At 68.4% G+C, this 57,671-nt stretch carries 48 protein-coding genes and 2 tRNA genes (1 of these 50 running past the window's edge); 34 read left to right on the top strand and 16 right to left on the bottom strand.

The features are described 5' to 3' along the window. The 3 genes in view from Aph01nite_RS27085 to Aph01nite_RS27075 are tightly spaced (each overlapping or abutting the next) and all read left to right on the top strand, a layout consistent with a single transcriptional unit that may run on beyond the window. A protein-coding gene (locus tag Aph01nite_RS27085) for a carbohydrate ABC transporter permease (RefSeq protein ID WP_204043821.1) crosses the window boundary here: on the top strand, positions 1 to 43 show its end. The gene continues 899 nt to the left of window position 1, outside the view; 43 of the gene's 942 nt are visible here — the last part of the coding sequence; the start codon falls outside the window, past its left edge; the stop codon is at positions 41 to 43. Next, a complete protein-coding gene (locus tag Aph01nite_RS27080) occupies positions 40 to 828 on the top strand; it encodes a carbohydrate ABC transporter permease (RefSeq protein WP_204043820.1) in 789 nt (262 codons plus the stop codon). The genes Aph01nite_RS27085 and Aph01nite_RS27080 overlap by 4 nt, the downstream gene beginning before the upstream one ends. Continuing rightward, positions 821 to 2,515, top strand: a complete 1,695-nt coding sequence (locus Aph01nite_RS27075) for a glycoside hydrolase family 127 protein (protein WP_204043819.1) — start codon at positions 821 to 823, stop codon at positions 2,513 to 2,515. The genes Aph01nite_RS27080 and Aph01nite_RS27075 overlap by 8 nt, the downstream gene beginning before the upstream one ends. Before the next feature lie 4 nt (positions 2,516 to 2,519). On the opposite strand, the gene Aph01nite_RS42270 is transcribed toward Aph01nite_RS27075, so the two are convergent. Further along, the gene (locus Aph01nite_RS42270; RefSeq protein ID WP_275419296.1) at positions 2,520 to 2,975 is read right to left on the bottom strand and encodes a DivIVA domain-containing protein; all 456 of its coding nucleotides are present in this window, start codon (positions 2,973 to 2,975) and stop codon (positions 2,520 to 2,522) included. A 23-nt stretch (positions 2,976 to 2,998) separates the two neighbouring features. Further along, positions 2,999 to 4,102 (bottom strand): ZIP family metal transporter, encoded by a 1,104-nt coding sequence (locus Aph01nite_RS27060; protein ID WP_204043817.1) that lies wholly within the window; start codon positions 4,100 to 4,102, stop codon positions 2,999 to 3,001. Between the two features lie 215 nt (positions 4,103 to 4,317). Between Aph01nite_RS27060 and Aph01nite_RS27055 the strand changes: the two genes are divergently transcribed. The 4 genes from Aph01nite_RS27055 to Aph01nite_RS27040 all read left to right on the top strand — a co-directional run bounded on the left by Aph01nite_RS27055 (position 4,318) and on the right by Aph01nite_RS27040 (position 7,858). After that, entirely contained in the window at positions 4,318 to 5,202 is an 885-nt protein-coding gene (locus Aph01nite_RS27055) for an ABC transporter substrate-binding protein (protein ID WP_204043816.1), read from the top strand. Further along, positions 5,199 to 6,044: an amino acid ABC transporter permease gene (locus Aph01nite_RS27050; protein WP_204043815.1), complete on the top strand. Its 846-nt coding sequence runs from the start codon at positions 5,199 to 5,201 to the stop codon at positions 6,042 to 6,044. The genes Aph01nite_RS27055 and Aph01nite_RS27050 overlap by 4 nt, the downstream gene beginning before the upstream one ends. Continuing rightward, on the top strand, positions 6,044 to 6,766 hold the full coding sequence (locus Aph01nite_RS27045; protein ID WP_204043814.1) for an amino acid ABC transporter ATP-binding protein: 723 nt from the start codon (positions 6,044 to 6,046) through the stop codon (positions 6,764 to 6,766). The genes Aph01nite_RS27050 and Aph01nite_RS27045 overlap by 1 nt, the downstream gene beginning before the upstream one ends. Positions 6,767 to 6,856: 90 nt before the next feature. Then, positions 6,857 to 7,858 carry a zinc-binding alcohol dehydrogenase family protein gene (locus Aph01nite_RS27040; protein ID WP_307836804.1) on the top strand — a complete coding sequence of 334 codons (1,002 nt, stop codon included), beginning with the start codon at positions 6,857 to 6,859 and terminating at the stop codon, positions 7,856 to 7,858. 52 nt (positions 7,859 to 7,910) lie between these two features. On the opposite strand, the gene Aph01nite_RS27035 is transcribed toward Aph01nite_RS27040, so the two are convergent. Further along, positions 7,911 to 8,777 (bottom strand): hypothetical protein, encoded by an 867-nt coding sequence (locus tag Aph01nite_RS27035; RefSeq protein WP_204043812.1) that lies wholly within the window; start codon positions 8,775 to 8,777, stop codon positions 7,911 to 7,913. Positions 8,778 to 9,043: 266 nt separating this feature from the next. Between Aph01nite_RS27035 and Aph01nite_RS27030 the strand changes: the two genes are divergently transcribed. Together Aph01nite_RS27030 and Aph01nite_RS27025 are read left to right on the top strand one after the other, a co-directional pair. Next, positions 9,044 to 10,045, top strand: coding sequence for an endonuclease/exonuclease/phosphatase family protein (locus Aph01nite_RS27030; protein WP_204043811.1), 1,002 nt, complete (start codon positions 9,044 to 9,046; stop codon positions 10,043 to 10,045). A gap of 129 nt (positions 10,046 to 10,174) precedes the next feature. Further along, complete coding sequence (locus tag Aph01nite_RS27025; protein WP_204043810.1) at positions 10,175 to 10,489, top strand: hypothetical protein; 315 nt, start codon at positions 10,175 to 10,177, stop codon at positions 10,487 to 10,489. 45 nt (positions 10,490 to 10,534) lie between these two features. Here Aph01nite_RS27025 and Aph01nite_RS27020 read toward each other — a convergent pair whose 3' ends face one another. Further along, positions 10,535 to 10,894, bottom strand: a complete 360-nt coding sequence (locus Aph01nite_RS27020; RefSeq protein WP_239162001.1) for a VOC family protein — start codon at positions 10,892 to 10,894, stop codon at positions 10,535 to 10,537. A 212-nt stretch (positions 10,895 to 11,106) separates the two neighbouring features. Between Aph01nite_RS27020 and Aph01nite_RS27015 the strand changes: the two genes are divergently transcribed. The 3 genes from Aph01nite_RS27015 to Aph01nite_RS27005 all read left to right on the top strand — a co-directional run bounded on the left by Aph01nite_RS27015 (position 11,107) and on the right by Aph01nite_RS27005 (position 19,805). Then, positions 11,107 to 12,399: an ArsB/NhaD family transporter gene (locus tag Aph01nite_RS27015; protein WP_204043808.1), complete on the top strand. Its 1,293-nt coding sequence runs from the start codon at positions 11,107 to 11,109 to the stop codon at positions 12,397 to 12,399. 102 nt (positions 12,400 to 12,501) lie between these two features. After that, positions 12,502 to 15,417 carry an NACHT domain-containing protein gene (locus tag Aph01nite_RS27010; RefSeq protein WP_204043807.1) on the top strand — a complete coding sequence of 972 codons (2,916 nt, stop codon included), beginning with the start codon at positions 12,502 to 12,504 and terminating at the stop codon, positions 15,415 to 15,417. Positions 15,418 to 15,512: 95 nt separating this feature from the next. Beyond that, on the top strand, positions 15,513 to 19,805 hold the full coding sequence (locus Aph01nite_RS27005; RefSeq protein WP_204043806.1) for a preprotein translocase subunit SecA: 4,293 nt from the start codon (positions 15,513 to 15,515) through the stop codon (positions 19,803 to 19,805). A gap of 198 nt (positions 19,806 to 20,003) precedes the next feature. On the opposite strand, the gene Aph01nite_RS27000 is transcribed toward Aph01nite_RS27005, so the two are convergent. Then, a complete protein-coding gene (locus tag Aph01nite_RS27000) occupies positions 20,004 to 20,729 on the bottom strand; it encodes a CPBP family intramembrane glutamic endopeptidase (RefSeq protein WP_204043805.1) in 726 nt (241 codons plus the stop codon). Between the two features lie 30 nt (positions 20,730 to 20,759). Here Aph01nite_RS27000 and Aph01nite_RS26995 point away from each other — a divergent pair, with 30 nt between their 5' ends. Continuing rightward, positions 20,760 to 21,422, top strand: coding sequence for a hypothetical protein (locus Aph01nite_RS26995; protein ID WP_204043804.1), 663 nt, complete (start codon positions 20,760 to 20,762; stop codon positions 21,420 to 21,422). Between the two features lie 194 nt (positions 21,423 to 21,616). Further along, positions 21,617 to 23,653: an outer membrane protein assembly factor BamB family protein gene (locus Aph01nite_RS26990; RefSeq protein WP_204043803.1), complete on the top strand. Its 2,037-nt coding sequence runs from the start codon at positions 21,617 to 21,619 to the stop codon at positions 23,651 to 23,653. A gap of 41 nt (positions 23,654 to 23,694) precedes the next feature. On the opposite strand, the gene Aph01nite_RS26985 is transcribed toward Aph01nite_RS26990, so the two are convergent. From Aph01nite_RS26985 to Aph01nite_RS26975, 3 genes are all read right to left on the bottom strand, one after another. Further along, positions 23,695 to 24,111 (bottom strand): PIN-like domain-containing protein, encoded by a 417-nt coding sequence (locus Aph01nite_RS26985; RefSeq protein WP_204043802.1) that lies wholly within the window; start codon positions 24,109 to 24,111, stop codon positions 23,695 to 23,697. Next, positions 24,086 to 24,787: a DUF433 domain-containing protein gene (locus tag Aph01nite_RS26980; protein ID WP_204043801.1), complete on the bottom strand. Its 702-nt coding sequence runs from the start codon at positions 24,785 to 24,787 to the stop codon at positions 24,086 to 24,088. Before Aph01nite_RS26980 ends, Aph01nite_RS26985 begins: the two co-directional genes overlap by 26 nt. Positions 24,788 to 24,956: 169 nt before the next feature. After that, positions 24,957 to 25,331, bottom strand: coding sequence for an effector-associated constant component EACC1 (locus Aph01nite_RS26975; RefSeq protein ID WP_204043800.1), 375 nt, complete (start codon positions 25,329 to 25,331; stop codon positions 24,957 to 24,959). 540 nt (positions 25,332 to 25,871) lie between these two features. Between Aph01nite_RS26975 and Aph01nite_RS26970 the strand changes: the two genes are divergently transcribed. Continuing rightward, positions 25,872 to 26,684 carry a DUF1684 domain-containing protein gene (locus Aph01nite_RS26970; protein WP_204043799.1) on the top strand — a complete coding sequence of 271 codons (813 nt, stop codon included), beginning with the start codon at positions 25,872 to 25,874 and terminating at the stop codon, positions 26,682 to 26,684. Positions 26,685 to 26,714: 30 nt separating this feature from the next. On the opposite strand, the gene Aph01nite_RS26965 is transcribed toward Aph01nite_RS26970, so the two are convergent. Then, positions 26,715 to 27,407, bottom strand: a complete 693-nt coding sequence (locus Aph01nite_RS26965; RefSeq protein ID WP_204043798.1) for a TetR/AcrR family transcriptional regulator — start codon at positions 27,405 to 27,407, stop codon at positions 26,715 to 26,717. 84 nt (positions 27,408 to 27,491) lie between these two features. On the opposite strand from Aph01nite_RS26965, the gene Aph01nite_RS26960 reads away from it, so the two are divergent. After that, complete coding sequence (locus Aph01nite_RS26960; RefSeq protein WP_204043797.1) at positions 27,492 to 28,565, top strand: alpha/beta hydrolase fold domain-containing protein; 1,074 nt, start codon at positions 27,492 to 27,494, stop codon at positions 28,563 to 28,565. 2 nt (positions 28,566 to 28,567) lie between these two features. Here the strand turns inward: Aph01nite_RS26960 and Aph01nite_RS26955 are convergent, their stop codons facing one another. Beyond that, the gene (locus Aph01nite_RS26955; RefSeq protein WP_239162000.1) at positions 28,568 to 29,539 is read right to left on the bottom strand and encodes an LLM class flavin-dependent oxidoreductase; all 972 of its coding nucleotides are present in this window, start codon (positions 29,537 to 29,539) and stop codon (positions 28,568 to 28,570) included. Positions 29,540 to 29,705: 166 nt separating this feature from the next. Here Aph01nite_RS26955 and Aph01nite_RS26950 point away from each other — a divergent pair, with 166 nt between their 5' ends. The 4 genes from Aph01nite_RS26950 (at position 29,706) to Aph01nite_RS26935 (ending at position 33,647) form a co-directional block, all read left to right on the top strand. Further along, positions 29,706 to 30,308 carry a DUF998 domain-containing protein gene (locus tag Aph01nite_RS26950; RefSeq protein WP_204043795.1) on the top strand — a complete coding sequence of 201 codons (603 nt, stop codon included), beginning with the start codon at positions 29,706 to 29,708 and terminating at the stop codon, positions 30,306 to 30,308. A 19-nt stretch (positions 30,309 to 30,327) separates the two neighbouring features. Further along, positions 30,328 to 31,161 carry an alpha/beta fold hydrolase gene (locus Aph01nite_RS26945; RefSeq protein WP_204043794.1) on the top strand — a complete coding sequence of 278 codons (834 nt, stop codon included), beginning with the start codon at positions 30,328 to 30,330 and terminating at the stop codon, positions 31,159 to 31,161. Continuing rightward, positions 31,154 to 31,708: a TetR/AcrR family transcriptional regulator gene (locus tag Aph01nite_RS26940; RefSeq protein WP_204043793.1), complete on the top strand. Its 555-nt coding sequence runs from the start codon at positions 31,154 to 31,156 to the stop codon at positions 31,706 to 31,708. Before Aph01nite_RS26945 ends, Aph01nite_RS26940 begins: the two co-directional genes overlap by 8 nt. Before the next feature lie 133 nt (positions 31,709 to 31,841). Beyond that, positions 31,842 to 33,647, top strand: a complete 1,806-nt coding sequence (locus Aph01nite_RS26935) for an alkyl/aryl-sulfatase (protein ID WP_204043792.1) — start codon at positions 31,842 to 31,844, stop codon at positions 33,645 to 33,647. On the opposite strand, the gene Aph01nite_RS26930 is transcribed toward Aph01nite_RS26935, so the two are convergent. The 3 genes from Aph01nite_RS26930 to Aph01nite_RS26920 form a co-directional block, all read right to left on the bottom strand. Continuing rightward, positions 33,648 to 34,031, bottom strand: a complete 384-nt coding sequence (locus tag Aph01nite_RS26930) for a hypothetical protein (RefSeq protein WP_204043791.1) — start codon at positions 34,029 to 34,031, stop codon at positions 33,648 to 33,650. Positions 34,032 to 34,182: 151 nt separating this feature from the next. Next, complete coding sequence (locus Aph01nite_RS26925) at positions 34,183 to 34,629, bottom strand: colicin immunity domain-containing protein (protein WP_204043790.1); 447 nt, start codon at positions 34,627 to 34,629, stop codon at positions 34,183 to 34,185. A 126-nt stretch (positions 34,630 to 34,755) separates the two neighbouring features. Beyond that, positions 34,756 to 34,844: transfer RNA gene (locus tag Aph01nite_RS26920), tRNA-Leu, on the bottom strand. A 131-nt stretch (positions 34,845 to 34,975) separates the two neighbouring features. Between Aph01nite_RS26920 and Aph01nite_RS26915 the strand changes: the two genes are divergently transcribed. The 3 genes from Aph01nite_RS26915 to Aph01nite_RS26905 all read left to right on the top strand — a co-directional run bounded on the left by Aph01nite_RS26915 (position 34,976) and on the right by Aph01nite_RS26905 (position 39,086). Further along, positions 34,976 to 36,271 carry a M20/M25/M40 family metallo-hydrolase gene (locus Aph01nite_RS26915; protein ID WP_204043789.1) on the top strand — a complete coding sequence of 432 codons (1,296 nt, stop codon included), beginning with the start codon at positions 34,976 to 34,978 and terminating at the stop codon, positions 36,269 to 36,271. A gap of 94 nt (positions 36,272 to 36,365) precedes the next feature. Continuing rightward, positions 36,366 to 36,923, top strand: a complete 558-nt coding sequence (locus Aph01nite_RS26910) for a hypothetical protein (protein ID WP_239161999.1) — start codon at positions 36,366 to 36,368, stop codon at positions 36,921 to 36,923. Between the two features lie 228 nt (positions 36,924 to 37,151). Continuing rightward, positions 37,152 to 39,086: a chaplin family protein gene (locus tag Aph01nite_RS26905; protein WP_204043788.1), complete on the top strand. Its 1,935-nt coding sequence runs from the start codon at positions 37,152 to 37,154 to the stop codon at positions 39,084 to 39,086. A 163-nt stretch (positions 39,087 to 39,249) separates the two neighbouring features. On the opposite strand, the gene Aph01nite_RS26900 is transcribed toward Aph01nite_RS26905, so the two are convergent. Continuing rightward, the gene (locus tag Aph01nite_RS26900; RefSeq protein WP_444978694.1) at positions 39,250 to 39,417 is read right to left on the bottom strand and encodes a DUF5703 family protein; all 168 of its coding nucleotides are present in this window, start codon (positions 39,415 to 39,417) and stop codon (positions 39,250 to 39,252) included. 223 nt (positions 39,418 to 39,640) lie between these two features. Here Aph01nite_RS26900 and topA point away from each other — a divergent pair, with 223 nt between their 5' ends. The 10 genes from topA to Aph01nite_RS26850 all read left to right on the top strand — a co-directional run bounded on the left by topA (position 39,641) and on the right by Aph01nite_RS26850 (position 54,241). Continuing rightward, positions 39,641 to 42,298, top strand: a complete 2,658-nt coding sequence (topA, locus tag Aph01nite_RS26895; RefSeq protein WP_204043786.1) for a type I DNA topoisomerase — start codon at positions 39,641 to 39,643, stop codon at positions 42,296 to 42,298. A gap of 295 nt (positions 42,299 to 42,593) precedes the next feature. Next, positions 42,594 to 43,907: an FAD-binding oxidoreductase gene (locus tag Aph01nite_RS26890; protein ID WP_204043785.1), complete on the top strand. Its 1,314-nt coding sequence runs from the start codon at positions 42,594 to 42,596 to the stop codon at positions 43,905 to 43,907. 164 nt (positions 43,908 to 44,071) lie between these two features. Next, a complete protein-coding gene (locus Aph01nite_RS26885) occupies positions 44,072 to 45,313 on the top strand; it encodes a metallophosphoesterase (RefSeq protein ID WP_204043784.1) in 1,242 nt (413 codons plus the stop codon). A 294-nt stretch (positions 45,314 to 45,607) separates the two neighbouring features. Then, positions 45,608 to 47,662, top strand: a complete 2,055-nt coding sequence (tmk, locus tag Aph01nite_RS26880) for a dTMP kinase (protein WP_204043783.1) — start codon at positions 45,608 to 45,610, stop codon at positions 47,660 to 47,662. 661 nt (positions 47,663 to 48,323) lie between these two features. Continuing rightward, complete coding sequence (locus Aph01nite_RS26875) at positions 48,324 to 49,505, top strand: DNA polymerase III subunit delta' (RefSeq protein ID WP_204043782.1); 1,182 nt, start codon at positions 48,324 to 48,326, stop codon at positions 49,503 to 49,505. Positions 49,506 to 49,540: 35 nt separating this feature from the next. Further along, positions 49,541 to 50,068, top strand: coding sequence for a SigE family RNA polymerase sigma factor (locus tag Aph01nite_RS26870; RefSeq protein WP_204043781.1), 528 nt, complete (start codon positions 49,541 to 49,543; stop codon positions 50,066 to 50,068). Further along, complete coding sequence (locus Aph01nite_RS26865) at positions 50,065 to 51,645, top strand: TolB-like translocation protein (RefSeq protein ID WP_204043780.1); 1,581 nt, start codon at positions 50,065 to 50,067, stop codon at positions 51,643 to 51,645. The genes Aph01nite_RS26870 and Aph01nite_RS26865 overlap by 4 nt, the downstream gene beginning before the upstream one ends. 77 nt (positions 51,646 to 51,722) lie before the next feature. Continuing rightward, positions 51,723 to 52,565: a PSP1 domain-containing protein gene (locus Aph01nite_RS26860; protein WP_204043828.1), complete on the top strand. Its 843-nt coding sequence runs from the start codon at positions 51,723 to 51,725 to the stop codon at positions 52,563 to 52,565. Between the two features lie 72 nt (positions 52,566 to 52,637). Continuing rightward, entirely contained in the window at positions 52,638 to 54,107 is a 1,470-nt protein-coding gene (locus tag Aph01nite_RS26855; RefSeq protein WP_204043779.1) for an alpha/beta hydrolase, read from the top strand. Positions 54,108 to 54,164: 57 nt separating this feature from the next. Then, positions 54,165 to 54,241: transfer RNA gene (locus Aph01nite_RS26850), tRNA-Thr, on the top strand. Positions 54,242 to 54,508: 267 nt separating this feature from the next. On the opposite strand, the gene Aph01nite_RS26845 is transcribed toward Aph01nite_RS26850, so the two are convergent. After that, a complete protein-coding gene (locus tag Aph01nite_RS26845; RefSeq protein WP_204043778.1) occupies positions 54,509 to 55,561 on the bottom strand; it encodes an EcsC family protein in 1,053 nt (350 codons plus the stop codon). Between the two features lie 196 nt (positions 55,562 to 55,757). Here Aph01nite_RS26845 and Aph01nite_RS26840 point away from each other — a divergent pair, with 196 nt between their 5' ends. After that, entirely contained in the window at positions 55,758 to 55,901 is a 144-nt protein-coding gene (locus tag Aph01nite_RS26840; protein WP_204043777.1) for a hypothetical protein, read from the top strand. Between the two features lie 746 nt (positions 55,902 to 56,647). Here Aph01nite_RS26840 and Aph01nite_RS26835 read toward each other — a convergent pair. After that, complete coding sequence (locus Aph01nite_RS26835; RefSeq protein WP_204043776.1) at positions 56,648 to 57,604, bottom strand: hypothetical protein; 957 nt, start codon at positions 57,602 to 57,604, stop codon at positions 56,648 to 56,650. Positions 57,605 to 57,671 lie beyond the last annotated feature (67 nt).

The raw sequence follows: 57,671 nt of genomic DNA, 5'->3' as shown, positions 1-57,671 counted from the left end.
CAACGCGCTCCAGCTCGCCTTCATCCGGCGGAGGAACTCATGAGACGACCGGCCTACTACGCCGGCATGGCCGTGCTGTCGCTGCTGTTCGTGTATCCGATCGTGTGGAGCGGCTGGTCGTCCGTGCGGCTCGGCGACGCCTTCAGCCTGGACAGCTACCGCAAACTCGCCGAGTACGGCGAAGGCGTCGGCGTCTACCTCACCAACACCGTCATCCTGGTCCTGTTCACGGTGGCCGGCACCCTCCTCGTCGCCACCTTCGCCGGGTACGCCTTCGCCCGCTTCCGCTTCCCCGGCAAGGGCCTGCTGTTCGTGCTCATCCTGGCCATCCTGATGGTGCCGTACCCGACCATCCTGATCCCGCTGTACGTGCTGCTCGGCTGGCTGGGGCTGCAGGACTCGCTGCTCGGCCTGGCCCTCGTCATGATCATGTTCCAGCTGCCGTTCGCCGTCTTCATGATGCGCAACGCCTTCGAGTCGGTGCCGCGCACCCTCGACGAGGCCGCGATGATCGACGGCTGCGGCAGTTTCGGCGCGCTGGTGCGGGTGCTGCTGCCCGCCGTGGTGCCCGGCCTGGTGACCGTCGGCCTGTTCGCCTTCCTGGCCTCGTGGAACGACTACGTGGCCCCGCTCATCCTGATCAGCTCCAACGAGCGGTTCACGCTGCCGGTGGCCGTGGTCAACATGCGCCTGCACAACTTCGGCGCGGTCGACTACCCCACCATGCAAGCCGGCGTGGTCTTCATGGCCCTGCCCTGTCTGGCCATCTTCCTCCTCCTCCAGCGCTACTACGTGCGCGGATTCATGTCGGGAGCATTGCGTGGTTAACCCAGTCGTTCCGTCCACTGGCGCGCTCACCCCCCTCGGCCTCGACGCCGTACGGCTGTCGCCCGGCTTCTGGGGAGACCTGCGCGCGCTCAACCAAGAAGTGATCATCGGCCACTGCCTGGACTGGATGGAAAAACTCGGCTGGATCGGCAACTTCCGCGGCGAGTCCGCCCGGGGCCGGGAATTCGCCGACTCCGAGGTGTACAAGCTGCTGGAGGCCATGTCCTGGGCGCGCGACCCCCGCTTCGACGAGCTGGCGGCGACCGTGGTGGCCGCCCAGGAATCCGACGGATACCTCAACACCCGCTGGAGCGGCGACCGCTACCGCGACTTCGAGTGGGGCCACGAGCTGTACTGCTACGGCCACCTCATCCAGGCCGGCGTGGCCCGGTGGCGCACCTCCGGCGAGCACGAGTTCACCGATGCCGTCCGCCGCGCCGCCGACCACGTCTGCCGGCGCTTCATGGACACCGGGGAGACCTGCGGCCACCCCGAGATCGAGATGGCGCTGGTCGAGCTCTACCGCCTGACCGGGACCGACCGCTACCTGGAGATGGCCCGGCGCTTCGTCGAACGCCGCGGCACACCCGCCCTCGCCGAGGTCGAGTTCGGCCGCGCCTACTTCCAGGACGACATGCCCGTACGCGACGCGGACGTGTTCCGCGGCCACGCCGTCCGCGCCATGTACCTGGCCTGCGGAACCGTCGACGTGGCCGTGGAGACCGGCGACACCGAACTCCTGGCCGCCGTCGAGGCCCAGTGGGAACGCACGATCGCCCGCCGTACGCACCTGACCGGGGGCATGGGGTCCCGGCACTCCGGCGAGTCCTTCGGGGACGACTTCGAGCTGCCGCCGGATCGGGCGTACTCGGAGACGTGCGCGGCGGTCGGGTCCGTCATGCTGTCGCACCGGCTGCTGCTGGCGACCGGCCGCCGGCGGTACGCGGAGCAGGCCGAGCGCACGCTGTACAACGTCGTGGCCGCGTCGCCGGCGCTGGACGGGCGGTCGTTCTTCTACACCAATCCGCTGCAGGTCCGGGTGGCGGGGCAGCCGGCGGAGGGCGTGAACCCGCGCGCCGAGGGAGCGTTGCGGGCGCCCTGGTTCGCCGTGTCGTGCTGCCCGAACAACGTGGCGCGCACGCTGGCCTCGCTGCCGGCGTACCTGGCGACGGCCACCGCCGACGGGATCCAGATCCACCACCCGGCCGCGGGCGAGATCACCCACGACGGCCTGGAACTGCGGGTCGAGACCGGGTACCCGTGGGACGGCGGGGTGGCCGTGCACGTGGTGGCCGCGCCCGCCGCGCCTCGGCGGATCAGCGTGGGCGAGCACACCGAGGAGCGGGTCTGGGAGCCGGGGGACGTGGTCGCGGTGGAGCTGGACGTACGGCCGCGCTGGGTGCGCCCCGATCCCCGGGTGGACGCGGTACGCGGTTGCGTGGCCGTCGAACGCGGGCCGCTGGTCTACTGCGCCGAATCGGCGGCGGGCGGGCCCTCGCTGGAGCTCGTCCAGGTCCTGACCGGGACGCCGCCCCGGGAGGAACGGGCGGACGGGGTCGTGGAGCTGGAGGTGCCGTCGGCGGCGCTCGGGGACGGGGTCGTGGGGCCGTTGCGGCTGGTGCCGTACCACCGGTGGGGGAACCGGGGGCCGGCCACCATGCGCGTCTGGCTGCCCGAAGTCTCCTGACCGGTCACGGGCGGCCGGCGACGAACTCGTTGATCCAGGACAGGTGGTCCTGGATGTCGGCGCGCCTGCGGTCCGCCTGCTGGCGGCGGTTCTCCAGGTCGCGGGCGTGCTCCTGCTCGGTGATGGCGAGGATCTCGGCGGCCCGGCGCAGCCGTTCCCGCAGTTCGAGCTCCACGTCCCTGGCCCGGGCCTCGGCCTCGGCGACGATCGCCTCGGCCTGCCGCTGGGCCGAGGCGATCACCTCCGCCGCGCCCGGCCAGGTGGGGGCCGGGATGCCGCCCAGGTCGCAGCGGGCTTTGAGCCGTTCGTACTCCCGGTGCAGGCGGGTGAGGCTGGTCTCCACCATGCCCAGGAACACGTCGACCTCCGCCAGGTCGTAGCCCTCACGGAGCCGGACGGTGGTGAAGACCTGGTTGCGGACATCCTCCGCCGTCAGCACGTAGTCGTTCGCGTCGCCCATTCTGGATCTCCTCTCGAAGCGCCTTACGACAGTTCCGCCAGCAGCTCGGCACGCTGCCGATCGTCCAGATCGCCGATGGTGTGGTCGGGACCGATGCCGGCGAAGAAGAGCAGGTCGGCGATGTCGCCCTGGTCGTAGCGGGGGTGGCCGCGCAGCAGCCACGCCACCCGGATGCGCCTGGTCAGCCGGTCGGTTCTGGCGAACAGCTGGGCCAGGCTCAGCGCGCCCGACACGAACGCGCCGCGCAACTGTCTCTTGTCCCGGAACGAGGGCGGCGTCGGGGCCGGGTTCGGCCGGGGCCTGGCGACGACCCGCCCGAGGACGGTCGGCCGCTCCGCGCCGGGAGCGTGCCCGGGGATCCACTGCACGGCGCTGATGCTCAGCGCGACCGTGGCGGCGACCGTGGCGGCGGTCAGCACATGCCGTCGCGGCACCCGGCCGTCCTCGTGCCTGCTCGCCGCCAGCTTCAGGCCCAGCAGGGCCGTACGCGACAGGATGCCGGTGGCCACGCCGAGCAGGATGGGCACCGCCCGGCTGGGCATCGGGCTGACCATGCCGATCGCCATCCCCACCAGCGGGCTGGCACAGGCCACCAGCAGCAGCGGCGTCAGCCGCTGCCCGGCCATGTCCAGCAGCGCCACGATGGCCAGGCCCTCCCCGGCCGAATGGATGACCAGCGCGATCACGACGACGGCCGAGGCGCTCAGGGCCAGGGTCGCGCCCTCGATCACCCGGTGCACGGTCAGCGCGGCCGCCGTGCCCACGCCGCCGAACAGCGCGGCGGCGGCCATCTCCTTGATCCGCCGGTGCAGGCCGGGCGCGTGCCGGCCGGCGGGCGGGTCCGAGGTGTGGACGTGCTCCTTGCGGGTGAAGTAAGTGACCACCAGGAAGCCGAGCCCGATCGCCAGCCCCATGCCCCACAGCGGCACCCCCTTCTCGACCGCCTCGTGCCAGGCGTCGGGCAGCAGGTCGACCACGGCGGTGACCAGCATCAGCGCCGAGGAGACGGCCAGCCAGACGGTCACCCGCCGGGCATGCCGCCGGGCCAGCCACGCACCCACCAGGGTGGACAGCGAGACCAGGGAGACGGCCAGCCACGCCGCCGCGCCGGGAGATCCTCCCTCCACCCGTGCTCACCCCACTCTTTGCCGGAACCACCTGCAATGATTACGGAGAGTAGATATCCCGCCACGCTGCATTCACACCTGTGCGGGCATCTCTTGACCAACCGGCCGGGGTCCGCTTTGAGTCTTGGTCTTTTGTCATGTCAAACTCGATTTGCCGACGGCGGAGTATTCCGACATCCTCGGTAGGAAATTCCTCGCACGTTCCGGAGGTCACCTTGCCCCGTACCCCCCTGCTTCTGGCAGCCGGTGTCCTCGCCCTGGCCGCGGTCGCCTGCGCGCCCGAGGACCAGCAGCCGACCACCGCGGCCACCGCGACCGGCGCCGCCCCGGCCTCCTCGGCCGCGGCGCCCTGCGCGAAGGACCAGCTCAAGCTGATCACTCCGGGCAAGCTCACCATCGGCACCGACAAGCCCGCGTACGAGCCGTGGTTCAAGGACGACGACCCCGCCAACGGGCAGGGCTTCGAGGGCGCGGTCGCCGCGGCCGTCGCCACCACGCTCGGGTTCACCCCCGCCGAGGTCGCCTGGGAGGTCGTGCCGTTCGACTCCTCGTTCGCGCCCGGCCCCAAAAAGTTCGACTTCGACATCAACCAGGTCTCGATCACCCCCGAGCGGGCCAAGGCCGTCGACTTCAGCGACGGGTACTACGCGGTCAAGCAGGCCGTCGTCGCCCTGGAGGACTCCCAGGCAGCCGGCGCGACCACCCTGGCCGCGCTCAAGTCGGTCAAGATCGGCGTCCAGGTGGGCACCACGTCGCTCCAGGCCGTCCAGGACGTGATCAAGCCCGAAGCCGACCCGAGCGTCTTCAACCAGCAGATCGACGTGGTCAACGCGCTCAAGAACAAGCAGATCGACGCCATCGTGGTCGACCTGCCCACCGCGTTCTACATCTCCGCCGCCCAGGTCGACAACTCCAAGATCGTCGGCCAGTTCGCGGCCACCTCCGGCGCCCCCGAGGAGTTCGGCCTGCTCTTCGAGAAGGGCAACCCGCTCGTCTCCTGCGTCAACCAGGCGCTCGGCACCCTGAAGTCCTCGGGTGAGCTGGCCAAGATCGAAGCCCAGTGGCTGACCTCCACGGCGGGCGCGCCCGAACTCTCGTGAGCGTCGACTGGATCAAGAGCGACCGCCAGCTCGCTCGCGAGGCGCTGCTGCGCGCCCGCGGCAGGCGGTCGGTCACCGCCGCCACGACCTCCACCGTCATCGTGGTGGTCGTGGCGGTCGCGCTGATCATCGCCTCCCCGGGCTGGCCGCGCGTGCGGGAGACGTTCTTCAGCTGGGACGCCCTCGTCACGTCGTTCCCCGACGTGCTGCGCGGCTTCCTGCTCAACGTCTTCATCTTCATGATCGCTGAGCCGATCATCCTGGTGCTGGGCCTGGGCGTCGCCCTCGTACGCGGTCTGCGCGCGCCCGTCTTCTTCCCGCTGCGCGCCGCCGCCACCCTCTACACCGACATCTTCCGCGGCATCCCCGTCATCCTGCTGATCTACCTGGTCGGCTTCGGCGTCCCCGCCCTCCAGTTGCAGGGCGCCCCCTCCGACCCGGTCACGCTGGGCATCATCGCGCTGGTCCTCTCCTACACCTCGTACGTCGCCGAGGTGTTCCGCTCCGGCATCGAGTCCGTGCACCCCAGCCAGCGCGCCGCCGCCCGTTCCCTCGGCCTCTCCCACGGCCAGACCATGCGCTACGTGGTGGTCCCCCAGGCCGTACGGCGGGTGGTTCCGCCGCTGCTCAACGACTTCGCGTCCCTGCAGAAGGACACCGCCCTGGTGGCCCTGCTCGGTCCGCTCGAAGCCCTCCGGCAGGCGCAGATCCACGTCGCCAAGACCTTCAACTACACGCCGTACCTGGCGGCGGCGCTGCTGTTCATCGCGCTGACCGTGCCGATGGCGCGATTCACCGACCACCTCGCCGCCCGCGCGGCCCGGCAGCGCGGAGACGGCTGATGGCCCTGCTCACCATCGACGGCGTCTGGAAGCGCTACCAGGACCACGCCGTGCTCCGCGGCGTCGACCTCGCCGTCGCCCCGCACGAGGTGGTCTGCCTCATCGGCGCCTCCGGCTCCGGCAAGTCCACCCTGCTGCGCTGCATAAACCTGCTCGAAACCGTCGACGACGGCGCCATCTACCTGGACGACCAGGAGATCACCGACGTCCGCGCCGACCCCGACGAGATCCGCAAGCGCATCGGCATCGTGTTCCAGGCCTACAACCTGTTCCCGCACATGACCGTGCTCGACAACATCACCCTCGCCCCGCGCAAGGTCCACGGCGTCACCCCCGCCCAGGCCGAAGCCCAGGCCCGCGAACTGCTCGCCCGCTTCGGCCTGGCCGACAAGGCCGCCACCTACCCCGACCGCCTCTCCGGCGGCCAGCAGCAGCGCGTCGCCATCATCCGCGCCCTCGCCACCAACCCCCGCCTGCTCCTCCTCGACGAGGTCACCTCCGCCCTGGACCCCACCCTGGTCAACGAGGTCCTCGGCGTCATCCGCGAACTCAAGCAGTCCGGCATGACCATGATCCTCGCCACCCACGAGATGTCCTTCGCCCGCGACATCGCCGACACCATCTGCTTCCTCGACCAGGGCACCCTCGTCGAACACGGCCCCCCCGCCCAGATCTTCGACACCCCCCAGAACCCGCGCACCCGGGAATTCCTCTACGGCTGACCGCCGTACCCGGTCACCCGCTTCCGGTCGATGACGTGCTGAAATGGGACGATCACGGGAAGTGAGCGAGTCGGGGGTGCTCTGGTGGACATGATGCGGGTGGTTGGGTTTCGGGAGAATCTGCCGGTGGATGATCCGTCGTGCCTGATCGACGTGGAGGTGCCGGTGCCGCGGGTCACCGGGCGGGATCTGCTCATCCGGGTGCAGGCGGTGTCGGTCAATCCGGTGGACGTCAAGATGCGCATGCGCCGGGAGACGCACGGCGAACTGCAGATCCTCGGGTACGACGCGGCGGGGATCGTCGAGGCGGCCGGGCCCGAGGCCGGGCTGTTCCGGACGGGGGACGAGGTCTACTACGCGGGGTCCATCGCGCGGCCGGGGAGCAACGCGCAGTTCCAGCTGGTGGATGAGCGGCTGGTGGGGCGCAAGCCGTACATCCTGGATTGGGCGGAGGCGGCGGCGATGCCGCTGACGAGCATCACGGCGTGGGAGACCGTGCACGACAAGTTCCGGCTGTCCAAGGACAGCGGAGGGACGATGCTCGTGGTGGGGGCGGCCGGGGGCGTGGGGTCGATGCTCTTGCAGCTGGCCCGGCGGCACTGCCCGGATCTCATGCTCGTCGGTACGGCGTCGCGGCCGGAGTCGCGGGAATGGGCGGCGGAGATGGGCGCGCACCACGTCGTCGATCACCGGGGGGACCTGGCGGCGGCCGTGCGCGCCGTGGCGCCGGACGGGGTGGACTACGTCTTCAGTCCGTTCTCGGCGGGGAACCTGGAGGCGTACGCGGAGATGCTCAAGCCCGGAGGGGAGATCACCGCGATCGACGACCCCGAAGGGCTGGACGTCACCGTGCTGAAGAGCAAGAGCCTGACCTGGCACTGGGAGTTCATGTTCACCCGGCCGCTGTACGCGCCGCACGACACCGCCCATCACGACCTGCTCAACGTGGTGGCCGAGATGGTGGACGGGCAGCAGGTGCGCAGCACGCTGACCAGGCGGCTCGGGCCGATCAGCGCGGCCTCGATGCGGGAGGCGCACGCCATGGCCGAGCGGTCGGCCGCCATCGGCAAGATCGTCATCGAGGGCTGGTGACAGACGGAAGGCCGCGCTGCCCGGTCGGGCGGCGCGGCCTTGTCGCGTCGGCTCAGTCGCCGAGGTCGATGGTGCCGAGGACCGCGGGCGGGAGCGTCAGCTGGTCCAGCATGTCGGCGACCAGGCGGTCGTCGGGAGCGTAGATCCACACCTTCTTGCCCCAGTCGCTGAGGTAGGTGTCGCTGCTGAGCTGCATCTTGACGGGCGCTACGGGCTTGGCGCCCTTGGCCGGCTTGATCGAGAGCACCAGGTTCTCGTTGGAGGCGACGCGCCGGATCAGGCCGTCGTTGTCGCCGATCCAGAGCTTCCAGTTGATCTTGATGCTGATCTTGATGTCGAACAGCGTGGTCCTGAGCACGTTGGAGCCGTAGTAGAGCGTGGTGGGCACGCCGTCCACGACACCGCCGGCCTTCTTGCCGTCCACGTCGGCGAGCAGGGCCTTCAGCTCACGCGGCGAGAGCACGTCGATGGCGGATCCGCCCAGACCCGGCCGGGTGATGAAGTTCTTCGACTTCAGCCAGATCTTGCCTTCCGGCAGCAGGATGTCGTTGAGCCCGCCGGTGACGTAGTAGTAGTCCTTGAGCGTGATCGTCTGGGTGGACCCGGTGAACTTGTCGGGGTCCAGGCCGAGGATCTTGGCGACCTCTTCGGCCAGCTTGGTCAGCGAGCCGTAGTCGACCGTCGTGATGATGTTGCTGGCGGCCACCTGGGAGCGGCCGAACTGCAGGTCGCCGTACGAGCGGGTCTTGACCCCGTAGTCCGGGTTGGTTTTGGAGACAGACTCGAAATGTACGCCGTGACCGCTCTTGAGCTGCTTGGCTAACGCGGCGACGGGATCGACCGCCCGTGCCTGCGCCACTCCCGATGTCAGTGCTGCGGTGACCGCCACGCACATGATCACCGTGATCAAACGCCTCATCTGAGGCCCTCCGTGTCAGATCCGGTTTCCCCGTGGATGCCCGCCGTTCGGGTATCCCGCGAAACTTTGGCCCATGCTCGGGCCGCTGACAAGGGATTTATCGATCTTGCGACCTATTTGGAAGGAATTGGAGCTTCGAACACATGGTGTGGACACATTTCGTGCACCGTTTCTTAAGACAAGGCGGTTTGCCCTGAGTCAACCCCGGCGACAGCGCGGCGCGCCTAAGCTACGGGCTACCTGACGCCTGACTGGGGATGTGCACGGTGGCTCTTGACGCGAAACAGCTCGAAGCGCCGGTCTCCCCGGCGGGGAAGCCACGCCGACGATCCGTGACGGTGCTGGTCTGGGTGGTCGTGGCGGCATTCGGGTCATGGGCGGGGCTTCGCTTCTCGATGTGGGAGGTGAATTTCACCTGGGTTCAATTGGTGGCGTTCACCCCGGCCGTGGCGTTGATCTCGCTGGTCGCGCCGGTGCTCGCGCTGCTGACGCGGCGGTGGACGGCACTGGCCGTGGGTGTGGCGGTGAGCGGGATGCTGGCCACCATGGTGCTCCCGCGCGCGATCGCGGACTCGAACCCTGTGACGTCGGGGTCGTCGTTGCGGGTCCTCGCGTCGAACCTCAAGGTGGGGGACGCGCCTCCGGAAGCGCTGACGCGCCTGGTACGCGACCTGCGCGCCGACGTCCTCGCCGTGCAGGAACTGACACCGGCCGCCGCCGAAGGGCTTGAAGCGGCCGGGCTCAGCCAGGTGCTTCCGTTCCACGTCGGAGAAGCCCGGCCAGGCGTCGGCGGCTCCGGAATCTACTCACGTTTCCCGCTGACCATGACCGAACTCCTCGACTTCGGCGGATTCGGCCAAGCCCGAGCGACCGTGGAAACCCCCGGCGGCAAAGTCGACATCGTGTCCGTGCATCCCTGCGCTCCCGTCGAGAAATCACTCCACCGATGCTGGGAGGACGGACTGGCCGCACTACCCCGCCCGGACGGCACCCCCAAGGTCCTGCTCGGCGACTTCAACGCCACCCTCGACCACGTACGGATGCGCGACCTCCTCACGGCCGGCTACCGGGACGCCGCCGACGCCACCGGCAACGGCCTCACCCCCACCTGGCCGTCCATCGCCTGGACCCTCTACGGCCTGCCGATCCCCCCGGTCACCCTCGACCACATCCTCGTCAACCAGGCCACCGCCGTACACGCCTTCAGCACCCACACCCTCCCCGAAACCGACCACCGCGCCGTCTTCGCCACCCTGTCCCTCCCGTAGCTTCTTCGGCGGCGTTGACGGCTGGGTGGTGGGGGCGTAGTTTCTTTTAAGAAAGTTTCCTAAGAAAAGGCTGCCTGTCCGGGCGCTGAACTCGCGTGTTGCACCACTCATCCAAGCCAGGAGTGACGCATGGGTACAAGGAAATGGGTCGCCGCCGCCTCCGCCACCACGATGCTGACCGCGGCCCTGGTCGCGGGGACGGCGTCGAGCGCCCAGGCGGTGCCGACCAACTGCAGCACTCAGCTCAACACGCAGCAGAGGTGGGCCACCAGCTTCTGCTCCGGCGGGACCGGCGAACACCGGATCAGGGTTCTGCAGCGCCACTTCCTGCCAGAAGTGGGATTGATCCCGATCGAGGGTCCCTGGGTGTCCGTCGGAAGCGTCTCCTACGCCACCATCTCCCCGCACACGACCATCAATGTCTGGGTTGAGACGCGGGGCTGAGCACCGGCCGGAGCCCGCCGACGGGGATCGGCGGGCTTCGGCGTCTCAGCCGCGGGGCGTGAACACGCCGAACAGGTTGCCGGCGGGGTCGAGCAGGTAGGCGTTCGCGGGCGCGGACTCCGAGGCCGCGTACTGGACGACCACCCGGCCGCCCAACTGCTCGACCGTCTTGCACACGGCGGCCACGTCCTCGACGGCGACCGAGAACACGGCGTGCTTCGGCATCGTGCCGCCGGTGCCCAGAATGCCGCCGCTGGGCGCGCCGCCGTCCGTCGTGATCAGGCGGTAGTCCATGCCGGTGTCGGCGTTGAACTTCCAGCCGAAGGTCTCGCCGTAGAAGCGCTCGGCGGCGTCCGGGTCGTCCGTGGCGATCTCGAACCAGGCAACCGTGTTGTACGCAGTCATGATCAACTCCAGGTAGGGTGACGTGCCCGAACGGGCACGCGAGCCAGCATCACCTCCCCCCGCGACACCCCTATGTCGGATATTTCGGGGCATTGGTAAGGTCGGTGGAAGGTGAGCCGGGAAGTCTGGTCGGCAGTTCTGCCGCCGATTTCCGAAGGAGTCTCGCCCGTGGGTGCCTGGATCATCGATTCGATCTGCCAGGCGGTCTCCGGGTGACGGCGCTCGCGTGGCTGTCCCTCGCGGTCTTCCTCGGCGCGTACGCGCTGATCGCCACCGAACGCATCCACCGGGTCGCCGCGGCGCTCGGCGGAGCCGGGATCATGCTGCTGATCCACGCCACCGACGCGGAGGCGGCCTTCTTCTCCGAGCACAGCGGTGTCGACTGGAATGTCGTCTTCCTGCTGCTCGGCATGATGGTCATCGTCAGTGTGCTCAAACGTACGGGAGTGTTTGAGTATCTGGCGATCTGGGCGGCCAAGCGGGCCCGGGGCCGGCCGTACCGGCTGATGGTGTTGCTGGTGGTCATCACCGCGGTCGCCTCGGCGATGCTCGACAACGTGACCACGGTGCTGCTGATCGCGCCGGTGACGTTGCTGGTGTGCGCGCGGCTGGGGTTGCCGGCGGTGCCGTACCTGATCGCGGAGGCGATGGCCTCCAACATCGGCGGCGCGTCGACGCTGGTCGGCGATCCGCCCAACATCATCATCGCCAGCCGGGGCGGCCTGTCGTTCAACGACTTCCTGATCCACATGGCGCCCATGGTCATCGTGCTGATGATCGTCTTCGTCGGCCTGTGCCGGATCATGTTCCGCGATTCATTCCGGTACGACCCGGTACGCGCGGCCGAAATCATGCAACTCGACGAACGCGAGGCGATCGCCGACCGCACCCTGCTCTGGCAGAGCCTGGCCGTGCTGGCCTTGGTCGTGGCCGCCTTCGTGCTCCACCCGGTCCTGCACTACGAGCCCTCGGTCGTGGCGATCCTCGGCGCGGGCCTCCTGGTCGCCGCCACCAAGGTGACCACCGAGCAGGCCATCGAAGAGGTGGAATGGCCGACCCTGGTCTTCTTCATGGGCCTGTTCGTCATGGTCGGCGCCCTGGTCGAGACCGGCGTCATCGGCAGGATCTCCCAGCTCGCCGTCGACGCCACCGGAGGCCGCCTCGGCCTGACCACCATGGTCCTGCTGTGGGCGTCCGCCGGCATCTCGGCCATCGTGGACAACATTCCGTACGTGGCGACAATGAGTCCCATCGTCGCCGACCTGGTGCAGGCCAACGGCGGCGGCGAACACGCCCAGGTGCTCTGGTGGGCCCTCGCCTTCGGCGCCGACCTGGGCGGCAACGCCACCGCCGTCGGAGCCGCCGCCAACGTGGTCATCGTCGGCATCGCCGCCAGAAACGGCCACCCCATCAGCTTCTGGCAATTCACCAAGTACGGCCTGATCGTCACATTCATCACCATCACCCTGGTGACGCCGTATCTATGGTTCCGCTACTTGTCCTAATCGAGCCGGCGAAATACCTATTCCAGGAAACCATCCTCGGGATATTGCAACGATCAGGACTCGGGTATGGCACGCGTTGTTTCGATCGGTTCTCATCGGAATGTGAATCGTAGGCGCGGGGTCAGAATCGCCGGCGGCGCCCTGGCACTGCTGGCCGTACCGATCGGCGTCGCAGTCAACCAGGTGCTCGACGGCGGTGAGTGGAACTGGCGGTGGCTGGCCCTGGCGGCCGGACTCGTCCTCCTCACCTGGGCTCTCGATCAGGTGCTGCGCCTGCTGGAGGAGCGTCCGGCCGAGACCGGGCCGGAACGGCACCGCGCCAAGACCGTACGAGGCGCGCGGTTCGCGCGAAGCTACGCCAAGTACGTGCTGAGCGTCCTGCGGTTCGTGGACCAGAAGGGCTTGCCGACGGTCGGCGACAACACCCCAGAACTGGACAAGGTCTTCGTCGACGTCGGACTGGAACGACGCCCGCCGCACCAGGTGTCCGCGCATCCGCTGGCACGCCAGGCGGATGGATCCGAACGCCGGTCGATCTCCTCCTTCATCGGGAGGAAGGAGCCCGCGATCATCGCGGTGACCGGCGCGCCCGGCAGCGGCAAGACCACCCTGCTGCGGCACACCGCCCGGCGGGTGGCGGCGGCGACCGGGCGCAAACGCTGGGGGCGCCCGGTCCCGATCCTGCTCTACCTCCGTGACCACGTGCCGGAGATGACCGCCCCCGACCAGGAGCTTCCCTCGGTCGTACGCGGGACGCTGGAGGGCCTCGCGGCCAAGGAGCCGGCGAGCTGGTTCGAGGAGCGCCTGGAAGCGGGCGACTGCGTCGTACTCCTGGACGGCCTGGACGAGGTGGCCGACGAGCGCGACCGGCAGCAGGTCGCGAGCTGGGTGGAGCGGCAGATCGCCCGATACCCGGAGAACGACTTCGTGATCACCTCCCGGCCGCGCGGCTACCAGGGCCCCGCCCGCATCCAGGGCGCGACAGTCCTGGAGGTCCAGCCCTTCAGCGCCGATCAGGTCAGCGTCTTCGTGCACGGCTGGTACCAGGCCATCGAACGGCTCAGCACCGGCACCGAGGGCGAGGACGTGGAGCGCCTCGCCGCCCGGGGCGCGGACGGACTGCTCCGCAAGCTGGAGGACAACCCGGAGCTCCAGGCGCTGTCGGTGAACCCGCTCCTGCTGACCATGGTCGCGAGTGTGCACCGGTTCCTCGGGGCGCTGCCGGGCACCCGCGCCGCGCTCTACCGCGACATCTGCCAGGTGATGCTCTGGCGGCGGCGGGAGGCCAAGCAGCTGCCCGGCATCCTGCGCGGAGCCCATGCCGAGGCCCCGATGCGCGAGGTGGCCTACGAGATGATGCGGCGCAAGGTCACCGCGCTGAGCGAGGCGGAGATCCTCGCGGTCATCGCGCCGAGCCTGACCCGGTTCCCCGGAGAGGTGACCGCCGAGGCCTTCCTCCAGGACGTGGTGTCCGGCGGGCTGCTGATCGAGCAGGACGTGCGCAAGGTCGGCTTCGCGCATCTGACCTTCCAGGAGTACCTGGCCGCGGCGTACATCCAGGAGGAGCGGCTGGGCGCCCAGCTCGTGAACCACGTGACCGATCCCTGGTGGCACGAGGTGACCGTGCTCTACGCGGCGGGCGCCGACGCCGACGACATCGTCCGGGCCTGCCTGATGGCCGGCGAGGTCAACGCGCTGACCCTCGCCTTCGACTGCGTCGAACTGGGCGGGCCGCTCGACCCAGATCTGCGGCGGCACCTGTACGAACTGCTCGAATCGGGCAGCGGCGACCCCGAACTCGACCGGCGGGTGGCGCTCGCGGCGATCCTGCGCGCCGTACGGATCTTCGGGCCGACCGAGGAGCGGGGCGGGCTGTCCGTCATCCCGATCAGCAACGCGCTCTACCAGATGTTCCTGCGCACCGAGCCTGACGAGGACGCGCACGGCACGCCTGCCCCCGACCTGGAAAGCCCCGTTCTCGGCGTACGCGGCTGGTCCGCGGAACGCTTCGTGGCGTGGGCGAACGCGCTCGGCCCGGGTTCGGCGTTCCGCCTGCCACGACCGGAGGAGATCGACCCCTCCGTGGTACGGGTGGCCTTCAACGGAGCCGTCTCGGAGATCTGGGTACGGCCGGCCGAAAGCGCCGGAGAACATCCCCTGCTCTGGACTCCCGCCGGCACGCGCGCACCCCTGATGGAGAACCCGGGCCGCGACGACCCGGAGACCATGCTCTTGATCTACCGGATCCTGCTGCTGCTCCTGGCCCGCAATTACCAGCAGCGCCTCGGCGAATCACTCGCCGCGGCCAAGCCGTTCAACCCCGGCGACGTCCTCTCCTGGTGCCAGGAGATGAACAAGGCTTTCCAGGAATTCGCGACCAGAACTCGTTCCGTGTCCGCGAACCCCTGGCTGGGACAGTGCCTGCTCGCCGGCGGCGTCGTGGCGGAAATCCTCCCCAATCATCAGGGCGCGAGCTTCCGGCGGCGGACCGACGCCCTCGATCTGATCGTGGACATCGAAAAGGCCCTCGACACCGCCTTCGAGGAGTTCCACGCGCATGAAAGCGGACTGCCCGTCCGGCTCGGACTGGACGGAAACCTGCGCTACAACCAACTCGGAGACGTGCTCACCCGCTCCTTCTCCAAAGCCCGGGGGCGCCCGGAATACCTGCTCCGCGAATTCGGCGACGCCGGTCACCCGGCTCAGCTCCCGCCGAGTCCTGACCAGTTGAAAGACCAGCTCCTGGAGATTCACCGGCTCGCCGGAGACGAGTCCCGTCCGTGGCTCACCACATTGCTGAATTCGCTGCGGGAATTCATCGTCCCGCTCGTTCTCGGGCGCATCGACCCGACTCCGGCACATGTGACGGAGGCCAGGGTCATCGTGAACTGCCTTACCGACGCGGTCGGCAGGCAATCAATTCTCCGGACCGCCGTCGCCTATCTGTCCTGGCTCGAACAGCGGAAACACGGCCAGAAAAGCCCAGCAGAATCGATCTTGCTGGTACGTGAGATCTAACCTGGCCGCCAGATTTTCCTACGGCTTAGTCATAAGCCGCGCAACCTGAGAGGATCGTGCTTCAGGGGGTATCATCGCGTCCCGAGGAGTGCCCGTTGACTGCTTTCTGGTCGATCCTCGCCGTGTTCATTCTCATCGTCGTCATCACTTTTCTGGTGCGCCGGCAGCGCGCCAAGGAAAAGCAGAACCTGTTTGGCAAGCACCTGCGCGTGTCGGCCCTGCGTCAGGGCATTCCGACCGTCGGTTCCGTGCATAGTCTCGCCGATCTGGGCGTCACCCGCTCACGTGGCCGCAAAGGCGCGGGATTCGGCCCCTACGTGTCACGCGACCAGGACGAAGTCCTCGACAGGGCGATCCAGGAGAGACCGTTCGTCGTCATCATCGGCGACTCCAAGGCCGGCAAGACCCGGATGGCGGCCGAGGCCATCCGCCGTCACTTCCGCTCCCGCAAGCTGATCTACCCAAGGTCGGGGGAGGCGATAGCCGCCCTCCTGGACTCCGGTGTGGACTTCGCGCACAGCGTGGTCTGGCTCGACGAACTCCAGCGTTTCCTCGACCACGACGGCCTGGAACGCCTGCTCGGCCGGCTGGACGGTCCCGACGCCCCCGCGGAGGTGACCATCCTCGCCACCATCCGGGCCGACGTCTTCGCCGGATACCTGCCGAAGGACGGCCTGGACTCGCCGTACGTCCGGGTGCTCGACCAGGCCCTGCTCGTCCCGCTGGACGTCATGTTCTCGGAGGCCGAACGGGACCGTACGGCCGCGGTCTACGACGATCCGCACCTGCTCGCCGCCCTGGACGAGCACGGCCTGGCCGAGTATCTCGCCGCCGGACCGGACCTGATGCGCAGGCTGGAGGAGGGTCTCGTCTGGCAGCCGGTCGGCGCGGTCGTCGTGATGGTCGCGGTGGACTGGTCGCGGGCCGGCATGGGACGGCCGATCCCGCCGCACCTGCTCGACCCGCTCGTCGCCCACTACGCCGGCGCGCTCGGCATCCCCGTCCCCGACCGGCAGGAGCTCGGCAAGGCGCTCGCCTGGGCGCGCGAGCCCGTCTACGCCGCCAGTTCGCTGCTCAGCAACACCTCCGACGGCTACGCCGTCTTCGACTACGTCATCGACCACGCCGAGGAGCGCATCGGCACGACCGTCCAGGACAGCGTGTGGACCTCGGCGCTGGAGGAGGTCCAGGACGGCGACGAGGCGCTGCGGATCGGAATGGCCGCCTACATCCAGGGCCGGATCGACATCGCCGTGCAGGCCTTCGAGATCGCCGTACTGAACGAGCCCGTGCACGTGGTCAACCGCATGCACGCGGCCTACAACTACGCCCTCATGCTGGAGAAACTCGACCGTGTCGCCGAGGCGGAGACCTTCTACACCAGGGCGGCGGAGAACGGCCACGGCGAGTCGGCGCACGCGGCCGGACGGCTGGCCGCCGCCCGTGGGGACGCGACCACGGCGGAACGCTTCTACCGCATGTCGGCGGAGGCCGGCAGCACCGAGGGGGCGTACGCGCTCGGGGTCCTGCTGCGGGAACGCGGTGCGGACGAGGCGCTGCGCTGGCTCGGCCAGGCCGCCGAGGCGGGTCATGGCGCGGCGGCGCTGGCCGCCGGACGGCTCACCGAAGGAGAGGTCGCGCTCGGCTACTACCGTCTCTCGGCGCAGGCCGGCCACCCGGAGGGCGCGTACGCGCTCGGCGCCGCGCTGGAGGAGACCGACGGGCGGGAGGCCCTGCGCTGGCTAGGGCAGGCGGCCGAACAGGGGCACGAGGAGGCCGCACGGACCGCGGGCCGGCTCGCCGAACGGCTCGGCGACCATGCCGCCGCCGCGCGCTACTTCACCCTCGCCGAACGGGGCGCGCTGCCGGCCGTACGGGCCAGGCCCGCGCGGCGGAGCCGTACGCTGCGGGAGTCCAAGGAGGTCGCGGTCAGGGTCGGGCAGCTGGCCGAGGCGGTCGCCCAGCTGTCCGACACGGCGCTGCGGCAGCGCATCAGGGTGCTCCGTTACAGCTCCGGGGCCGACGACATCCCCGAGGCGCTCGCGATCTTCAACGAGGCGGCGCAGCGGCTGCTCGGGATCTCCTGCGACGACGGGCAGCTCAGCGCGGCCGCCGTACTGCACCGGGGTTTCATGAGCGAGCCCGCGCCGGGCGGGAGCACGCTCGCGGCTGGCGCCGCCGCCTTCCTCGGCGCGCTGGACGGCCAGTCCGTGCACCTGATGTACCTGACGCAGGAGGCGGCCGAGCGGGGCGCCGACAGCGTCGGCCGGGTGCTCCAGTTCCTCGGGATCGACTACGGGCTGCTCAAGGACCCCGTACACGGGGACGAACGGACCACCGCCTACCAGGCGAGCGTGGTCTTCGGCCGGCTGGCCGACTTCGGCTTCGACTACCTGCGCGACAGCATGGCCTGGACGGTCGACGAGCTGGTGCAGGGGCGCGGCCTGTCCGCCGCCATCGTCGAGGACGCCGACATCGACATGATCGAGTACGCCGACCAGGCGATAATGATCAGCGCACCCGACGGGCAGCCGATCTCCAAGTGGTACCGGGAGTTCGCGAAGATCGTCTCGCGCCTCACCGAGGCCGAGGACTACACGGTCGACCGGCCCGGCTGGCAGGTGGACGCCACCGAGGCGGGCATCGCCAAGATCGAGGACTGGTTCGGGATCGACAACCTCTACGACGGCGTCAACTCCCCGCTGGTCCACCACCTCGACCTCGCGCTGAACGCCGCCGCCCTGTACGAGCGGAAAAAGCACTACGACATCGAGAACGGAACCGTGGTCCCGTTCCGCGAACCCAATGGCGAGATGTTCAACTCCGGCTTCCCCTCCGGTATCCGCCAGGCCCTGGAGGCGAAAGAGGGACTCGCCATCACCGCGGGCAGCATCATCCTGGCGGCCACCGACCGACGGGCCTTCCTCGGCAAGTACCAGCGGCTGGCCGGGCTCGGCTCGGCGCTCAACGCCGCGGAGTTCGACTGGCTCTACCACCGGCGTACGGTCGCCGTCCCGGCCGCGACGCCCAAGACCCGGATCGACCACGACGACGTGTGCTACCGGACCGACGAGCTGCGGCTGGCCGCGCTGGTCGAGCTGGTGTCCGACAAGCATGCGCGGGGTCAGCCGGTGCTGGTCGACGTCGCCGACGACGACCGGGCGGCCGTGGTCAGCGGCCTGCTCACCGCCGCGGGAGTGACGCACGAGATCCTGGGCTCCGACCGGCGCGGGGAAGCCGAGATCCTGGCGGCGGCGAGCGCTCCCGGCGCCGTCACCGTGGCCACCCAGGCGGCTCGGGCCGAACACGCCATCGCCCCCGTGGGCCCGGATGCCGCGGCCCTCGGCGGGCTGATCGTGATCGGCTCCGCGCGGAGCCTGTACCGCTGGGAGGACGACCGGCTCCGCGCCCTGACCGGCCGCAACGGCGAACCCGGGGAGACCTGCTTCCTGGTCAGTCTCACCGACAAGTTGTTCACGGGCGTCTGGACGCCGTCGTTCCAGGGCGACGTCCCGCTCAGCAGCACGCTGCTCACCAAGGCCATCGCCATGCGGCAGGAGCTTCTCGGCGCGTACCTGTTCGATCTGCGCAAGCAGCAGTTCGCGTACGACGAGGTGCAGGCGAGGCAGCAGGAGGAGATCGCGGCCTTCCGGCAGCAGTTCCTGCGCGGGGACGGGTTCGGCGAGGTCGTCGACGGATGGCTGCTCGCGACCGTCCGCGCCTACCACCATCGATTCACGGCCAACGGCGTCGCCGACGTCGAGGAGTACACCGCCGCCATGGCCGAACTCTGCGGCCCCCGCTACTCCGAGCAGGCCGCTCTGGAGAGCGGTGCTCCCGGTGGCGCCGGCACTGAGCTGTCCCTCACCGCGAGCTTCCTGGCGGCCGAGCAGGCCTGGCACCGCCGCGCCGAGGAACTGGGCCCTGAGGTGTGGTTCGAACTCAAACGGCGGGTCGTCCTCAGCCTTGTCGACGTGAAATGGCGAGAGCACCTCGCCGCGCTCAGGGATCTCCGCGAGGCCACGCAACTCGTCCGCCTGCGGGGCGGCAATCCCATCACGGAGTACGAGCGCGAGGCCGCCGAGATCTTCGACGAGATGAAGCTCGCCATCCAGGAGGAAGCGGTCGGTTACCTGTTCAATCTCGAAGTCGATGTGGAGGCCGATGCGGCCGTACTGGAGGAGCCGCAGGTCGCCGAGGTTCGTCCGTACGTGCCGCGGCCGAAGTATCTCGGGCCGGGCGAGAGCGATGCCAAGGATGACCGGCCTCCCTTGACGTCGGAGCAGCGTGCCCTACGTGACGCGCACGGAGACCTGGAGCGCAACGCCCCATGCCCCTGCGGTTCCGGGAAGAAGTACAAACGCTGTCACGGAGTTCCGGAGGAGTGATTTTCGCAGGTCAGGCGTGAGTAAGCTCGGCGGTATGCCAGTTTCGTCCGCCTGGAGCCGGCGGAGGTGGGGCTGCCCGGGGGAGGGGACCGCGGGGTGGAATCCGCGGTGGCCGACGTCATCGCGTACGCGATCGGCCGGCCTAACGGGGTGGACGTCAACGAGGTCGTCGTCCGGCCGACCATTCAGGGCTGACCTTCAGCGGGTGACCGTACCCGCGATCAGGAGGATGAAGACCACGAGGTTGGACAGGACGTGGACCACGATCGGGATTGTGGTGCCGCTGCGGGTGCCTTGGGACAGTGCGATCGGAACGGTCGTGGCCAGGATGGTGATCCACGCGTACGGCTGCCAGAGGTGGTAGACGGTGAACAGCACCGAGCCGATGAGGCAGCGCCGCAGCGGACCTCCCGGGATGCGCGGCTGAAGGTACCCGCGGAAGTACGCCTCCTCCAGCACCGGCCCGACGACCACGGCCGAGACGAACCAGAGCACGAGCGTGACCGTGTCCACAGTCTGTGGACCGGTCGTCCACCACGCGGGCAACCATCCGAATAGGCCCGTACGAATCGGGACCTCCAGCGCGATCACGGCACCCGAGGCCACCAGCGAGGTGAGGAGCGCGGGGACGCCGACCCTCAGCAGATCTCGGCCCCGAAGCCGTCGGATCCCCGCGAATGCGACGAGGGAACGGCCGGGGTCGAGTTGGTTGCGCGCCTTCCGCATCGTCAGCAGTGTCACCGGGAGAAGCACGATGATCACGCCCGCGAGCAGTCCCCACAGCGGGGGCAGGCCGGCCGCGATCAGGAGGGGGGTGCAGGCGAGCCAGAACCCGGTCAGGGCGATGCCAGGGAGCAGGTGGGCGGTGAGCACGCGCGCCCAGGTCAGGGTCTCGGGGTGCCGTTCGGCGATCTTCGCTGTCATGGCGACAGCTTCCGGAATAACCTCCTCGACATGACAGGGTCGGATTCGAGTAGCTTCGCCGCCGAAGACGCCGTGATGACGGTGACCGACTCGGCCGCGGCGCGGCTGCTGCTGCGGCCGGACGAGCGCCGCTACCTGGAGCCCTTCATCGGCCGTGAGCGGAGCACCGCGGAGGCGGCCAGGGAGATCGGGGTGACGACCGAGCAGATGTCGTACCGGGTCAAGGCGTTGAGCGGGCGTGGGTTGCTCGGTGCGACCGGGCGGATCGCGCGCAAGGGCCGGCCGATCACGCTCTACCGCGCGCCGCGGGAGTTCCGGGCGCCGCTGCGCGTCCTGCCGGAGGCGGATGTGCTCCACCTGTTCGACCTGATCGACGCGGGGACCAGGAATGTGTTCCTGACGGCGTTGTCGCGGCTGGCCACGGGCAGCGGCATGCTCGACTGGGTGGTCCGGTGTTATCGCGGCCCGTCCGGCGCGATTCATCTCGACATGACGCCCGCCGACGCCGAGTGGAGTCCGGCCGCCCTGCTCGACGAGAAAGCGCCCGCGGTTGTTTTCAACTGGGTTCCGGTCGCTCTCGACGCCGCCCAGGCCAAAGAACTCCAGGCCGAGCTTCTGCGCATCGTCTCCCGCCTCCGGCCCAGCACCACGGCGCCCACCCATCTGGTGGGCATGTTCCTGACCCCGCTGTGAATTCCTTGTTTCCGCGGCTTTCATTAATGAATGATCCTGCAAGTCCACTTTGATTTCACGCGTTGCAGGGTAGGTGAAAGTTTCAAAATCTCAACCGCGATTATTCGCGTTGTTGTTTGTTGAAACTTTCAAAAAGCCCAATGAATCGGCAGCTATATTTCCTATTTGTCAGCTGTATCGGTTCAGGAGGCGGTGTGAAATCTGGTATCGGACGAGTGGTGGCAGCGTCCGCGGCGGCCGCGGTGTGCGCGGCGGCCACCTTCGCGGTGGTCATAACGGCACCCGCCGGCGCCGCGGACGACCCCCAATGGTCCATGGGCGGGCAGAACATCAGCAACACCCGATCCAATCCGACTGAGACCCTGCTCAGCCCGTCCACGGTGGGCGGCCTGGAACTCAACTGGACGTACACCACCCGCGGCGACGTCTCCGCGACCCCCGCCGTGGTGGACGGCGCCGTCTACTTCCCCGACTGGGGCGGCTTCTTCCACAAAGTCGACGCGAACACCGGCGCCGTGATCTGGTCCCGTTCCGTCGCCTCGTACGTGGGAGCGACCGGAACCGTGGTTTCCCGCACCAGCCCGGTCGTGGTCGGAAACAGCGTCTACATCGGCACCCAGACCGGCGCCCGGGTCCTCGCGATCGACACCGCCAACGGCAACCTGCGCTGGAACGTCGCCGCCGACCCGCACCCGCGCGCCGTGCTCACCGGCGCGGCCGTCTACTACAACGGCGTCCTCTACCAGGGCGTCTCCTCCGACGAGTTCTCCCTGGCCTCCAACGCCTCCTACGACTGCTGCACGTTCCGCGGCAGTCTGGTGGCGATCGACGCGGCCACCGGGGCCCAGCGCTGGAAGTCGTACACCCTGCCGGACCAGGGTCCGGGCGGCGACATCTTCAGCGGCGCGTCCGTCTGGGGCAGCACCCCGAGCATCGACCCCGCCAGCAACACCATCTTCATCGGTACGGGACAGAACTACTCCATCCCGGAGAGCGCCCGGCAATGCCAGACGAACGGCGGCACACCCCAGCAATGCCTGCCGTCCTGGAACGCCAAGGACGCCATCATCGCGATGGACCTCACCACGGGCGCGATCAAGTGGAACACCGGCCCGGCCCGCTTCGACGAGTGGAACTTCGCCTGTCTGCCCGGATTCCCGCCCAACAACTGCCCGACCCCCGGCCCGGACCACGACACCGGCGACGGCACCCACCTCTACGACCTGCCCGGACCGAACGGCACGACCCGCCGCGCGGTCGGCGCCGGCCAGAAGAGCGGCGAGTTCTGGATGCTCGACGCGGCCACCGGCGCGATCATCTGGAGCGCCTCGGTCGGCCCCGGCTCGACGCAGGGCGGCATCCAGTGGGGCACCGCCACCGACGGCCGCCGCGTGTTCTTCACCTCCAGCAACGCGGGCAACCTCGCCCACCAGCTGCCCAGCGGCCAGACGATCAACTACAGCTCGTTCGGCGCCCTGGACGCGGCCACCGGCCAGCTCCTCTGGCAGGTCCCCGAACCCCGCGGCGCGCGTTCCATCGGGCCTGTCACGTACGCCAACGGCGTCGTCTACGTGGGCTCCATGAACAACTACATGTACGCCCTGAACGCCAACAACGGCCAAGTCCTGTGGCAGTTCCAGGGCGCGGGCTCGTCCAACGCCGGAACGGCCATCGTCGGAGGCAAGCTCTACTGGGGCAACGGCTACTCCCGCGGCGGCACCGCCAGCACCCGCTTCTACTCCTTCAGACTCCCCGGCAACCCCAGCCCATCCCCATCCCCCAGCCCATCCCCATCCCCCAGCCCGTCGCCCAGCCCTTCACCAAGCCCATCGCCCAGTCCGTCCCCGAGTCCATCGCCAAGCCCTTCGCCGAGTCCATCGCCAAGCCCGAGTCCATCCCCCAGCCCTAGCCCCACCCCGACGGGCGGACCCTGCACCGCCACATACCGCGTCATATCCCAATGGCCGAGTGGCTTCCAAGGTGAGGTGACGGTACGCGCCGGCACCACCCGCCTCAACGGCTGGACCGTCCGCTGGACCTTCGCCAACGGCCAGACGATCACCCAGATCTGGAGCGGCACCGCGACCGCGTCCGGCTCCAACATCACCGTACGAAACGTCAACTACAACGCCTCCGTACCCCCGAACACCACCATCACGTTCGGCTTCCTCGGCAGCTGGAACAACAACACCAACTCCGTCCCCACCTCAATCACCTGCACAACCCCCTAACCCGTACGGGCCGGGAGGGCACCCCCTCCCGGCCCTTCGTGTCAGAGACGTGGGGGATACAGGCGTTCCAGCCGGTCAGCATGGACGGCGTAGATGAAGGGGCCAGACGTGTCGGCGATGGCGAAGATGCTCACCTGATTGGTGACGAACCTCTCGGCGTAGGCGGCCGACGTCAGATCCCCACGAGTGATGACGAAGCAGCGGGCTTGGTGCTCGATGACGGCGTCGATTTCCGCCTGCCGATAGCGGATGCGCTTGTCCTTCATCAGGACGGCCCAGCCGAGTTTGGCGCTGTCCTCGATCCAGCGGATGTCTTCAACGGTCTCGTCGTGGGGGATGCCGTAGTGCTCGGCCAGCGTGATCAGATCCCATCCGGCTTCACGGAGCAGGCGTGGGACGGCGACTCGGCCGAGGCTGCGGTCGATGAAGAACTTACGCGGCTGCTCGGGTGGCGACACGAAGGACGTCCTCGATCTCTTCTCGGGTGAGTCCGTACTCCTCCGCCACGACGTCGACCGGTTCACCGGCCTGGAAGAGGTCGATCACGTCTTCGAGCTTGGCGCCGCCGCGCGCGAACCGGGGACGGCCGAAGCCATGCTCGGCATCCACCGTGATCTCGGCGACACGGTATTGCGGGAGCGCGATCACCTTGGCATATCCGTCGGGGGCGAAGTCCACACGGCGGAGGTAGCTCTCCACGACCTCGGCGAAGACGCGCTGGTTGTTGCGGACGACCACCAGTTCGCGGGCCGATTCATCACCCGCGTGCTCGGCGTAGTCGTAGAGGACTTCGGCGCCGTCGGTGAAGAGCCGGCGGCTGGCCAGGGCGTGTTCCAGACCGAGTTCCCGCTGAAGCGCGTCGATCGACGGCCGGATGCGCTGGAGCGGCACGCCCGCCTGCCGGAACGCAGCCAGGGCATAGCCCTCGGCCAGGCCGATGAACGGTACGGAGGCTTCATGTGGCCGCTCCGCCCTCGCGGCGGTGATGACCGGCTTGGCGTGTACGGTACGGCCGTCGCGCTGGCGGCGCTGGTAGCCGAAGGCCCACGTGGTGAAGGTGGAGGCGGGAATCGCGAGGTAGCCTGCCGCTTCGGCGATGCCGTACAGCGGGGTGGTGAACCGATCGATGGTCATGTCCACCTCCTAGATCGCGTTGTCCGGCCTCCATGATGCAACAGGTCCGCTCCTGTTGCGGCGTCATAATCCAGCCAAGCGCCACGCTGGGTAGGTATGTCCACTAAGAAGTTGGGCCGGTCAGGGGCACCCGGGGCCCCAAGCATGAGATGTCGGGACGCCGCCCCGCTCACTGACCGCCCTCGTCCTCGTTCAACACCTCGGCGATACGATCCGTAAGCTCGCGAAGTCCGTCGGCGTTCATGGCTTTCACACCCTTGGCGGTGACCTCGAGCGACTTGTCCCCGCGAGTCAGCTTCACGCTGACCTCACCACGTCGGTTGCTCAGCCACGCGACCACCACACTCGCCGCCGTCGCCGCGCCGCCTCCCGCGCCGAGCAGCAACTGCAGCGCGTCCACGGCCGTCCCGAGGTTGTTCTCCTTCGGCGGAGCCTCACGCAGCCTGACCCGGCCGCGGATCTCGGATTCGTCCGACAGCCAGGCATAGAGATCCCGGAGTTGATCGGGGACATCATCGCCGGAAACGCTCACAAAAGCAGCCAAGGACTCTCCTGAGTCGATGGGCCCCCGCCACCCGCCACAAGAAACGGCGCCAATGACACCGCCACCTCTATCTTGACCCGAACCCAACGATTCCGCAGCCGTTGCCGTCCGTACGTCACGGGCGTCATTTTTCGGTTGTCCGGTACGGACGTCAATGGCGCGACGGCGATTGCACGAACCCGGGTTCGGTGAATCTGGAACGCCTTCGAACCCGTGCATATGCTGGAGGAAAACGGGGTCTCAAGGAGTCATTTTTCCCGTGGAAGAAAGGGACGACCAGCGGCGCTTGATCGAGCACTGGATCGACGTCCACACCAGCCGCTGAGGCCGGCTCCTACGTCGGCAACACCTCGGGTGTGAAATCCATGTAAATCAGGTAGGAATTATTGACCTGTCCCATCGGGGTGCCTAGCTTGGAAATATGAGTTTTGTTCGGTGGCACTCACATTGGCAGGTCCGACTTGATCACCGCCGGTGTCGTCGTCGCCGTATGTCCAAGACGCCTCACTGGCTGGAAGGAAACGGTCCCGAGGAGCAGACATGACAGCTAACGACACAGCGGCGGAGACATTCGTCCAGGACTGGCAGGACTGGCATCAGCGGCACGAAGCCGTACGGGCCGATGAGCACGGGTTCCTGGCCGTCACCGGCCTGTACTGGCTGACGTCCGAGCCGCAGCGCGTGCCCGGCGCTCCGGGAGAGTGGTCGACCGGCGTCGAGGGCGTCGCGGTGACCCTCGACGCGGGCGAGGAACTGGTCGTGGACGGGCGAGTGGTGCGCGACCGGTACGTCTTCGGCGTCATTCCCGAGCGCGGCGGGATCAACGCCGTCTGGGGCGACGCGGTGATCGAGGTGGCCAAGCGCGGCGGGAACGACATCGTCCGGCCACGGCACCCGGACCACCCCCTCCGGGTCAAGTACGCCGGCACGCCCGTGTTCGCACCGGACCCGCGCTGGGTGGTCACCGGCCACTACGTCCCCTTCGACCACCCCCGTCCGACCACCGTCGGCGCCGCGGTGGAAGGACTGGAGCACATCTACCACGCCCCCGGGCGGATCGAGTTCGAACTCGACGGCCAGGCGCTCAGCCTGACGGCGTTCGCCGGCGGCTCCCCGGGCAGCCTGACGGTCCTGTTCACCGACCTGACGTCCGGCGTGACCACGTACGCCGACAACCGTGTCCTGAAACTGGGCGCCCCCGCCTCCGACGCCAGCCTGGTGCTCGACTTCAACCGCGCCGTGAACCTGCCCTGCGCCTACACCGACTACGCCACCTGCCCGCTACCGCCGGCCGAGAACCGCTTGCCGATCGCGATCGAGGCCGGCGAGAAGATCCCGTACGAGCGCGCCTGACACCGGCCCACTCTCGCCGAGACCCGCGTCCTATCCCGGCTGACGCCCGGCCCGGACGGCCAGCCCGACGAGTTGGTTGCTCAATCCCTCGCGAAGATTCCCGGCGAACACGTCACCGGGATGGGGAAGCCCCATTTCGCGGATGACCGTGAGGACGGTCTCGGTCGGTGTGGTGTACGGCCAGAGCCCCGCGACGACAACGAAGACCGAACCGGCGAAATGCTGTGCCGCGGCATCGGTCAGGTACGGCAGCTGCGCCCGTACCAACGCGGCGAGCCTGGCACTGTTGGCCGAGGCACGCCGCTTGAAGCTCCGGGCGTACTCGAGGGAGATGTTCTTCTCCAGTTCCCCGGCCATCAGGCTGATCAGCTCGCACAGCAGCCGCTGCTCGGCGATGGTGCCGGCGATGACCTCCGCGACCCGCGTCTCCGCGCCGAACGGCCCATCCGGTGGCCCCGGCTCGCCAAGCCGGTCCTCGACCGTCCCCAGCCAGCTCTTCCAGGTCTCATCCATGATCTCCAGGAAGATCGCCTCGCGGCTGTCGAAGTAACGCAGCACGTTCGACCGCGCGAGTCCGACCCGGCTGCTCAGCTCCCGCAGGCTGATCTCGGCCACCGGCTGCTCGTGCAGCATCGCGCGCGCGGTTTCGAGGATCACCTGCCGGCGGGCCTCCACCTGCTCCGGACGGCGTGCCCGCTGGAAGTCGGTGGAGGTGTTGACCACGGCCACACGCTATCAGCCGGCTCTCACGGCATAAAAGCCCACTTGCTCTTTATTAAGAGCCCACTTGTCTGTTAGTTTGGCGGCATGCGGACAACGAACAAACCGGCGCGTCGCCGGTGGCCCTGGGCCGCGGGGGCGCTCGTGCTCGCGTTGGCGGTCCCGGCGGCGTACGTCTCGGTGAACTACGGCGACCAGCCGCTGGGGATCGTGGACACCCAGCGGGCGACGATCAGCAGGGAGGCCGCCGCCCATCTGGACGGAGCCACGACCCTGACCATCCCCGATTTCGCCTTCCCCTACCTCGTGACCGAGGAGGTGATCCACCAGGAGCAGGAGCGGTTCGCCGCGAACGAGAAGACCGTCGAGGACGGGCTGATCAAACGATTCGGCCTCAGGCTCGACCGGACGATGATCTCGGGCGTGCCGGTGACCGTCGTGACCCCGCCCGAGGTCCGGCCGGAGAACCGGAACAGGATCGCGATCAACATCCACGGCGGCGGCTTCGTCATGGGCACCAGCCGCGACCGCGTCGGGCTGCTCATGGCGTACGAGCTGGGCATGCCCGTCTACTCGATCGACTACTCGCTGTCCCCGCAGGCCGTGTACCCGGTCGCCGTCAATCAGTCACTCGCGGTGTACCGGGCGCTGGTCGGCGATCGTGATCCCGCGCAGGTGGTCGCCTTCGCCAGCTCCGCGGGCGGCAATCTCCTACTCTCCATGCTCCTGGCGGCGGAGCGGCAGGCGCTTCCGATGATCGCGGGAGTGGCGCTCTTTACGCCGTGCACCGACCTCAGCGGCGTCGGTGACAGCGTGGTCGCCAACAACGGCCGCGACAGCCTTGTCACCAACCTGCGGGTCGGCGTCCCCGAGCGCTTCTACGCCCCCGGCGAGGACCTCCGCGCTCCGGGCCTGTCACCGGTCTACGCGGAGTACGCGGCGGACTTCCCGCCGACGGTGCTCACCACCGGCACCCGCGATTTCAACCTCAGCGACACGGTACGGCAGCACTGGAAACTCGAGAACGCCGGCGTCGAGTCCCGCCTGCTCGTGGGCGAGGGCATGTGGCACGGCTTCCATTGGGAGCCCGACATGCCCGAGGCCGTACAGACGCGGCGGGCTGTCGTCGAGTTCCTCATGGCACAGCTGGAAAAGTCGTGACCTCACTGCTCGGCGGGGTGCCAGCCGAGCACCGGGCCGAGGTGGGTGGCGATGTCCGTGAGGATCTGCACGTAGTCGTCGTGCTCGAAGGTGAACGGCAGCGCGAACGCGACCTCGTCGATCTCCCGGAAGGCGACGTGCGCGTGGAGCTGTTCGGCGATCTCCGCGGAGGTCCCGACGAGATCGGGCGCGAACATCAGGCGCTGCGGGCCCTGCGGCGTCGCGGTGCGCGGGGTGCGCTTCTCCACGAACTCCTTGTACTTGGCCCGTTGCGACGCGGACGCGGAGTCGGTGGGGATGACGACGAGTCCCTGGGAGACGCGGGCACGGTCGCCGTCCGGGTGGTGGGAGCGGAAGGCGCGGATGTGCGACAGCTGGATCTCGGCGAAGTCCTCCGACTCCTCGGCTTTGACGACGCTGCTGGTCAGGAAGTTCATGGCGTGTTCGCCCGCCCACTGGGCCGAGCGCAGGCTGCCGCCGCCGTACCAGAGGCGGCTGCCCAGGCCGGGTGAGTGGGGCTGGACGCGGTCGGAGAACACCTCGAAGCCTTCGACGCCGCGGAAGTCGGTGGCCGGTTCGCCGCGGACGAAGTCGAGCAGGCGCCGTACCCGCTCGTAGCTGAAGTCCTCGGTGTCGGAGCTGGTGGGGTAGAGCGCGTGTTTGACTTCGTCGTAGTGGATCGGCGGGCCGACGCTGACGCCGGGGTTGAGGCGGCCGCCGGACAGGATGTCCAGAGTCGCCAGGTCCTCGGCCAGGCGGAGGGGGTTCTCCCAGCCCAGCGGGATGACGGCCGTGCCCAGCTCGATGCGGCTGGTGCGCTGGGTGGCCGCCGCGAGGACCGCGACGGGGGAGGAGATGCCGTACTGGAGGTGACGGTGGCGCACCCAGGCGCTGTCGAAGCCCAGCCGCTCACCCAGCTCGATGGCCTCCAGCGTCGACTCGTGGCCCCGGCGAGGGTCGGCTTCGTCGAACAAGCCAATGGTCAGAAAGCCAAGCTTCCGCAAGGGTCGCGCCACAGCCGTCTCCTCCAAGGAGGGTTTCTCACGTTATGGCAGCAATGTACGCCTGCTGTGTTTGGGGCGGTGGTGTCTTGTCTGGTTGAGCCGGTCGGCTCCGACGTCCCTCCCAAAAGGAGGAGACATGTCCACCAGAACCCTGTTGACCTGCGGAATCATCGCCGGGCCGCTGTTCGTCACCACCTGCCTCATCCAGGCCGTCACCCGCGAGGGGTACGACCTGTCCCGCCACCCCATCAGCCTGCTCAGCCTCGGGGAGGCCGGCTGGATCCAGATCGCCAACTTCGTCGTCACCGGCCTGCTGTACGTCGCCTGCGCGGCCGGATTGCGCCGGACGGCCGGCGGTACGTGGGGGCCGCTCCTGGTCGGCCTGCTCGGCGCGGGACTGATCGTCGGCGGGGTGTTCCTCACCGACGCCGGCGCGGGCTTCCCCGCCGGGGCTCCCGAAGGGGCGCCCGAGCTGACCTGGCACGGCATCATCCATACCCTCGGCCCCGTGGTCGCCCTGGGCTCGATCGTCGTGGCCGGCCCGGTCTACCTGCGCCGCTTCGCCCGCGAGGGAAACCGAGGGTGGGCGACCGGCTCCGCGCTGGCCTCGGCGATGATCGTCGCCCTGCTCGCCTGGCCCGACCCGGACGGCCTTAGCGTACGGCTACTCGCGGCCACGGCGGTCGCGTGCGCGTTCGTCGCGGCCGTCTCCTGGCGGGCTGTTGACGTGGTTGGCTAATTGCTTTAGCTTAAAAGCTATGGAGATTAGCTACTTGGAGCGTGAGGGCGGCCGGATCGCCTACGAGGTCGAAGGCGAGGGCCCGCTGGTCGTGCTCGCCCACGGGATGGGCGACAGCCGCAGGGCCTACCGGTTCCTGGCCTCCCGCCTGGTCGCGGAGGGATACCGGGTCGCCTCCGTCGACCTGCGGGGCCACGGCGACTCGACGATCGGCTGGCCGTCCTACACCCGTACCGACACCGCGGGCGACCTGGTCGCCCTCATCCGCCACCTCGGCGGCCCGGCCGTCATCGTCGGCCACTCGTTCGCCGGTGGTTCCGCCACCATCGCCGCGGCCGACGCGCCCGAGCTGGTCAGCGGGATCGTCGAGATCGGCCCGTTCACCCGGGCGCAGAAGTTCGACATCGGCGGCATGATCCGCAACCGCCGGCACGGCAAGGGCATGCTGCTGCTCCTGGCCGCCGGCGCGTTCCGCGGCGTCGGCATGTGGAAGCGCTACCTCGACCACGCCTATCCCGGCGAGAAGCCCAAGGACTGGAGCACCTACCTCGGCACCCTGGAGACCGAGCTGCGGCGGCCCGGCCGCATGGCCGTAGTGGCCAAGATGGGCATGAACCCGCCCACCGACGCCGGCGCCAAGCTGCCCGAGGTGCCGGTGCCCGCCCTGGTCGTCATGGGCGAGCTCGACCCCGACTGGGCCGACCCGAAGGCCGAGGCCGACGGTATCGTCGCGGCGCTGCCCGCGGGGTCCGTCGCGATGATCCCCGGCGCCGGTCACTACCCCCACGGGCAGTTCCCGGATCGGGTCGCCGAGGTGCTGCTGCCGTACCTGGCGGAGCGCACGCGTGGGTAGGGCGGGCCTGACGGCCGAGATCATCGTCGACCTCGCCATGGGCATCGTTGACGAGAGCGGCCCCGAAGCGGTCACCCTGTCGGCCGTCGCGGCCCGCGCGGGCGTCGCCACGCCCTCGCTGTACAAGCACGTCCGCAACCTCGCCGAGCTCACCACCCTGCTCTCGATCAGGGTCATGGTCGAGCTCGGCGACCGCGCGGCCCTGTCCATCGCCGGCCGCTCCGGCGAACAGGCCCTGCGCGCCTTCGCCCGCAGCTGGCGGGAGTACGCCAAGGACCACCCCGGCCGTTACGCCGCGATGATCCAGACCGCCCGTCCCGAACTGGAGAAGGAGGGCCGGCGGCTGGTTGACCTCTCACTGGCCGCCCTGCGCGCGTACGGACTGGAGGGTCCGGCGGCCATCCACGCCACCCGCTGCATGCGCGCGGCCGTCCACGGCTTCATCACTCTGGAACTGGCCGGGGGCTTCGGCCTGCCCGTCGACATAGACGAGAGCTACGAACAACTCCTCGGAATGGTGATCGGCGGCCTCCCCGAACCAGTGTGATCGAGTCGGCGTCCCGGGCATTCACCCTGACGATCGCGGTGAGCCCAGCCGGTTGGAGGGCTGACTCTCCGGCATGTTCTTTCTTGAGGTCATGCTTGCCCTCATCGAAGAGGCTTCCGGGCATCACCGTCCCATGGCGGACCTTCCCTTTCACGATCGGACCGATTTCGACAACGCGGAGCGCGGCTTCGTCGCGAAACTGACCCCCGCGCTGATCAAAGCGGCCGACGGTAGGGTCGTCTGGGACAACGATTCCTACGATTTCCTCGGCGGGGACTGCCCGGAGACCGCGCACCCGAGCCTCTGGCGGCAGGCGCGACTGTGCGCCAAGCAAGGGCTGTTCGAGGTGACGGACGGCATCTACCAGGTTCGCGGCCTGGACCTGTCCAACATGACCATCGTCGAAGGCCGGCGCGGCGTCATCGTCACCGATCCGCTCGTCTCCACCGAGTGCGCCGCCGCCGCCCTGCGGCTCTACCGCGACCACCGGGGCGACCGCCCGGTCACCGGCCTGATCTACACCCACTCCCACGCCGACCACTTCGGCGGCGCGCGAGGCGTCACCGACGGCGCGGACATCCCCATCATCGCCCCCGCCCATTTCATGGAGCACGCCGTCTCCGAGAACGTCTACGCCGGTACCGCCATGAACCGCCGGGCCCTGTACATGTACGGCCAGATCCTGCCGCCCTCCCCCGAAGGCCAACTCGGCTGCGGCCTGGGCATGGCCACCTCGACCGGCACCGTCTCCCTCATTCCGCCCACCGTCGACATCACTCGTACCGGACAGGAGGAAACAATCGACGGCGTACGCGTCGTCTTCCAGCTCACCCCCGGCACCGAGGCCCCGGCGGAGATGAACTTCCTCTTCCCCGACCACCGCGCCCTGTGCATGGCCGAGAACGCCACCCACAACCTGCACAACGTGCTCACCCTGCGTGGTGCGCTGGTCCGCGACGCACGCGTGTGGGCCCGGTACCTGACCGAGGCCATCGCGCTGTTCGCCGACCATGCGGACGTGGCCTTCGCCTCCCACCACTGGCCCACCTGGGGCAAGGACGCCATCGTCACGTTCCTGTCCCAGCAGCGCGACCTGTACGCGTACCTGCACGACCAGACCGTACGCATGCTCAACCGCGGCATGACCGGCAGCGAGATCGCCGAAGCCATGAGGATGCCGCCCGCGCTGGAACAGGCCTGGCACACGCACGGCTACTACGGCTCGGTCAGCCACAACGTGAAAGCGATCTACCAGCGCTATCTGGGCTGGTTCGACGGGAACCCGGCCCATCTGTGGGAGCACCCGCCCGTCGAGCAGTCCCGCCGCTACGTCGAGTGCCTCGGTGGCGCCACCGCGGTGGTCGCGCTGGCCGAACGCTACGTTCAGCAAGGCGACCTACGCTTCGCGGCCACCCTGCTCAACCACGCGGTGTTCGCCGACCAAGGCGACTCCTCCGCACGCGAACTCCTGGCCCAGGTCTACACCCGAATGGGCCACGGCGCCGAGAACGCCACCTGGCGCAACTTCTACCTCACCGGCGCCACAGAGCTGACCACGGGCCGGCCCTCCGCGAGCACGGTCAGCACCACCTCGCCGGACCTGCTCACCGCGCTCACCGCGGAGCAGATCTTCGACTCCCTCGCGATCCGCGTCGACGGGCCCAACGCCTGGAAAGAGCGCTTCGCCATCGACTGGCACCTCACCGACCTGGACGAGTGCCACCGCACCACGCTGTCCAACGGCACCTTGATCCACGAGAAGTCACCGTCCGGTGGCCGAACTGACCTGACGCTGCGCCTGACCAAACAGCGCTTGGTCGGCCTGATCAGCGGAGAGGGCGCCGACGGCATCGATCACGACGGTGACCTGGCCGTCCTGGACCGGCTGACCTCCGTACTGGAGCAGCCCACACCGGACTTCCCCATCGTCACGCCCTGATCACATCCGGAGAAAGGCGGATGGACGAGTCACCTGCTGACCATCGCCAACTGCAGGGCGCCGACTGCGGCGAACCGCCTCGACAAAATTGAGTATCGCCCGACCAAACTCTTCGGCCTGATCCACGGTGAGCTCTACGTCTCGGACCTCCCACAGGCCGATGAACGGTCCCTTCTCGCCGTAACCCGGATTGTTGAACATCTGGATCTTCCCGAAGACCGGGCTGGAGTACACGGCAACGCAGTAAGCGTCCTGAGGCCACGCATCGCCGCTTTCATGCTGCATGCACCATGGCTGGCAGGTCGTGGAAAGATGATGGAACTTCATCCGCTTGGCCATTGGCAGCCCTTTCCTGATCGCGTCCCGGAGCCGCTGTTGCAGCACTACCCGGGGTCTCCTCGGACCAATCGTGCTCTACGTGAATCCACGCCATGAGATCGGCAGCGCCCGGACGATGGTCTCCTGTGGACAGAGCCGCTGGTCAGTTCGCCGATCAATTGCCGAGGGCGGCCACGAATGACGATTAACGACGCGTTCAGCTATCTCTGTATTTGCCATCCAATGCGCTGAGATCCTCCAAGGCGTATCGGACTCCCTCGATTAGGGCTTCGTCGGATACATCCGATGGGTTTCGTAGCGATGGGTCGATCGAATAGTTATCCAGCAGATAGAAGACGTTGTTCATCGCGCGTTCGAAAGATTCCCTCAGCCGCTCTCCGTTATCGAGGGATGTTCGTCGCGCGGACAACCAATCCCTGGCGAATGCGGGCGTGGATATCTTTCCCTGCACGAGCAGGTTCATCAGCTCGAACTGTCTGGCCACTCCGGTGCCTGATGGAACTTGTGCCGGACACGCCCACGCGAGGCGCAGGCGTCGCCAGTCTTGAGGATCTCCGTCTCGCGTCACCAGAGATAGCCTCGTGCCCGTGGAGGTCGTTCGGGAACGGTTGGGCCACGCCAACCCGTCGATCACGATGAACATCTACGCGCACGTCATCAGGGGCATGCAGGCGGAAGCCGCCGAGACCGGGCCGTTCTCTCGCCTGACATCGATCAGGCTGCGTTGCAACCCCGACATGAAGAAAGCCCCGCTGAGCAGGGCTTTTCATGGTGTCCGAGGGGGGACTTGAACCCCCATGCCCATCACTGGGCACTAGCACCTCAAGCTAGCGCGTCTGCCTATTCCGCCACCCGGACGTGGTGCCTGCACGCGGAACCGTCATCCCGCGTCGGCTGTTAAAGGTTAGCACTCGCCGCCCTGTGGTTCATCCAGCTATCCGATCGGACAGGATGGAGTCGCAAGCCGTACCGACTCTGGAGGAAACAGGATGGCCGGGCTGGGTGAGGATGACGTTGTAGGCCTGTGCGGGGATCTGATCCGGATCGATACGCGCAACGCGGGGGACAACGCGGGGCCGGGTGAGCGGGTGGCCGCCGAGTACGTGGCGGAGAAGCTCGCCGAGGTGGGCGTCGAGGCGCGGATCCTGGAGAGCGACCGGGGCAGGGCCAACGTGGTGGCCAGGATCGCGGGGGAGGACCCGGGGCGGGACGCGCTCGTGCTGCACGGGCACCTGGACGTGGTCCCCTTCGACCCGAACGACTGGCAGGTGCACCCGCTGAGCGGCGAGGTCCAGGACGGGTGCGTGTGGGGCCGCGGCGCCGTCGACATGAAGGACATGGACGCCATGATCCTCGCGGTGGTGCGGAAGCGGCTCGGCGAGGGGCGCAGGCCGCCGCGGGATGTCGTGCTGCTGTTCACCGCCGACGAGGAGGCGGGCGGGCACTACGGCGCGCAGTGGCTGGTGGAGAAGCACGCGGACGTCTTCGAGGGCTGCACCGAGGCGATCGGCGAGGTCGGCGGCTTCAGCGTCACCGTGGGCGAGCGCCGGCGCGTCTACCTGATCGAGGCGGCCGAGAAGGGCATCGCCTGGATGAAGCTCACCGCGACCGGCCGCGCGGGTCACGGATCCATGCTGAACGGCGAGAACGCCGTGACCGAGCTGGCCGAGGCGATCGGCCGGCTGGGCCGCTACGAATGGCCGGTACGGCTCACGCCCACCGTCCAGGCCTTCTTCCGCGAGGCCCTCGACATCGAGGTCAAGGCGGACGACGCCGAGGAGGCCGTCGCCAAACTGGGGCCGATCGCCCGGATGATCGGGGCGACTCTCCGCAACACCGCCAATCCGACCATGCTGGACGCGGGGTACAAGGCCAACGTGATCCCGCAGACGGCGACCGCGCACGTGGACGGGCGGTTCCTGCCGGGATTCGAGGAGGAGTTCTTCGCGACCATCGACGAGCTGCTCGGGCCGAACATCACGCGGGAGCACGTCTACCACGACGTCGCGGTCGAGACCGCGTTCGAAGGGCGGCTGGTGACGGCGATGGCGGACGCGCTGCGGGCGGAGGACCCGGGGGCGCGGGCGGTGCCGTACACGCTGTCGGGGGGGACGGATCTGAAGGCGTTCAGCCGGCTGGGACTGCGCGGGTTCGGGTTCGCGCCGCTGAAGCTGCCCCCGACTTTGGACTTCTCGGGGATGTTCCATGGCATCGACGAGCGGGTTCCGGTGGATTCGCTCAAGTTTGGGGTGCGCGTTCTTGACCGGTTCCTCGATTACTGCTGAGAAACCCGTTGCGTTGACGGTGGGTGCTGATAACGTAACGCTCCGTTGAGGGGTTGATCCGCATCGGGCGGCTCGACGGAGTTGGGGAGGTCGCGTGGCACGCACGCCTGGGTCTCAGCTGGAGGCGCTTTCGCCTTCCGCTGACCTGTGCGTGCCCGCGACCGACCGCCGTCCGGCCCGGGACGATCGGATGGCGCGGTTCGCGGCCGACTCCCGGCTTGGTCGTCTGCTGGTCATCGGCGGTCTCATCGCCGTCGGATGGCTGGTGGGCGTGATTTTCGGCGTCTTCGGCACGGCTACGGCCGTGGCCGAGGCGGCGCCCTCAGCTGTCGTCACCGGGTCGGCGCCCCACGCCGACGGTTTCCCCACGAGTGACGGCATCGACGCCTCGGTCAACGCCGAGGCGATGGCTGGGCGGAACGTCGACGGGCTCACCAGCCAGTCCACGCCCGTCCTGCCCGACCCGTCCACCGCTGACCACACCCCGGGGAACGGTCTGATTCCCCCGACCAGCGGTGGGTCGATCATGTTCGGGGATGTCGCGAGGTCCTTCGCCGACCCGCGGCTCGCACATTCGCCCGCCCCGCTGGCGGCGCTCGTGCCCCCTGTCGTCCGCACGGCTGCGGACGACCCTTCCTTCTCTCCTGACTGACCCCGCCTCCAGACCGGCCCCTGCCGTCAGGCAGCCCGCACAGGGCAGCGGCCGGTCGCGGAGCGTGCCTTTCGACCCCCCTGTCTCGGGTGCGTCGATCCCTGAGCCGCTCCTGATCACGCGGGTGACGCGGAAATCCACCACCCTCGCGACGTGCCACGCCCTGGGCTTGGGCATCTCTCGCGAGCTGTCAGGTAACCCCCAAAAGAACCACTAGGAGCATTCATCATGCGAACGTGGGCGAAGGGCTCAGCCCCCGCCGCGCTGCTCGCGGCCGGCGTCATGGCCCTCGGCAGCGGTACGGCTATCGCCGACACCTCCGGCACCAGCTCTGTCGGCGGCGGCAACCAGGTCAACCTGCCCGTCTCCCTGCCCATCGACATCAGCGGCAACGCGGTCGGCGTGGCGGGCGACTCCACCGCCGGCTCCAAGGGCGGGGCCTCGGTCGAGAACACCACCAAGGGCATTCCCGGCAAGACCTCGGGCAACAGCAGCGTGCTCGGCGGCAACCAGGTCAACGCGCCCATCAGCGCGCCGGTCAACGCCTGCGGCAACGCCGTCTCGCTGTTCGGCAGCTCCCAGGCCGGCTGCGTGGGCGGCTCCTCGGTCAAGAACTCCGGGCACGGCGGCGCCGGCGGCAACACCACCAACGGCGACCACAGCGTGCTCGGCGGCAACCAGATCACGGCTCCGATCAGCGCGCCCGTCAACGCCTGCGGCAACGCCATCGCGATCTTCGGCGAGGCGGTCGCCGGCTGCAAGGGCGGCTCGTCGGTCCGCAACACCGGGGTCGGCGCGGGCGGCAACCGCACCTCGGGGCGCTCCTCGGTGCTCGGCGGGAACCAGGTCATCGCGCCGATCAGCGGCCCGATCAACATCTGCGGCAACACCGTCGCGATCTTCGGCGAGGCCTTCTCGGGCTGCAAGGGCGGCTCGTCGGTGACCAACACCGGCAAGCCGGGCAAGCCGGGGCACCGCTACCACCAGGCCAAGGGCTCGACCGGCAACGACACCGACGGGCGGTTCGGGGCCGGCAGCGGCAACCAGGTGATCGCGCCGGTCAGCCTGCCGATCAACCTGTGCGGCAACAGCGTCGGCGGCGGCGTCTCGGGCTGCAAGGGCGGCACCGAGGTGCAGAACACCCTGCCGGGGACGGCCGCGGGTGGCAACCGTACGGACGGGAAGTCCGGGTTGTTGTCCGGGAACCAGGTGGTGGCGCCGATCACCGCGCCCATCAACATCTGCGGCAACGCCGTCGCCGTCGCCGGGGAGGCCTTCGCGGGCTGCCTCGGGGGCGCGTCGGTGAAGAACGGCGGCAAGGGCGCCGGCGGCAACACCACGTCGGGCCGCTCGGGCGCGCTGGCGGGCAACCAGGTGGTCGCGCCGATCACCGCCCCGATCAACGCCTGCGGCAACGCGGTGGCCGCGCTGGGCGCCTCCGAGGCGCACTGCAAGGGCGGCGTCTACGCCGACGGCGGCCCAGGCGGCGGGGGCAACACCACCGACGGGAAGCACGGCGTCGCGGCCGGCAACCAGGTGGTCGCGCCGATCACCGCCCCGATCAACGCGTGCGGCAACTCGGCCGCCGTCCTCGGCGACGCGGCCGCGGGCTGCCTCGGCGGCTCCCGGGTCGGCGCGGTCAGCGAGGCCCAGTCCGCCGCGGACGCGGGCTACTCGTACTGGACCAGGAGCTGGGGCAAGGTCAACGCCTCGCAGGCGAGTGGCATGCTGCCCGGCCTGCCGTCGGTGCCGTCCCTGGCCGGGGTCAAGGACGTGGGCAACTTCACCCAGAAGATGAGCGCCGCGGGCCTGCCCGCGCTGCCGCTCGTGGGCGACCTGCCGGGCATGCTCGGCCTGCCCGCGCTGCCCGGCCTCCCGGGTCTGCCCGGCGCCCCCGCGGCCCCGGCCCGCACGGCCACGACCGCCGCCAGCCCCATCGCCCCGGTGACCGGCCTGGCCGGTTCGCTGCCCGTGGCCGGCTCCCTCGGCCAGGCGGCGAGCGCGCTGCCGGTCGGCGGCCTCGGCCTGATGAGCGCGGAGCAGCCGGCCGGTCTCACCGGCATGAACGGCGGCTCGCTGGTGGCTCTGCTGCTCGGCGCGATGTTCGCCGCCTCGGCGACGCTCTTCGCGTCCACCCGTCGCTTTCGCCCGGGCCGGAGGTAACAAGCCCGTCGGTCGAAGGTAACGGTTTTCTCACCCTTGCCGGGGTGACCACAGACGCTCCCCGCAGCCAGCGGATGTGAGCACAGAAGCTTTGCCCGTTCCGGGGGCGCGGCCCGGGACGGGCAAAGCCTTTTTCGCACGGAACTGGTGTGACTTGGGACGATCACATGGTTCGGCTGACCCGGATGATCCTCCGGCGCAGCCGTACGCGCCGGCTTCCGTCGGGATACAGTCGCAGCCGGTCAAGTTCCCAATGCCCGTACTCCGCATGCTCGGTCAGTACCTGGCGAGCGGTTTCGCGAGTTGTTCCGCGCGGCAAGTACAGCTCCATGTAGGAGTAGTCCAGCATCAGCGATTAGTCTCCCGTTGGGACGGTGGAACCTCTTGGGCTCTATTCTGCGTCCTCGTGGAGAGACGGGTCCAGGCGGTGGCCGATCCGGGTAGGCCTTGGGGGTAGGACTACCGGAGACGGGTTACCGTCGAAACGGGGTCGGCAGAGCCACGACACCGGTAAGTACGGGGAAACGACAGCGAACAGCGAGGTAGGTAGCAGCGTGCCAGCCAACAACGGCAACGCCGGCGGAACCCGCCTGGTGATCGTCGAGTCGCCCGCGAAGGCGAAGACGATCGCTGGGTACCTCGGGCGCGGGTACATCGTGGAATCCAGCATCGGTCACATTCGTGACCTGCCTGGCAAGGCCGACGACATCCCGGAGAAGTACCGGGGCGAGTCGTGGGCCAAACTCGGCGTGAACGTCGAGCACGACTTCGAGCCGCTTTACGTCGTGAATCCGGACAAGAAGTCCCAGGTGACGAAGCTCAAGGCGCTGCTCAAGGACGCCGACGAGCTCTACCTCGCGACGGACGAGGACCGCGAGGGCGAGGCCATCGCGTGGCATCTGCGCGAGGTGCTCAAGCCCAAGGTTCCGGTGCACCGCATGGTGTTCCACGAGATCACGCCGCAGGCCATCCAGGACGCGGTGTCCAACCCGCGCGACCTGAACCTGCGGCTCGTCGACGCCCAGGAGACCCGGCGGATCCTCGACCGTCTGTACGGGTACGAGGTCAGCCCGGTCCTGTGGAAGAAGGTCAAGCCCCGGCTGTCGGCCGGCCGGGTGCAGTCGGTGGCGACCCGCCTGGTGGTCGAACGGGAACGCGACAGAATGGCGTTCACCTCGGCCGCGTACTGGGATCTGGCCGCCGTGTTCGACACCGGCAGGGCCGAGGACGATCCGAGCAGGTTCGGCGCGACGCTGACCGGCGTGGCCGGCAAGCGGGTCGCGCAGGGGCGTGACTTCGCCTCGACCGGGCAGCTCAAGACCGCGGACGCGCTGCATCTGGACGAAGCCGCGGCGACCGCGCTGGCCGGACGCCTGTCGGGGGCGTCGTACGCGGTGCGGTCGGTGGAGCGCAAGCCGTACACGCGGAAGCCGTACGCGCCCTTTCGGACGACCACGTTGCAGCAGGAGGCCAGCCGGAAGCTGGGGTTCTCCGCCAAGTACACGATGCAGGTCGCCCAGAAGCTGTATGAGAACGGCTACATCACGTACATGCGAACGGACAGCATCACGCTGTCCGAGACCGCGGTGGCCGCGGCCCGCAGCCAGGCCGTCAAGCTGTACGGCTCGGCGTACGTGCCGGACAAGCCACGCGTCTACGCCAGCAAGGTGAAGAACGCCCAGGAGGCGCACGAGGCGATCCGCCCGTCCGGGGAGGAGTTCCGCACTCCCGGCGAGACCGGGCTCAGCGGGGACATGTTCCGCCTGTACGAGCTGATCTGGCAGCGGACCGTGGCCTCGCAGATGAAGGACGCCGTCGGCGAGTCGGTCTCGGTGAAGGTCATCGCCGACCGGGAAGGGGCCGAGTTCAGCGCCACCGGGCGGACGATCACGTTCTACGGCTTCCTGAAGGCGTACGTGGAGGGCGCGGACGATCCCTCCACGGATCGGGACGACTCCGAGAAGCGCCTGCCGAACCTGGCCGAAGGCGACGCGCTGACCGCGCTGGAGCTCAACGTGGCCGGTCACGCGACCAAGCCGCCCGCGCGCTACACCGAGGCGTCGCTGGTCAAGGAGCTCGAAGACCGGGAGATCGGCCGGCCGTCCACGTACGCGTCGATCATCGGAACGATCCTGGACCGCGGGTACGTGTTCAAGAAGGGCACGGCGCTGGTGCCGTCGTTCCTGGCCTTCGCGGTGAACAACCTGCTTGAGCAGCATTTCGGCAACCTGGTCGACTACGACTTCACGGCCGAGATGGAGAAGGTGCTCGACGACATCGCCAACGACCGCGCGGAGCGGGTGCCCGAGCTGCGGCGGTTCTACTTCGGCGAGGGCGAAGGGGACGAAGGCCTCAAGGAGATGGTCAGCGACCTCGGCGACATCGACGCCAAGGAGATCAGCTCCTTCCCGATCAAGGGCAGCGACATCGTGATCCGGGTCGGGCGGTTCGGGCCGTACCTGGATCGGGACGGCGCCCGGGTCAACGTGCCCGAGGACATGACGCCCGACGAGCTCACGGCGGAGAAGGCCGAGGAGCTGTTCGCGCGCCCGAGCACCACGCGTGAGCTGGGCAAGGACCCGGAGACCGGGTTCGTGATCCAGGCGCGGGACGGCAAGTACGGCCCGTATGTCACCGAGGTCCTCCCGGAGCCGGAGCCGGCCGCGGAGGGGACGAAGAAGCGGACCAAGAAGGCGGACGCTCCCAAACCGCGGATCAGCTCTCTGTTCAAGTCGATGGATCTGCAGGAGATCACGCTTGAGGACGCGCTGATGCTGCTGACGATCCCCCGGGTGGTCGGGGAGATCGACGGCGTGGAGGTCGTGGCGCACAACGGGCAGTTCGGGCCGTACATCAAGAAGGGGACCGACTCCCGGTCGCTGGCGGCGGAGGAGGACCTGCTCACGGTGACGATCGAGCAGGCCCAGGCGCTGTTCGCGCAGCCCAAGGCGCGGGGGCGCGGGCGGGCCGCCGCGCCGCCGCTGCGGGAGCTGGGGGACGATCCCAACTCGAACAAGCCGGTCGTGGTGAAGGACGGGCGTTTCGGGCCGTACGTGACGGACGGCGAGACCAACGCGTCCCTGCGCAAGGGGGACTCGGTGGAGGAGATCACGATCGCGCGGGCGGCCGAGCTGCTGGCGGAGCGGCGGGCCCGCGAGCCCGCGCCGAAGCCGAAGCGGGCGCCGCGGGCGCGGGCGACGACGAAGAAGTAGGGGTTACCCGGAGGGCAGGCTTGGCTTGCCCAGGGGTTAGGGGCTCGTGGCCGATCGGCGGCTGCGGGCCCTGACGCTTTCCTCGCCGATATTTAGCGATATTTCGCGAGAAGTCGGGCTGGCGGCGGTGGGGTTTTGCGTGGTTTTCGTGGGGTCGGTGGCTTTTGCCGGTGGGGTTGCCCGGCCGACAGGGTGGCGTTGACCTGCGGATGAGCCGCGGCGGTTCTGTCGGTCGGGGTCCCTAGGGTCGGCGGGTATGGAGAAGGTGTTCCTGACCACGATCCGTGGAGCCAGCATGACCTTGAATGACCTGCGCCAATCGATCAAGGGTCGGGTGGTGCTGCGTGGCGACGAGTGCTTCGACGACGCCAGGCGGGCGTGGAACCGGGCGGTCGACCAGCCGGTGCTGGCGGTCGTGGAGGTCTACGACGCCGAGGACGTGGCCACCCTGGTGACGTACGCGCGCCAGGAACGCCTGACCGTCACGGCGCAGCAGAGCGGGCATCGGCCCAGCGGGGACGTGGAAGGCGTGATCCTGCTGCGCACCGAGCGGCTCAACGACGTGGCGGTGAATCCCGACACACGAACGGCGCGGGTCGGCGCGGGAGCCATGTGGGACCAGGTGCTGATGGCCGGCAGCCCCCACGAGCTGGCCGGTCTGGCCGGAAGCTCCTCGGTCGTGAGCGTGCTCGGGTCCGCGCTCGGCGGCGGCGCCGGGTGGTTCGGCCGCAAGTACGGCTTCGCCGCCAACAGCGTCCGCGCCTTCGACGCCGTGGACGCCGACGGCCTGCCGATCCGGGTGACGGCCGACTCCGATCCCGACCTGTTCTGGGCGATGCGCGGGGGCGGCGGCGACTTCGCCATGGTCACCGCCATGGAGTTCGACCTGCTCCCCATGCCGGCCCTGTACGGCGGGCGCATGCTCTGGGCCGTCGACCAGGCGCCGCGCGTCCTGGACGCCTACCGGGAGATCACCGCGAACGCTCCGGACGAGCTGTCGGCCTGGTTCACACTGCTGCATCTGCCGGACTCCCCTCCGCTCGTCACGGTGGCCGCCACGTTCCTGGGCGGGCCCGCGGAGGCGCGGAGTCTGCTGCGGCCTCTCGACGACATCGACGGCGTGATCGCCGACAGCCGGTGCGTGATCCCGGTGGGCGAGCTGGGCGGCATCTGCGCCGAGTCGGTGGATCCCGGTCCCGAGCTGTGGCGCACCGAACTCCTCACCGGACTGGACGACAGGGCCGCCCAGTTGCTGCTCGCCAAGCCCATCGATCCGCTGACCAGCGTGCAGATCCGGCATCTCGGCGGAGCCCTGGCGGTCGATCCGCCGGGCGGCGGTGCGGTGCCGGCGTTGGCCGCGCCGTACATGCTGGCCATGCTCGGGACGCCGCGTGATCTCGCGGCCACGGCGGCCGTCCGGGCCAAGATGAACGAGATCACCGACACGCTCGGCGACTACCTCACCGGAACCAAGCCCTACACCTCCCTCGCCCCTGGCGAGGACGTGTCGCTGACGTTCCCGGAGTCCACGCTCGTCCGCCTGCGTGCGCTGAAACGCAGCCTGGACCCGCACAACGTCTTCCGCGGCAAGTTCCCGATCCTGCGCTGACGCCCGTTGGTCGCGCGGGCATCGTCGAGGCACGCCGTCGCTTCGCGGGCCGGTTCCTGAGGGGGAGCTGAGAGGGTGCCGTCGAGCGGGGTGCGGGCTCGTAGCATTGCGGGGGGACGTTGGCGGCCGGTCCGCCCAAGGCGGAGGTCGGAGTGGGGCAGGTCGTGGGATTTCTCGCTTTCGTTTTAGTCGTGCTGGCCGGGGTCCACTACTACCTGTGGCGCCGGCTGGTCCGGGGGACGACCGTGCCGGGGCGGGGGCGGCGCATCCTGACGTGGACGCTGGTCGTGCTGGCCGGGCTGCTGCTGGTGGCCCTGATCGGCACCCGGGTCATCCCGTCGGAGACCGGGCACGCGCTCGCCTGGCCCGGATACCTGTGGATGGCGACCATGTTCTACCTGGCGGTCATCCTGATCGTTCTGGAGATCCCCCGGGCGGTCGTGTCGATCGTGCTCGGCCGCCGGGCACGGCGTGAGTCGAACCGGGTGATCGCGGTTCCGGTGCCCGCCGGCGGTCCTGTGCTCGCTCAGGACGTCGAAGTAGCCCTCGACGAGGGTTCGGTAGCCCCCCAGGTCGATCGACGCCTGTTCCTTTCGCGTACGGTCGCGGCCGTCGCCGGCGTGGGGGCCATCGCCACGGTGGGGTACGGCGTGCGCACCGCCTTCGGCGACCCCGTCATCGAACGGGTGCCGGTGCGGCTGGCCCGGCTGGACCCGCGCATGAGCGGGCTGCGCATCGCCGCCGTGAGCGACATCCACCTGGGACCGCTGACCGGGATCAGGCACACCGAGCGCATCGTCCGGATGATCAACGGCCTGGAGGCCGACATCGTCGCGATCGTCGGCGACCTCGTGGACGGGACGGTCGCCGAACTGGGCCCGATGGCCCGCCCGCTCAAGAGCCTCGAATCCCGCTATGGCTCATATTTCGTGACGGGCAATCACGAGTACTACACCGCCAACGGCCCCCAGGAGTGGATCAACGAGCTCAACAGCCTCGGCATCCGCTCCCTGCGCAACGAACGCGTGGCGATCGAGCACGCGGGCGCCACCCTCGACCTGGCCGGCGTCAACGACGTCAACGGCGCCGCCGTGAACGACGGGCCCGACATGGCGGGCGCTCTCGCCGGGCGGAGCGCCGACCGGCCCGTCGTCCTGCTCTCCCACCAGCCCGTCCAGGTCTACGACGCCGCGCCGTACGGGGTCGACCTGCAGCTCTCCGGCCACACCCACGGCGGCCAGATGGTGCCCTTCAACCTGATCGTCCCCCTCCAGCAGCCGGCCGTGCAGGGCCTCCACGTCGTCGAAGGAACCCAGGTGTACGTCACCCGGGGCGCCGGCTTCTGGGGACCCCCGGTTCGCGTCGGGGCGCCCCCGGAGATCACCTTGATCGAACTCCGAGCCTGACGCGGCCGATTTCGGCACCGGTGTGGCGAGGAGCGCCACCTACGTCAACCGTGCCCGGGAGCGGCGAGCACCCGGCGATCGCGTCGTATCCGGCGGCGCGTCGGGGGCCGATGGGCGCGGTGTGAGCAGCGAGAACAGAGCGGCGCGGGGGAGGCAAACGCGAAATGACGATCGTGTCTACCTGACTGCGGTGGACAGCTGTGACGTAATACCCTCAGGTGATGAGCAGGCGGGGCAAATCCGGCCCGCTCATTTCTCCCCAAGCCCAGCGAACAACCTGGATACGCTGACATCATGAGCACCCCTGGCCGGGCGGTCCCTCGCCGCAAGCCCCCACATGTGCTGGCGAACGCACCTTTCCGCAGGCTGTGGACGGCCATGTCGGTCTGCAGCCTCGGTGACTGGCTCAACATCATCGCGCTCACGGCCCTCGCCGGTAACCTCACGCAGGACGACGGCTACCAGACGCAGAGCCTGGCCATCGGCGGCGTCTTCATCGCCAAGATGCTGCCCGCGATCCTGCTCGGACCCCTGGCCGGAGCCTTCGCCGACCGGTTCGACCGCCGCCTCACCATGGTCCTGGCGGACGTGTCCCGGTTCGCGGTCGTGCTCTCGATCCCGCTGATCGGCAGCTACCAGTGGATCGTGATCGCCACGTTCCTGGTCGAGTGCGTGAACCTGTTCTGGGTCCCGGCCAAGGACGCGACCGTCCCCAACCTGGTGCCCAAGGACCGCCTGGAAGAGGCCAACCAGCTCAACCTGCTCGTCACGTACGGCACCGCGCCGCTGGCCGCCGCGCTCTTCGCGGTCCTGTCGGTGATCGTGAGCATGATCAACTCGCTGGCGCCGTCGTTCACGGCGCAGCCGACCGATCTGGCGCTGGGGATCAACGCCTTGGCGTACCTCGTGTCGGCGGGGCTGATCTTCACGTTACGTGACATCCCGAGGGGGCACGCGGGGGCCACCGAGCCGTCGGTGCTCCGGCAGATCGTGGAGGGCTGGCGGTTCGTGGGTGCGAACCGTACCGTCCGGGGGCTGGTCATCGGGATGCTGGGGGCGTTCGCGGCCGGTGGGGCCGTGGTCGGGGTGGCCAAGGCTTACGTGGGGGCGTTGCAGGGGGGCGACGCCGCGTACGGAACGGTGTTCGGTGCGGTTTTTGTCGGTATGGCGCTGGGGATGTTCTTCGGGCTGCGCCTGCTGAAGGAGCTGTCGCGGCGGCGGCTGTTCGGGTTGTCGATCATTCTGGCCGGTGTGGTGCTGGTGGCGACCGCGCTCATCCACAACCTGGTGATCGTGGTCATGCTCACGGTCGTGCTGGGGGCGTGCGCGGGAATCGCGTGGATCATCGGGTACACGATGATCGGACTGGAGGTCGAGGACCAGCTGCGGGGGCGGACGTTCTCGTTCCTGCAGTCGCTGGCGCGGGTGGTGTTGCTGCTGGTGGTGGCGTTCGGGTCCACGCTGGCGGGTCTGTTCGGGAGTCATCCGTTCGTCATCGGCGGCATGAGCTACCGGTTCGACGGGTCCAACCTGGTGATGCTCATCGGGGCGTTGGTCGCGGTGATCGTCGGGGTGCTGGCGCTCAGGCACATGGATGATCGGCGTGGGATTCCGCTCGGTGTGGATCTGCTTGCGGCGGTTCGGGGGGAGCGGTTCGTTCCCGATGAGGACGAGCAGGCTCGGGGGATGTTCATCGCCTTCGAGGGCGGTGAGGGTTCCGGCAAGACCACGCAGTCCCGGCTTCTCGCGATCTGGCTTCGTGACCAGGGGTTCGATGTCGTGCAGACGCGTGAGCCCGGGTCTACGAAGGTCGGCATGCGGTTGCGGGCGATTCTTCTGGACTCCACTCATCAGGGGCTTTCCGCTCGGGCGGAGACTCTTTTGTACGCGGCGGACCGGGCGGAGCATGTCGAGAAGGTCATCCGACCGGCTTTGTTTCGCGGGTCTATGGTGGTCTGTGATCGGTATGTGGACTCGTCGCTCGCTTATCAGGGGGCTGGGCGTTCCCTTCAGACCGAGGACGTGGCGAAGATCAACGCTTGGGCTACGGGGAGCTTGGTTCCTGATCTGACTGTTCTCATCGATGTGCCGCCCTCGGTGGGATTGCGGAGATTCGCGTCCCCGGCGGACCGCATCGAATCCGAGCCGATGGACTTCCACGAGCGCGTCCGCCGTGAGTTCCGCTCCCTCGCGGCGGCGGAACCCGACCGTTACTTCGTGGTCGATGGCACTCTTTCGCAGGGGGATGTGACCCGCCTCATTCAGGACAAGGTCCGCGAGATCCTGCCTGATCCGGTTCCCCTGGAGGCGGAGGCGAACACGGGAACCATGCCCGCCATTCGCGACTAGCGTTGCCTCGAAGCCCTGGAGTCCGGTGTTTGGCCGGGCTCCGGGGTTTATTGCTTGCGGGGGTTCTCCCACCCACCCACCCTTATTGCCGCTGCGCGGCGCGCTTACCGAGCGGGCATCCGGGCGGCATGCCGACCTACGACCGATTGCCAGACGAGATCTTCCGATGGGTTCCCACCCGTTGTTTGCCGGTGGGTTCCCAGTCACCCTTTATTGCTTGCGGGGGGTTCCCCACCCACCCACCCTTATGCTTGCGGGCTCCGCCCGCCGCCCCCGGACCAGGCTCCGCCCGCCATCCCATGCCGGGCCTCGCCCCCGCCATCCCGCCTCCAGCGGCTCGACGCGGGGGACGGGCGAAGCCCGTGATCAAGGGTGGGTGGGTGGGGGAACCACCGCAATCAGTGCCGGGCATGTCAGCGAGCTCCGGGGAAGGGGGCAGAGCGCCAGCTCGACAAAGGGTGGGTGGGTGGGAGAACCACCGTAATCAGTGCCGGGCATGCCGGCGAGCTCCGGGGAAGGGGGCAGAGCGCCAGCTCGACAAAGGGTGGGTGGGTGGGGAGAGCCACCGCAATCATGAGGCCATCCAAGCCCACTAACTCACAGGCAGGCGAAGCAACGAGATCAGGGAACCGGTGTCGGGCGCAGAGACTACCCTGGCAGCGTGGGTGTGTTCGATGATCTTGTAGGGCAGGAGCAAGCTGCCATCGTCTTGAAGCAAGCCGCTTCGGCCGCCGCCGAAACCCTCACCGGCGGCCGAGGCACCGGCATGACCCACGCCTGGCTCTTCACCGGCCCCCCCGGCTCCGGCAGATCCGCCGCCGCCAAAGCCTTCGCCGCCGCCCTCCTCTGCCCCACCCAGGGCTGCGGCCACTGCGACTCCTGCCACCAGGTCGAGGTCGGCTCCCACCCGGACCTCGAGTCCGTACGCCCCCAAGGCCTCTCCTACAGCGTCAAACAGACCCGGGAACTGATCCTGCGGGCAGCAGGCCGCGCAACCCTCGGCGGCTGGCGCATCGTCCTGTTCGAGGACGCCGACCGCGCCACGGAACAAGCCGCCAACGCCCTCCTCAAAGCCATCGAGGAACCCCCGCCCCGCACCGTCTGGCTTCTCTGCGCCCCCGCCGCGGACGACATGATCGTCACCATCCGCTCCCGCTGCCGCGTCATCACCCTCCGCACCCCCTCCACCCAGGCCGTCGCCCACGTCCTGAAAACCCGCGACAACATCCCCCCAGGCATCGCCGATTCAGCCGCCCGCGCCTCCCAGGGCCACCTTTCCCGCGCCCGCCGTCTCGCCCTCGACGAACAGGTGCGCCACCGCCGCGACGCCGTACTGGCCATTCCGAGAAGTCTCACCGGCGTCGCCGAATGCATCACCGCCGCGGAACGACTCGTCAAAACGGCCGACGAGGACGCCGCCGCCGCGACCGCCGAACTCAACGAAACGGAAGTCAACGAACTCCGGGCCCTCTACGGCGAAGGATCATCCGGCAAAGGCCTCAACAAAGGCCTGATCCGTGGCGGCGCCGGCGCGCTGAAAGAACTGGAGAACGCCCAGAAATCCCGCGCCACCCGAATCAAGCGCGAATCCCTCGACCTCGCCCTGCTGGACCTGATGGCGCTCTACCGCGACGTCCTCGCCGTGCAGTTCGGCGCCCAGATCGAATTGGCCAATGAGGACCGCCGCGCCGATCTCGACCATCTCGCCCGCACTGGCACCCCGGAGGACACGCTGCGCCGCGTGGACGCGATCCTGCTGTGCCGCGAACGCCTGGCCGCGAACGTCAATCCGCAGATCGCCGTCGAGGCGATGACGCTGTCCCTCAGAAATCCCCGAGGATAAGAGCAACCTCGGCCCCGTTCCCGCGTCTCTGGAATATGCAGGCCGAAATCATGGACCTCCACAAACCTCCCGGGGAACACGAGCAGGCGATCACCGGGCTCTACGCCGAGCACGCGCTCGGCCTGGCGCGGCTCGCCCTGCTCATGGTCGGGGATCGGGAGAGCGCCGAAGACGTCGTCCAGGACGCGTTTCTCGGCCTGCACCGGCGGTTTCGCCATCTCCGGGATCCGGATAAGGCGCTGGTGTATTTACGCAGCGCCGTACTGAACAATTCGCGGTCGGTGCTGCGGCGTCGTCGGCTGCCGTCGATGCTGGCCGGGACGTACGAGCCGCCGGTGTGGTCGGCCGAGTCGGCGGCGCTGCTCGGGGCCGAGCGCCGCGAGGTCATGGCCGCGCTGCACCGGCTGCCCGCACGGCAGCGCGAATCCCTGCTGCTGCGCTACTACGCGGAGCTGTCGGAGGAGGAGACCGCCCAGGTCATGGGTGTCAGCCGGGGCACCGTGAAGTCCACCACGTCCCGGGCGCTGGACGCGCTCGGACGTCTGCTGGGAGAACGTACGTGAACGAGATCATCAACCGGCTGACCGACGCGGCCCGGGCGACCGGGGAGACCATCGAGAACGTCCGCCCGCTGGAACTTGAGCCGAGCCGTCCGAGAATGAGCTGGTTGGTGCCCGTGGCGGCGGCGACCGCGGTGATGGCGGCGATCGCGGGCGGCACCGTCTTCGTGGCCGGCGGCGGACTCAGCTCGGCCGCGGCCCCCGCCTCCCCGCCCAAATTCTTCGTGGACGCGCGCCCCTCGTCGGCGATCATCGTCCGAGCCGTCGACGGAGGCGCGGAGACGGACAGGATCTCCGATCCCGGCGACGGCACGCGGTTCTCCTTGCTCCAGGCCGCCCAGGACAATCGCCTCTTCTACGCCGCCAGTTCGACCGGCTCGTGCGGCTCCTCGCTGTACCGCATGATGCTGGACGAGAACGGCAAAATCTCCCAGTTCGGTACTGCATCCGCCACACCTCCCCCCGGCAACCAGATCGTCTCGCTCGCCGTGAGCGGGGACGGCTCGAAGCTGGCGTACGCGTTGCATCCGTGCGCGCCCGGCGAAATCGGCGGCAAGCTCGTGGTCATGGACACGGCGACCGGCGAGAGCCGTACCTGGGCCTCGCCGGAGGGGGTCGGCCTGTTGAGCCTGTCGATGAGCGCCGACGGTTCGAAGGTCGCGTTCCAGCGGACCATGTCGCAGGTGACGGCGGCCTCGGAGCCCAGCGTCACGGCTGTTCCCGGCGTCCCCGAGCCGAGCATCACCCCCGGCTCCCTACCGCCCAAGGTGATCGCGACCGCCGCGCCCACGCCGGATCCGCGGGTCGGCAACCCCAATTTCCCGCCGGAGGTGACGGCGACCGTCACCGTGCAGCCGGTGGCACCCCCGACCGCGATTCCCGACCCGACGGTGACGGCGACCGTCACGCCTTCCATCCCAGTCGAGACAGTGCCCCCAACGTCGTTGACCGATCCGCCCGTCAACCCGGTCGAGATCGAGCCCGCCAGGCCGGAATCGAGTGTTCCGGTTCCCACCGCGACGATCACTCTCGTGCCGAGTCCTGGCACTCCGTCCGGGAACGCGGTGCCCGTCCCGATGCCGTTGGAGATGTCGTCGTGCAGATTCGCCGTGTGGCGGGCGGGTTCGGCGATTTCGGTATGTGCCGATCCGCCGCTCGTCAGCGTCCTGGACACCACCGCGCCGGGGGACAACCTGGACCAGGCGCGTACGGTGAAATTGCCGGACACGTTCGAAGGGCTCTGGGGCGGGTTCTCCGGGATCCATCTCTCCCCCGACGGCGAGCGGCTGCTCGGGCTCCTGGGCTCCCGTCGCGTGGAGGTCGTGGGCGGCACTCCTCGGCGCCATGACGGCGATTCTGGCATCGTCGCTTTCAGCGCGGAGGACGGCACGCCTCAGGAGATGCTGTTCCGCTCGAAGGAGACGGCGATGCAGCTTCTGGATGTGGACGGAACCGGCGACAACCTCCTCATCCGGAAAGACGGTGAGATCGGCACTGTCACCGACGGTAAGTACCGTCCGCTGCTCCCCAACGCCGAATTTACATACATGGGGTCATTCGGGACGGAAATCGCCTGGTGATCTCATCGCGTCACGCGCTCGACTCCACGTAGGGTGGCCGTGAGGCGTACCAGACAGAGGAGGCCGGCTCGTTGGGCATGATGATGGCCGTGAGCTTCACCCGGTATGGGCGGCTCTACTACCTTGATCCGGGCGAGCACAGCCCCAAGGTCGGCGACAAGGTTCTGGTGCCCACCGAAGCCGGCAACGAGGTCGCCGAGTGCATCTGGGCGCCGCAGTGGGTGAGCGAGGACGTCGGCGGGCTGCCGGTCTGCGCGGGAATCGCGGGCGAGGAACACCTCAACCGCGACGAGGCCAACCGGCGGCGCCGCGCCGAGGCCCGCAGCGTGTCCAAACGCCTCATCAAACGCCACGACCTGCCCATGAAGGTGATCGGCGTCGACTACGTGGACGAGGAGAACGTCTACACCGTCTACTTCTCGGCGCCGCACCGGGTGGATTTCCGGGCATTGGTCCGCGATCTCGCGCGTAACCTGCGCGCCCGGGTCGAACTCCGCCAAATCGGCCCCCGCGACGAGGCCCGCCTCCAGGGCGGCATCGGACCGTGCGGACGCGACCTCTGCTGCGCCACCTTCCTCAAGGACTTCGAGCCCGTTTCCGTACGGATGGCGAAAGACCAGGACCTTCCCGTCAATCCCCTGCGAATCGCCGGGGCCTGCGGGCGGCTGATGTGCTGCCTGAAGTACGAACACCCGCTGTACGGGGAGTTTCGCGCCAGCGCGCCGCGTACGGGGTCGACGGTGGAAACGCCCGAAGGGCCCGGAGTAGTCGTCGGGCACAACGTGCCGGCCGACTCGGTGATCGTCCGCCTGAACGACGGAGGGCGGCGGTGCGCGTGCTCGAAGGCGAGTGTGTGCGCGCCGCGAAAGGCGTACGAAGCGGCTTATGAGGAGCCCGTGGACGCCGCCGCCGAAGATTAACCTGTGGATGATGCGGCCGAGTACTGAGAGTGGCTGGGTAGGCTTTCGAGCGTGAAGCGTCCCCTCGTGGTTATGGCTCTGGTCGCTCTGGTCGGCGCGGGGTGCACCGGTGCAGAAGAAGCACCGCTGGCATCGACCGCGCCCGACTCGGGCCTGGCCGCGTTCTACGGCCAGAAACCCGACTGGCGGGACTGCGGCGACGACTTCGAGTGCGCGCGCGTCCAGGTGCCGCTCGACTACGACGCGCCCGACGGCGAGCGGATCGAGATCAGCGTCATCCGGCTGGCCGCCTCCGGCGAGCGTATCGGCTCACTGCTCCTCAATCCCGGCGGTCCGGGCGGTTCCGGCATCGAATACACCAGAGCCGCTCGATCCCAGGTGAGCGCCGACGTGCGCGAACGCTTCGACATCGTCGGCTTCGACCCTCGCGGTGTGGGCGAATCCACCCCCGTGACCTGCATGTCCGGCCCTGACCTGGACGCCTACCTCGGCCTCGACATGAGTCCAGACTCCGCGGCCGAAACCACCCAGATGGAAGAAGGCTCCCGCGCCTTCGCCACCAAATGCCAGGAGAAATCCGCCAAACTCCTCCCGCACGTGGGCACGGCGGACGCCGCCCGCGACATGGACGTCCTGCGGGCGATCGTCGGTGACGAAGGGCTGACCTACCTCGGCAAGTCCTACGGCACCTACCTCGGCGCGACCTACGCCGACCTGTTCCCCACGAAGGTCCGGGCCCTCGTGCTCGACGGCGCCGTCGACCCGGCCGTGTCCGCGCTCAAGATGAACGAACTCCAGTCCAAGGGCTTCGAGGTCGCGCTGACCGCGTTCATCGAAGACTGCCTGGAAGCCCCCAACTGTCCCTTCCGCAGCACCACGGTCGAGGGCGCCCTGGACGAGATCACCGCCCTGCTCCGCCAGGCCGACAAGCAGCCCCTGCGCAACACCCTCGGCGACGGCCGCGAGATCAACGACACCTGGCTGGCGTTCGGCATCGCCACCCCGCTGTACGACCGGAAGTCCTGGAACGTCCTCCGCGAAGCCCTGAAGACCGCCTTCCAGGGCGATGGCACCTACCTGCTCCGGTTCGCCGACATCCTGCTCGGCCGCCGTGCCGACGGCACCTACACGAACCAGACCGAGGCCAACAAAGCCGTCAACTGTGTGGACCACGTCTACCCGCTCGACACGCCCGCCTACGACAAAGCCGCCACCGCGGCCGGGAAGCTCGCTCCCCGCTTCGGGCAGTTCGTGATGTGGGACTCGCTGCCGTGCGCGTACTGGCCGGCCAAGGGCCCCGACCCCGACCGCAGGCTCACGGCCCCCGGAGCGCCTCCCATCGTCGTGGTGGGCACCCTGCGCGACCCGGCCACGCCGTACGAGTGGGCCGAGGGTCTGGCCGAGCAGCTCACCTCGGGCGTCCTCCTCACGTACGACGGCGACGGCCACACCGCCTACATGTCCGGCTCCAGCTGCATCGACTCCGCCGTCGACGACTACTTGATCAACCTCAAACCTCCGGCGGCCGGGACCCGGTGCTAACCCAGGCGCGAGAACCACTCCAAACCCTGTAGACTCGACCTCGCTGTTCGCAGCACCGCCGCCTTAGCTCAGTCGGCCAGAGCGACGCACTCGTAATGCGTAGGTCTGGGGTTCGATTCCCCAAGGCGGCTCCACTTTGACCAGGGCGTTTCCCTTCCGGGAGACGCCCTGTGATCGTTTCCCGTTGCATTCTCCGTTGCAGTTTTGAAGATGTCATAGAAGGGTCCCTGCGGTGTGACGACCGTCGTGGACCCGGGCATCTCGGACCTTGGCCTCGGCTGGAATCTCTTTCCATTCCTCCCAGTCGTGGCGTGGGTCTATCGGGCGGCCATCTGTCCGAGGGAACACCACATGAACCCCTTACGGTTCTCCTGGGGTATCACTGCGGTATTTTGCCGAGCTCAGTTGTCCGGCTGGTCCTCGGAGCCGGAGGGGGTAGACGTCGGCAGAGCATCCTCCTCCCGGAGCAGTTCGAACACGCCGATCGCGTTATCGTTCTGCGCAAGGTCGGCGTCGCCGTAGTTCGGGTCACAGGTCAGGTCGCCGTCTGACTTCTCGATCAAGAAGCGTTCGCGATACGCGTCGCGCGCCGAAACGGCGATTCGATCGATGTGCATGTAGCTCAGCCCTGCGCCGACAGCCATGCCAGCGATGGGCACGAACTGCCCGAGCTTTTTCTTCGTCAGCTGGTGCGTGAACTTCGCTGCGAATGCCTGAACGATCTTGGTGAGAACCTTCTCGTTCAACTTGGCCCAAGAAGCGTTCCTCGCAAGCAACTGGGTGAGTTGAGACAGTTCGCGGTACGCGACCGCCTTCGCCGATGTGCCTGTGGACATTCCGAGAGTAATCACAGACATCACGAAGAGTTCCTCTTCGGGATCGCTTGGATAGTAGCCGTAGTAGAGAGCTGTGGTGGCGACCGTTCGAGTGGCAAGGGCGAGCATTATTGCAGTGTCGGCGACCATCGCCCCGGCCACGGTTCCGAGTCCGGGTGCCGCACGCGCACCTGCGCCGGCGATTGTGCCGGCGGCGGCAAGCAGCTCTCCGCCTGTTACGGCTGCAGCGGATCCAAGGCCAGTTGCCGCTGCCGAAAGCGCGTGGCCGTACCGAACCAAATTGTGCCTCGCGACCTCATCGACGACCCGCAGGTCGAGCTCGCGGATCTCGTCCAACCCGGCGATGTCGTGTCCGGCACGTCGATACTGCCCAACGACACGCTTCTTGCTCACTGTCCTGCTTGCGGTGCCTCCCACAGCTTTGCTGAGACCCTTCGCGGCTACGCCGTGGGCGGCAGCCACATTGGCGCCCGGGGTGCTCGTCGCCTTCTGGCCGAGCGAAGCGAGTCGGTCTCGGGCTGGCTGCGGAAGGAGGTTCCTCGCCTGCTTATTGAGGGAAGCCGCCTTTCGCTTCTGGAGTCGGTCCCACTCCCGTTGTTCGTAAGCAGAAAGAGTCATGTCGTCGCCTCAGTATCAGAGTGCTTGGAAACAGTCCCGCATGATCGCGGCCATGAGTCTGCGCCGCTGGACGAGGTACTCCTTGTAGCTTGCCGCCGTGACCTCAACCAGATTCGCCGGGTCTGTACGGTGAGTGGTGTAACTCCCGGCCAGGGGGCGCTAGTTGGTACTCATGAGTTTCCTGGGGAGGAACATCATGAAGCAGAATACGCGTTCGACGAAGTCCGTGGAGGGTTCGAGGGACATCTTTGGGCTGCGGGCCGGCGAAGGTGGTAGAGGCGCCAAGTACTGGCAGCAGGTCCTGGCCGAACTCAAAACCGGGGGATTCGTGATGTCCTGATGCTGGTCTGCGACCGGCTGAAGGAACTGCCCACGGCGGTGAACTACGTCTGGCCGCAGACCCAATGCCGTTTTAGCTCACCTGGTAGAACAGGCCGAGGAACTCACGGCCCGGATCGAAGCCGTCGCCGCCCATTGATTCCACAATTGTGATGATCCTCAGCACGGACACCAACAACCTGCGCCTACTCGGTCGCCGACTCGGCAGCGCAGCCATCGCCGACAAAATGCGCGCCCAAATCTCCCAAATAAAGCGGGCGTCGTTCCTTCGCACTCGCCGCCGTAACCGCCGCTCTGGCCGGATACGTCCACCTGCGCGCCAGACCTCCCGACCCGACACAAACTCTGGCCGAGACCGTGACCCGTAACTCCAGTTACTCGTCAGGCGTATCGAACGCCTAGAGCAACACCTCGCCTCCGGACAGCCAAGAACACGCCCGACACCAGGGGAGAACACCGTGAACTCGCGCGCCGGATGCGGTCTCCGCGCCGTGAGCCACTCGGCTGGTATGGCGATCTTCTGGCTACTACTCCCACTACCAGCTCATGTTCGACGCGCGATAACCAGTGCCCGGATACTCCTTCCACGGCCAAAGGGGGTGGCGTGGCCTAGCCCGCGTCGACGCGTTACGCCCGCCGGATCGACAACTCCGACCTGGCCTTGAGCAACCTGCGTCGACCTAAACAAGGGGTCCACCAAGCTCGCTCGGACCTTGACGCGATGGGGCGACCTGGTGAAACACCCGGTCATTGCATGATCGTCTGATGTGGATGCTCGAACGACCGGGGGCAGATGAAGATCCAGAGACTATATCCGCGCCCAATCGTGATCATTGTGGGCTCGCGCGTCCTTGGATAACTCGGTTCCGTTCCGGTCGGCTCATCCTCGATCGGCCGCCAGGTGTAGCCAGCAGACCATTCGTTGCTGGCGACGGTCAGGAGGAGTCGCATGTCTTGGCCGCATTCACACATCATCGGGTAGGGGTCGGTGAGGTGCCACGACGCCCATCCGCCGGCCTTCCACCCCTCTGCTATGGAAAGATCCTGATAGTCGTGCTCGGTTGCCTCCTCCCACTCCTCGATTCGCTCCCGCAGCCGCTCCGGAAGCAGGTCGGCGTATTGGTACTCCACCACTTGCTCAGGGTGTAGGAGGCACGGCTCCGGCAGGTAGTAGTTCGACTCCATCAAGGGCGGCTCAGGCTGGTCAGCGAGAACATCGACGACGTCGGCGGAACGACGCCACCGCAGGAAGACACGGGGACTGCCCGCTTCATGGTCGATAGGGCACCACAGTACCTGAAGCAGATCGGTCCCCTCGGGACAGGCGAGGTCAGGCACATCGCGCGCGAACAGTTGGGCGACAGCCATCATCGGAAGCGGCGGGAGTTCCTCCCCGACGACGAGGTTCCGATCGGCCCGGTCCAGATCCGCACGTTCCTGCTCCGTGAGCTGCAGGTTCTGTCCAGGCATCGTCCGGCTCCACCCATCCATGAGCACCCGCCGCCGAAGCCGCTCGTCATCAGGTCGCCGGAAATCGTACCCATCATGCTGTTCTAGGCAGACCGGCCACACCTCGTCAGGCGGCCACAGGAGTCGCCCGCCGACGGAACTGTGCATCTCCTCCGGAACGCCGGGACGAGGGTGCAGTCGCGTGGCCGTACGGGCATGATCTGCCAATTCGGGGAAGATGGCGATCAGATCCACCGGACGAGGCGGTGTAGTACGACCCATGCCGAATTCCCCTGATCTACGAGGCCAGATCGGGCGATGC

This window comes from Acrocarpospora phusangensis, assembly GCF_016862995.1.
In the GTDB taxonomy this organism is placed as follows: domain Bacteria; phylum Actinomycetota; class Actinomycetes; order Streptosporangiales; family Streptosporangiaceae; genus Acrocarpospora; species Acrocarpospora phusangensis.
The sequence above is the reverse complement of the archived record's forward strand: the minus strand, read 5'-3'. Positions and strand labels throughout refer to the sequence as shown.

Coding starts and splice junctions, on each gene's coding strand:
- Aph01nite_RS27080 (WP_204043820.1), top strand. CDS start 40: ATGAGACGACCGGCCTACTACGCCGGCATGGCCGTGCTGTCGCTGCTG.
- Aph01nite_RS42270 (WP_275419296.1), bottom strand. CDS start 2,975: ATGGGCGACGCGAACGACTACGTGCTGACGGCGGAGGATGTCCGCAAC.
- Aph01nite_RS27045 (WP_204043814.1), top strand. CDS start 6,044: ATGGCCCTGCTCACCATCGACGGCGTCTGGAAGCGCTACCAGGACCAC.
- Aph01nite_RS27040 (WP_307836804.1), top strand. CDS start 6,857: ATGATGCGGGTGGTTGGGTTTCGGGAGAATCTGCCGGTGGATGATCCG.
- Aph01nite_RS27035 (WP_204043812.1), bottom strand. CDS start 8,777: ATGAGGCGTTTGATCACGGTGATCATGTGCGTGGCGGTCACCGCAGCA.
- Aph01nite_RS27025 (WP_204043810.1), top strand. CDS start 10,175: ATGGGTACAAGGAAATGGGTCGCCGCCGCCTCCGCCACCACGATGCTG.
- Aph01nite_RS27020 (WP_239162001.1), bottom strand. CDS start 10,894: ATGACTGCGTACAACACGGTTGCCTGGTTCGAGATCGCCACGGACGAC.
- Aph01nite_RS27000 (WP_204043805.1), bottom strand. CDS start 20,729: ATGACAGCGAAGATCGCCGAACGGCACCCCGAGACCCTGACCTGGGCG.
- Aph01nite_RS26995 (WP_204043804.1), top strand. CDS start 20,760: ATGACAGGGTCGGATTCGAGTAGCTTCGCCGCCGAAGACGCCGTGATG.
- Aph01nite_RS26980 (WP_204043801.1), bottom strand. CDS start 24,787: ATGACCATCGATCGGTTCACCACCCCGCTGTACGGCATCGCCGAAGCG.
- Aph01nite_RS26970 (WP_204043799.1), top strand. CDS start 25,872: ATGACAGCTAACGACACAGCGGCGGAGACATTCGTCCAGGACTGGCAG.
- Aph01nite_RS26960 (WP_204043797.1), top strand. CDS start 27,492: ATGCGGACAACGAACAAACCGGCGCGTCGCCGGTGGCCCTGGGCCGCG.
- Aph01nite_RS26950 (WP_204043795.1), top strand. CDS start 29,706: ATGTCCACCAGAACCCTGTTGACCTGCGGAATCATCGCCGGGCCGCTG.
- Aph01nite_RS26945 (WP_204043794.1), top strand. CDS start 30,328: ATGGAGATTAGCTACTTGGAGCGTGAGGGCGGCCGGATCGCCTACGAG.
- Aph01nite_RS26935 (WP_204043792.1), top strand. CDS start 31,842: ATGGCGGACCTTCCCTTTCACGATCGGACCGATTTCGACAACGCGGAG.
- Aph01nite_RS26925 (WP_204043790.1), bottom strand. CDS start 34,629: ATGTTCATCGTGATCGACGGGTTGGCGTGGCCCAACCGTTCCCGAACG.
- Aph01nite_RS26915 (WP_204043789.1), top strand. CDS start 34,976: ATGGCCGGGCTGGGTGAGGATGACGTTGTAGGCCTGTGCGGGGATCTG.
- Aph01nite_RS26905 (WP_204043788.1), top strand. CDS start 37,152: ATGCGAACGTGGGCGAAGGGCTCAGCCCCCGCCGCGCTGCTCGCGGCC.
- Aph01nite_RS26900 (WP_444978694.1), bottom strand. CDS start 39,417: ATGGAGCTGTACTTGCCGCGCGGAACAACTCGCGAAACCGCTCGCCAG.
- Aph01nite_RS26890 (WP_204043785.1), top strand. CDS start 42,594: ATGACCTTGAATGACCTGCGCCAATCGATCAAGGGTCGGGTGGTGCTG.
- tmk (WP_204043783.1), top strand. CDS start 45,608: ATGAGCACCCCTGGCCGGGCGGTCCCTCGCCGCAAGCCCCCACATGTG.
- Aph01nite_RS26870 (WP_204043781.1), top strand. CDS start 49,541: ATGCAGGCCGAAATCATGGACCTCCACAAACCTCCCGGGGAACACGAG.
- Aph01nite_RS26860 (WP_204043828.1), top strand. CDS start 51,723: ATGATGATGGCCGTGAGCTTCACCCGGTATGGGCGGCTCTACTACCTT.
- Aph01nite_RS26855 (WP_204043779.1), top strand. CDS start 52,638: ATGGCTCTGGTCGCTCTGGTCGGCGCGGGGTGCACCGGTGCAGAAGAA.
- Aph01nite_RS26845 (WP_204043778.1), bottom strand. CDS start 55,561: ATGACTCTTTCTGCTTACGAACAACGGGAGTGGGACCGACTCCAGAAG.
- Aph01nite_RS26840 (WP_204043777.1), top strand. CDS start 55,758: ATGAAGCAGAATACGCGTTCGACGAAGTCCGTGGAGGGTTCGAGGGAC.